General features: G+C 59.9%; 60 protein-coding genes and 1 tRNA gene (1 of these 61 cut by a window edge). 29 read left to right on the top strand and 32 right to left on the bottom strand.

Translation table 11 applies throughout. From position 1 onward, the window contains the following. The 6 genes from CKW11_RS26205 to minC form a co-directional block, all read right to left on the bottom strand. Window positions 1–673: the 5' portion of a M18 family aminopeptidase gene (locus tag CKW11_RS26205; RefSeq protein ID WP_047598982.1), read on the bottom strand. It extends 617 nt beyond the left edge of the window; 673 of the gene's 1,290 nt are visible here — the first part of the coding sequence; it begins with the start codon at window positions 671–673; the stop codon falls past the left edge of the window. Window positions 674–846: 173 nt separating this feature from the next. Next, entirely contained in the window at window positions 847–1,944 is a 1,098-nt protein-coding gene (locus CKW11_RS26200; RefSeq protein WP_095140001.1) for a hypothetical protein, read from the bottom strand. 51 nt (window positions 1,945–1,995) lie between these two features. Continuing rightward, on the bottom strand, window positions 1,996–2,631 hold the full coding sequence (locus tag CKW11_RS26195) for an RluA family pseudouridine synthase (protein ID WP_095140000.1): 636 nt from the start codon (window positions 2,629–2,631) through the stop codon (window positions 1,996–1,998). Between the two features lie 175 nt (window positions 2,632–2,806). Continuing rightward, window positions 2,807–3,061 carry a cell division topological specificity factor MinE gene (gene minE / locus CKW11_RS26190; protein WP_003223146.1) on the bottom strand — a complete coding sequence of 85 codons (255 nt, stop codon included), beginning with the start codon at window positions 3,059–3,061 and terminating at the stop codon, window positions 2,807–2,809. Continuing rightward, window positions 3,061–3,873 carry a septum site-determining protein MinD gene (gene minD, locus CKW11_RS26185; protein ID WP_007913953.1) on the bottom strand — a complete coding sequence of 271 codons (813 nt, stop codon included), beginning with the start codon at window positions 3,871–3,873 and terminating at the stop codon, window positions 3,061–3,063. The genes minE and minD overlap by 1 nt, the downstream gene beginning before the upstream one ends. 201 nt (window positions 3,874–4,074) lie before the next feature. After that, window positions 4,075–4,812, bottom strand: a complete 738-nt coding sequence (gene minC / locus CKW11_RS26180) for a septum site-determining protein MinC (protein ID WP_095139999.1) — start codon at window positions 4,810–4,812, stop codon at window positions 4,075–4,077. Between the two features lie 117 nt (window positions 4,813–4,929). Here minC and CKW11_RS26175 point away from each other — a divergent pair, with 117 nt between their 5' ends. Further along, the gene (locus CKW11_RS26175; protein ID WP_027613348.1) at window positions 4,930–5,865 is read left to right on the top strand and encodes a lipid A biosynthesis lauroyl acyltransferase; all 936 of its coding nucleotides are present in this window, start codon (window positions 4,930–4,932) and stop codon (window positions 5,863–5,865) included. A 35-nt stretch (window positions 5,866–5,900) separates the two neighbouring features. Next, window positions 5,901–7,058: a patatin-like phospholipase family protein gene (locus CKW11_RS26170; protein ID WP_095139998.1), complete on the top strand. Its 1,158-nt coding sequence runs from the start codon at window positions 5,901–5,903 to the stop codon at window positions 7,056–7,058. 89 nt (window positions 7,059–7,147) lie between these two features. Here the strand turns inward: CKW11_RS26170 and CKW11_RS26165 are convergent, their stop codons facing one another. The 8 genes from CKW11_RS26165 to puuE form a co-directional block, all read right to left on the bottom strand. Further along, a complete protein-coding gene (locus tag CKW11_RS26165; protein ID WP_095139997.1) occupies window positions 7,148–7,933 on the bottom strand; it encodes an outer membrane protein OmpK in 786 nt (261 codons plus the stop codon). Between the two features lie 373 nt (window positions 7,934–8,306). Further along, window positions 8,307–9,092, bottom strand: coding sequence for an outer membrane protein OmpK (locus CKW11_RS26160; protein ID WP_095139996.1), 786 nt, complete (start codon window positions 9,090–9,092; stop codon window positions 8,307–8,309). A 158-nt stretch (window positions 9,093–9,250) separates the two neighbouring features. Beyond that, on the bottom strand, window positions 9,251–10,609 hold the full coding sequence (locus tag CKW11_RS26155; RefSeq protein WP_095139995.1) for a nucleobase:cation symporter-2 family protein: 1,359 nt from the start codon (window positions 10,607–10,609) through the stop codon (window positions 9,251–9,253). A gap of 236 nt (window positions 10,610–10,845) precedes the next feature. Beyond that, window positions 10,846–12,159: a urate hydroxylase PuuD gene (locus tag CKW11_RS26145; protein WP_095139994.1), complete on the bottom strand. Its 1,314-nt coding sequence runs from the start codon at window positions 12,157–12,159 to the stop codon at window positions 10,846–10,848. 51 nt (window positions 12,160–12,210) lie between these two features. Beyond that, window positions 12,211–12,714 (bottom strand): ureidoglycolate lyase, encoded by a 504-nt coding sequence (locus CKW11_RS26140; RefSeq protein WP_041068829.1) that lies wholly within the window; start codon window positions 12,712–12,714, stop codon window positions 12,211–12,213. A 117-nt stretch (window positions 12,715–12,831) separates the two neighbouring features. Then, complete coding sequence (alc, locus tag CKW11_RS26135; protein WP_095139993.1) at window positions 12,832–13,827, bottom strand: allantoicase; 996 nt, start codon at window positions 13,825–13,827, stop codon at window positions 12,832–12,834. Between the two features lie 87 nt (window positions 13,828–13,914). Continuing rightward, window positions 13,915–14,430, bottom strand: coding sequence for a 2-oxo-4-hydroxy-4-carboxy-5-ureidoimidazoline decarboxylase (gene uraD / locus CKW11_RS26130; RefSeq protein ID WP_095114340.1), 516 nt, complete (start codon window positions 14,428–14,430; stop codon window positions 13,915–13,917). Beyond that, the gene (puuE, locus tag CKW11_RS26125; protein ID WP_039769896.1) at window positions 14,427–15,353 is read right to left on the bottom strand and encodes an allantoinase PuuE; all 927 of its coding nucleotides are present in this window, start codon (window positions 15,351–15,353) and stop codon (window positions 14,427–14,429) included. Before puuE ends, uraD begins: the two co-directional genes overlap by 4 nt. A 421-nt stretch (window positions 15,354–15,774) precedes the next feature. Here puuE and uraH point away from each other — a divergent pair, with 421 nt between their 5' ends. Beyond that, on the top strand, window positions 15,775–16,128 hold the full coding sequence (gene uraH, locus CKW11_RS26115; RefSeq protein WP_007913983.1) for a hydroxyisourate hydrolase: 354 nt from the start codon (window positions 15,775–15,777) through the stop codon (window positions 16,126–16,128). A gap of 191 nt (window positions 16,129–16,319) precedes the next feature. On the opposite strand, the gene CKW11_RS26110 is transcribed toward uraH, so the two are convergent. The 3 genes from CKW11_RS26110 to CKW11_RS26100 form a co-directional block, all read right to left on the bottom strand. Beyond that, complete coding sequence (locus tag CKW11_RS26110) at window positions 16,320–16,946, bottom strand: LysE family translocator (protein ID WP_095139991.1); 627 nt, start codon at window positions 16,944–16,946, stop codon at window positions 16,320–16,322. A gap of 90 nt (window positions 16,947–17,036) precedes the next feature. Continuing rightward, the gene (locus CKW11_RS26105) at window positions 17,037–18,386 is read right to left on the bottom strand and encodes an NCS2 family permease (RefSeq protein WP_095139990.1); all 1,350 of its coding nucleotides are present in this window, start codon (window positions 18,384–18,386) and stop codon (window positions 17,037–17,039) included. Between the two features lie 318 nt (window positions 18,387–18,704). Further along, window positions 18,705–19,151: a MarR family winged helix-turn-helix transcriptional regulator gene (locus CKW11_RS26100; protein ID WP_095139989.1), complete on the bottom strand. Its 447-nt coding sequence runs from the start codon at window positions 19,149–19,151 to the stop codon at window positions 18,705–18,707. A gap of 82 nt (window positions 19,152–19,233) precedes the next feature. On the opposite strand from CKW11_RS26100, the gene CKW11_RS26095 reads away from it, so the two are divergent. Continuing rightward, window positions 19,234–20,400: a PLP-dependent aminotransferase family protein gene (locus CKW11_RS26095; RefSeq protein WP_095139988.1), complete on the top strand. Its 1,167-nt coding sequence runs from the start codon at window positions 19,234–19,236 to the stop codon at window positions 20,398–20,400. 164 nt (window positions 20,401–20,564) lie between these two features. Here the strand turns inward: CKW11_RS26095 and CKW11_RS26090 are convergent, their stop codons facing one another. The 5 genes from CKW11_RS26090 to CKW11_RS26070 form a co-directional block, all read right to left on the bottom strand. Further along, window positions 20,565–20,936: a glutathione S-transferase N-terminal domain-containing protein gene (locus tag CKW11_RS26090; protein WP_095139987.1), complete on the bottom strand. Its 372-nt coding sequence runs from the start codon at window positions 20,934–20,936 to the stop codon at window positions 20,565–20,567. A 103-nt stretch (window positions 20,937–21,039) separates the two neighbouring features. Further along, window positions 21,040–21,585, bottom strand: coding sequence for a GTP cyclohydrolase I FolE (gene folE, locus CKW11_RS26085; protein WP_003442011.1), 546 nt, complete (start codon window positions 21,583–21,585; stop codon window positions 21,040–21,042). A gap of 77 nt (window positions 21,586–21,662) precedes the next feature. Further along, window positions 21,663–22,220, bottom strand: a complete 558-nt coding sequence (locus tag CKW11_RS26080) for a Smr/MutS family protein (RefSeq protein ID WP_095139986.1) — start codon at window positions 22,218–22,220, stop codon at window positions 21,663–21,665. 74 nt (window positions 22,221–22,294) lie between these two features. Next, window positions 22,295–22,615, bottom strand: a complete 321-nt coding sequence (locus CKW11_RS26075; protein ID WP_003223191.1) for a hypothetical protein — start codon at window positions 22,613–22,615, stop codon at window positions 22,295–22,297. A 130-nt stretch (window positions 22,616–22,745) separates the two neighbouring features. Then, window positions 22,746–23,336, bottom strand: coding sequence for a cysteine hydrolase family protein (locus CKW11_RS26070; RefSeq protein ID WP_003223193.1), 591 nt, complete (start codon window positions 23,334–23,336; stop codon window positions 22,746–22,748). A 238-nt stretch (window positions 23,337–23,574) separates the two neighbouring features. On the opposite strand from CKW11_RS26070, the gene prmB reads away from it, so the two are divergent. Further along, window positions 23,575–24,483 (top strand): 50S ribosomal protein L3 N(5)-glutamine methyltransferase, encoded by a 909-nt coding sequence (gene prmB, locus CKW11_RS26065; RefSeq protein WP_064586711.1) that lies wholly within the window; start codon window positions 23,575–23,577, stop codon window positions 24,481–24,483. Window positions 24,484–24,565: 82 nt separating this feature from the next. On the opposite strand, the gene CKW11_RS26060 is transcribed toward prmB, so the two are convergent. Both CKW11_RS26060 and CKW11_RS26055 read right to left on the bottom strand, forming a co-directional pair. After that, on the bottom strand, window positions 24,566–25,357 hold the full coding sequence (locus tag CKW11_RS26060) for a hypothetical protein (protein ID WP_095139985.1): 792 nt from the start codon (window positions 25,355–25,357) through the stop codon (window positions 24,566–24,568). A gap of 99 nt (window positions 25,358–25,456) precedes the next feature. Further along, window positions 25,457–26,410: an alpha/beta hydrolase gene (locus tag CKW11_RS26055; RefSeq protein WP_095140014.1), complete on the bottom strand. Its 954-nt coding sequence runs from the start codon at window positions 26,408–26,410 to the stop codon at window positions 25,457–25,459. 130 nt (window positions 26,411–26,540) lie between these two features. Between CKW11_RS26055 and aroC the strand changes: the two genes are divergently transcribed. From aroC to mtnC, 5 genes are all read left to right on the top strand, one after another. Next, entirely contained in the window at window positions 26,541–27,632 is a 1,092-nt protein-coding gene (gene aroC, locus CKW11_RS26050; protein WP_095139984.1) for a chorismate synthase, read from the top strand. Between the two features lie 31 nt (window positions 27,633–27,663). Beyond that, entirely contained in the window at window positions 27,664–28,809 is a 1,146-nt protein-coding gene (locus CKW11_RS26045; protein WP_095139983.1) for an MFS transporter, read from the top strand. After that, on the top strand, window positions 28,806–29,432 hold the full coding sequence (locus CKW11_RS26040) for a methylthioribulose 1-phosphate dehydratase (RefSeq protein ID WP_095139982.1): 627 nt from the start codon (window positions 28,806–28,808) through the stop codon (window positions 29,430–29,432). Before CKW11_RS26045 ends, CKW11_RS26040 begins: the two co-directional genes overlap by 4 nt. Before the next feature lie 92 nt (window positions 29,433–29,524). Further along, on the top strand, window positions 29,525–30,070 hold the full coding sequence (locus CKW11_RS26035) for an acireductone dioxygenase (protein ID WP_027613329.1): 546 nt from the start codon (window positions 29,525–29,527) through the stop codon (window positions 30,068–30,070). A 4-nt stretch (window positions 30,071–30,074) separates the two neighbouring features. Beyond that, window positions 30,075–30,758 carry an acireductone synthase gene (gene mtnC, locus CKW11_RS26030; protein WP_095139981.1) on the top strand — a complete coding sequence of 228 codons (684 nt, stop codon included), beginning with the start codon at window positions 30,075–30,077 and terminating at the stop codon, window positions 30,756–30,758. A gap of 193 nt (window positions 30,759–30,951) precedes the next feature. Here the strand turns inward: mtnC and CKW11_RS26025 are convergent, their stop codons facing one another. Continuing rightward, window positions 30,952–31,230, bottom strand: coding sequence for a DUF3509 domain-containing protein (locus CKW11_RS26025; protein ID WP_027613327.1), 279 nt, complete (start codon window positions 31,228–31,230; stop codon window positions 30,952–30,954). 378 nt (window positions 31,231–31,608) lie between these two features. Here CKW11_RS26025 and CKW11_RS26020 point away from each other — a divergent pair, with 378 nt between their 5' ends. The 10 genes from CKW11_RS26020 (at window position 31,609) to CKW11_RS25970 (ending at window position 40,928) form a co-directional block, all read left to right on the top strand. Next, window positions 31,609–33,447, top strand: coding sequence for a long-chain-acyl-CoA synthetase (locus CKW11_RS26020; RefSeq protein WP_095139980.1), 1,839 nt, complete (start codon window positions 31,609–31,611; stop codon window positions 33,445–33,447). 97 nt (window positions 33,448–33,544) lie between these two features. Beyond that, complete coding sequence (locus tag CKW11_RS26015; protein WP_047292959.1) at window positions 33,545–34,063, top strand: ankyrin repeat domain-containing protein; 519 nt, start codon at window positions 33,545–33,547, stop codon at window positions 34,061–34,063. Between the two features lie 203 nt (window positions 34,064–34,266). Then, a complete protein-coding gene (locus CKW11_RS26005; protein WP_095139978.1) occupies window positions 34,267–34,797 on the top strand; it encodes a hypothetical protein in 531 nt (176 codons plus the stop codon). 71 nt (window positions 34,798–34,868) lie between these two features. After that, window positions 34,869–35,060, top strand: a complete 192-nt coding sequence (locus CKW11_RS26000; protein ID WP_095139977.1) for a PLDc N-terminal domain-containing protein — start codon at window positions 34,869–34,871, stop codon at window positions 35,058–35,060. Window positions 35,061–35,315: 255 nt separating this feature from the next. After that, a complete protein-coding gene (gene speE / locus CKW11_RS25995; protein WP_003223223.1) occupies window positions 35,316–36,191 on the top strand; it encodes a polyamine aminopropyltransferase in 876 nt (291 codons plus the stop codon). A 237-nt stretch (window positions 36,192–36,428) separates the two neighbouring features. After that, entirely contained in the window at window positions 36,429–36,662 is a 234-nt protein-coding gene (locus CKW11_RS25990) for a hypothetical protein (RefSeq protein WP_042608487.1), read from the top strand. A gap of 212 nt (window positions 36,663–36,874) precedes the next feature. Next, the gene (locus CKW11_RS25985; RefSeq protein WP_007960698.1) at window positions 36,875–37,222 is read left to right on the top strand and encodes a ribonuclease E inhibitor RraB; all 348 of its coding nucleotides are present in this window, start codon (window positions 36,875–36,877) and stop codon (window positions 37,220–37,222) included. Window positions 37,223–37,755: 533 nt separating this feature from the next. Next, window positions 37,756–39,165: a circularly permuted type 2 ATP-grasp protein gene (locus CKW11_RS25980; RefSeq protein WP_083366520.1), complete on the top strand. Its 1,410-nt coding sequence runs from the start codon at window positions 37,756–37,758 to the stop codon at window positions 39,163–39,165. 12 nt (window positions 39,166–39,177) lie between these two features. Then, complete coding sequence (locus CKW11_RS25975) at window positions 39,178–40,128, top strand: alpha-E domain-containing protein (protein ID WP_027613321.1); 951 nt, start codon at window positions 39,178–39,180, stop codon at window positions 40,126–40,128. Continuing rightward, a complete protein-coding gene (locus CKW11_RS25970) occupies window positions 40,125–40,928 on the top strand; it encodes a transglutaminase family protein (RefSeq protein ID WP_095139976.1) in 804 nt (267 codons plus the stop codon). The genes CKW11_RS25975 and CKW11_RS25970 overlap by 4 nt, the downstream gene beginning before the upstream one ends. 118 nt (window positions 40,929–41,046) lie before the next feature. Here CKW11_RS25970 and CKW11_RS25965 read toward each other — a convergent pair whose 3' ends face one another. Further along, on the bottom strand, window positions 41,047–41,868 hold the full coding sequence (locus CKW11_RS25965; protein WP_095139975.1) for a cytochrome c: 822 nt from the start codon (window positions 41,866–41,868) through the stop codon (window positions 41,047–41,049). A 584-nt stretch (window positions 41,869–42,452) separates the two neighbouring features. Between CKW11_RS25965 and CKW11_RS25960 the strand changes: the two genes are divergently transcribed. From CKW11_RS25960 to CKW11_RS25950, 3 genes are all read left to right on the top strand, one after another. Next, on the top strand, window positions 42,453–43,658 hold the full coding sequence (locus CKW11_RS25960; protein ID WP_095139974.1) for an acetyl-CoA C-acetyltransferase: 1,206 nt from the start codon (window positions 42,453–42,455) through the stop codon (window positions 43,656–43,658). 25 nt (window positions 43,659–43,683) lie between these two features. Continuing rightward, on the top strand, window positions 43,684–45,828 hold the full coding sequence (locus CKW11_RS25955) for a 3-hydroxyacyl-CoA dehydrogenase NAD-binding domain-containing protein (RefSeq protein ID WP_095139973.1): 2,145 nt from the start codon (window positions 43,684–43,686) through the stop codon (window positions 45,826–45,828). Window positions 45,829–45,923: 95 nt separating this feature from the next. Further along, window positions 45,924–46,646, top strand: coding sequence for an amidotransferase (locus CKW11_RS25950; protein WP_095139972.1), 723 nt, complete (start codon window positions 45,924–45,926; stop codon window positions 46,644–46,646). 107 nt (window positions 46,647–46,753) lie between these two features. Here CKW11_RS25950 and CKW11_RS25945 read toward each other — a convergent pair whose 3' ends face one another. From CKW11_RS25945 to CKW11_RS25935, 3 genes are all read right to left on the bottom strand, one after another. Continuing rightward, window positions 46,754–47,725, bottom strand: coding sequence for a magnesium and cobalt transport protein CorA (locus tag CKW11_RS25945; RefSeq protein ID WP_095139971.1), 972 nt, complete (start codon window positions 47,723–47,725; stop codon window positions 46,754–46,756). Between the two features lie 134 nt (window positions 47,726–47,859). After that, window positions 47,860–48,582, bottom strand: a complete 723-nt coding sequence (locus CKW11_RS25940) for a 1-acylglycerol-3-phosphate O-acyltransferase (RefSeq protein ID WP_095139970.1) — start codon at window positions 48,580–48,582, stop codon at window positions 47,860–47,862. A 217-nt stretch (window positions 48,583–48,799) separates the two neighbouring features. Continuing rightward, window positions 48,800–49,489 carry a crotonase/enoyl-CoA hydratase family protein gene (locus tag CKW11_RS25935; RefSeq protein WP_095139969.1) on the bottom strand — a complete coding sequence of 230 codons (690 nt, stop codon included), beginning with the start codon at window positions 49,487–49,489 and terminating at the stop codon, window positions 48,800–48,802. 295 nt (window positions 49,490–49,784) lie between these two features. Here CKW11_RS25935 and CKW11_RS25930 point away from each other — a divergent pair. Both CKW11_RS25930 and CKW11_RS25925 read left to right on the top strand, forming a co-directional pair. Continuing rightward, window positions 49,785–49,874, top strand: a tRNA-Ser gene (locus CKW11_RS25930). Between the two features lie 164 nt (window positions 49,875–50,038). Further along, entirely contained in the window at window positions 50,039–50,359 is a 321-nt protein-coding gene (locus tag CKW11_RS25925; RefSeq protein ID WP_027613311.1) for a YbjQ family protein, read from the top strand. Window positions 50,360–50,424: 65 nt separating this feature from the next. Here the strand turns inward: CKW11_RS25925 and CKW11_RS25920 are convergent, their stop codons facing one another. After that, a complete protein-coding gene (locus CKW11_RS25920) occupies window positions 50,425–50,703 on the bottom strand; it encodes a hypothetical protein (protein ID WP_047598840.1) in 279 nt (92 codons plus the stop codon). Window positions 50,704–50,941: 238 nt separating this feature from the next. Here CKW11_RS25920 and CKW11_RS25915 point away from each other — a divergent pair, with 238 nt between their 5' ends. The 4 genes from CKW11_RS25915 (at window position 50,942) to CKW11_RS28700 (ending at window position 52,678) form a co-directional block, all read left to right on the top strand. Next, the gene (locus CKW11_RS25915) at window positions 50,942–51,130 is read left to right on the top strand and encodes a hypothetical protein (protein ID WP_095139968.1); all 189 of its coding nucleotides are present in this window, start codon (window positions 50,942–50,944) and stop codon (window positions 51,128–51,130) included. A gap of 328 nt (window positions 51,131–51,458) precedes the next feature. After that, a complete protein-coding gene (locus CKW11_RS25910) occupies window positions 51,459–51,827 on the top strand; it encodes a glycine zipper domain-containing protein (protein ID WP_007960728.1) in 369 nt (122 codons plus the stop codon). A gap of 134 nt (window positions 51,828–51,961) precedes the next feature. Continuing rightward, window positions 51,962–52,387 (top strand): YMGG-like glycine zipper-containing protein, encoded by a 426-nt coding sequence (locus CKW11_RS25905; RefSeq protein WP_095139967.1) that lies wholly within the window; start codon window positions 51,962–51,964, stop codon window positions 52,385–52,387. 123 nt (window positions 52,388–52,510) lie between these two features. After that, entirely contained in the window at window positions 52,511–52,678 is a 168-nt protein-coding gene (locus tag CKW11_RS28700; protein ID WP_003223252.1) for a hypothetical protein, read from the top strand. Between the two features lie 74 nt (window positions 52,679–52,752). Here the strand turns inward: CKW11_RS28700 and CKW11_RS25900 are convergent, their stop codons facing one another. Next, on the bottom strand, window positions 52,753–53,181 hold the full coding sequence (locus CKW11_RS25900; RefSeq protein WP_095139966.1) for a hypothetical protein: 429 nt from the start codon (window positions 53,179–53,181) through the stop codon (window positions 52,753–52,755). After that, window positions 53,178–55,420 (bottom strand): RHS repeat-associated core domain-containing protein (locus CKW11_RS25895; protein WP_159974173.1); only part of this gene is annotated, 2,243 nt, incomplete at its 5' end. The genes CKW11_RS25895 and CKW11_RS25900, both read right to left, overlap by 4 nt.

Genomic DNA, 55,420 nt, shown 5'->3' with positions numbered 1-55,420 from the left:
GGCCGATGACCGCCGCGCTCTGGGTGTCGTAGAAGCTCAGTTCGTAATCCAGCACCACGTCGGCGTTCAGACCGTGTTCGCGGGCCAATTGATCGGTCAGTACAGCGCGGAAGTCGACGCGCTCGTCACCGGCAAACTGCGCGAGGATCGGTGGCAGCTCGGTCTGCGCGTTGATCGCCCAGCCCTGATTGGCTTCACGGTTCAGGTGAATCGCCAGGTTGGGAATGATCGCGATCGGCGCCTTGAAGTCGATCAGCTGGCTTTCGACCTTGCCATCACGGCGGAAAGTGACGCGGCCGGCCAGCGACAGGTCGCGGTCGAACCATGGCGCCAGCAGCGCGCCGCCGTAGACTTCAACGCCCAGTTGCCAGAAGCCCTGACGTTGCAGTTCCGGTTGCGGCTTGACCCGCAGACACGGGCTGTCGGTGTGGGCGCCGACCAGACGGATCCCGTCGTGCAGTGGCGAGTTGCGGCCCATTTTGATCGCGACGATCGAGGAGTCGTTGCGGGTGACGTAGTAGCGGCCGTTGGCCTCGGTGGTCCACGGCTCGCGCTCGTCGAGGCGCACGTAACCGGCGGCCTCCAGACGCTGAACAAGGCTGGCGGTGGCGTGGAACGGGGTAGGGGAGGCCTTGAGGAAGTCGATCAGGCCTTGGTTCAACTCTTCGCGCATAAGAAGCTCCAGACAGCAATGGGCGCGAGTTTAACGCATCGGCCCGGGAATTGAATCCGGACCGGATCGGGGTGGGAGCGGGCTTGCTCGCGAAAGCGGTGGGTCAGATGCAGATTTTTTGGATGACACACCGCTTTCGCGAGCAAGCCCGCTCCCACAGGGGATGGTGTGGATCAGCGTGCGGCTACGCGTTTTTTCAAGTAGGTCATGATGAGTTTTTCATCTTCCGGTTTATCCGGACGCGGCAGCTGTTGCGGCCAGGATTTCTGGCTCAGCAGTTTTTTCTGCTGGCTCTCGTCCCAACGCAGAATTTCCCGCGAGGCGCATTCCCACCATTCGTGTCGGCAAACGCTGTAGTACGGATCTTCCGGCGCGGCGCTGCCGTACAGCAGGTCACGACCAACCTTGCGCAGGGCACCTTTCTGGTGGCGCAGCTTCCACTTGATTTTCAATCGGCGCCAGGCCGACGGGAACGGTTTGACCCGCGGCACGTCGCTGCACAGATCCACCAGGCGCTGACTGAACTGCTCACCGTGCTGGGAGAAGAAATACGTCTGCATCGCGTGGAAGAAACGTTTTTCCGCGAAGTAGTGGTAGACGTGTTTGCGCGCTTCCACCACCTGACGCTCGCGCATGGCGTACGACAGGGCGATCTGCTCGATGGTGTGGATTTCGAAACCGCCGAGTGTCCATTCATCGATCAGGCGGATCGACTCTTCGAACAGCGCCGAGTCCTTGTCGGTGACGCCGCACAAACCGCTGTTGTAGAGCTTGAAACCGTTATCCGGCGTCACGCCCTGGTTGCGCAGGTCGCGACCGAGTTTTTGATAGTCGGCGCGCTGGTGCACATCTTTCCAGTCGTACTCGAAGCGATCCATCACCGAACGGTTCGGCTCGATGAATTTGAACAGTTGGCTCGGGTGGCGGCTGAACAGGGTGTCGGTGTCGACGAACAGGGTCTTTTCCGCCCACTGCATACCGGCGGCGATGGCGCAGGCCTTGCGGCGGTGGTGATAGCCGTGAGTGCCTTGCCAGCGGGTCAGGGTCGCGTCGTCCAGCAACACCGTGTCGACCGGCCAGCCCGCATAGTCGTCGGGGCGATCGGTGAGAATACGGATCGCCGGTCGCTCGCCGTTTTTAGCCTGGGACAGTACGGTCAGGATGCTGAACTTGGCTTCGCGCCGGTACACATCCTGATTGCCGTAAACCAGGTAAAGCAGTTGATGCCGAACTTTCGTGAGGGGGGTTACCAGGGAATCCATACAACTCATCCGAAAACAGAAACCTTGTCCAAATAAACCGCGCTGCCAATCAGGCAGCGCTTAAAACGGTGCCGGACATTCGAAGCGCAAACGCTCGCCGGTTTGCGGGTGGGTGAAGCTCAACATGCTCGCGTGCAGGCACAGACGCGGCCACGCCGCCAGAGCTTGCTCATGGGCGTACAGCCCGTCGCCCAGCAGCGGGTGACCGATGGACAGCATGTGCACACGCAACTGATGCGAGCGCCCGGTGATCGGCGTCAGTACGACGCGGCACCAGTCGCCACAACGCTCCAGTACGCGCCAGAAGGTCAGTGCATGTTTGCCGAATTCATGGTCGACCACGTGCCGCGGTTTGGTCGGCGGATCGTAGCGTAGCGGCAGGTCGATGCTGCCGCTGTCCAGTTCCGGCTGACCCCAGCAGAGCGCAGTGTAGGCTTTCTCTGTTTCACGATCGTGAAACTGCCGCGACAGTTCGCGGTGGGTGTCAGCGTCGCGGGCCAGCAGAATGATGCCGGAGGTTTCCCAGTCCAGGCGATGGACGATGCGCGCTTCCGGGTAGCCGTTTTCCTGCAGACGGGTGATCAGGCAGTCCTTGTTGTCGTCGGCGCGACCGGGCACCGAGAGCAGCAACGTCGGTTTGTCGACCACCAGCACGGCGGCGTCCTGATGGATGATGCGGATGTTGGACAACGGCATTAAAACAGCCTCGTAACAAATGCCAACGGCGGCTCAGAAACCCCGATGCCCTTGTAGGAGCTGCCGAAGGCTGCGATCTTTTGATGTTCAGAAACAAGATCAAAAGATCGCAGCCTTCGGCAGCTCCTACAGAGGCTTCAGGGATCTGAGCCGCCGTAGCGACTGCCGGATCGACTCAGCGATCGGGCAGGGTGATGTTGAGTTCCAGAATCGAGCAACTGCCCTGGCTTTCCAGTGCAACATGTACGTCGTCGTTACCGATGTTGACGTACTTGCGGATCACATCGACCAGTTCCTTCTGCAAGGCTGGCAAGTAATCCGGCGTGCTGCGCTGGCCGCGCTCATGCGCCACGATGATCTGTAGACGCTCTTTCGCTACCGAGGCGGTACTTGGCTTTTTGTTGGCACGAAAGAAGTCAAAAAGGTTCATTACCTACCTCCAAACAGGCGCTCGAAGAATCCCTTCTTCTCGACATCGAGGAAACGGTGGGCTTTTTCTTTGCCCAGCAAACGGTCGACGGTATCGCTGTACGCCTGACCGGCATCGCTCTGGTCGTCAAGAATCACCGGTACACCCTGGTTGGATGCCTTGAGCACCGCCTGGGACTCCGGGATCACGCCTAGCAGCGTTACCGAGAGGATTTCCTTGACGTCTTCAACGCCAAGCATTTCGCCCTTTTCAACACGCTCTGGATGGTAGCGAGTGATCAGCAGGTGTTCCTTGATCGGGTCTTCGCCACGTTCGGCGCGGCGCGATTTGCTCGCCAGCAGGCCGAGCATGCGGTCCGAATCTCGTACCGAGGACACTTCCGGGTTGGTCACGACGATCGCTTCGTCAGCGAAGTACATGGCCAGGTGCGCGCCTTTTTCGATGCCCGCCGGGGAGTCGCAGACGACGAACTCGAATTGTTCCTTGAGCTCCATCAGGACTTTTTCCACGCCTTCGACAGTCAGCGCGTCTTTGTCGCGGGTCTGGCTGGCAGCCAGCACGTAGAGGTTTTCCAGGCGCTTGTCTTTGATCAGGGCCTGTTGCAGGTTGGCTTCGCCGTTGACCACGTTGACGAAGTCATACACCACGCGGCGCTCGCAACCCATGATCAGGTCGAGGTTACGCAGGCCCACGTCGAAGTCGACGATCACTGTTTTGTGGCCGCGCAGAGCGAGGCCGGTACCGATAGCGGCGCTGGTGGTGGTCTTACCCACACCACCCTTGCCGGATGTAACCACGAGAATCTTGGCCAAGGTGTTTCACCCCTAAGGAAGAAGGACTTTTTAGCCCCTGAAAAACATCTCTTGAAAACTACTGCAGTCGGACAGCCTTGGCTGGAATTCGGCGCAAGTTGCAATTGCCCCGGGGGCAAACGCTCCTTGATCCTTTTTCCTACTTCGTTTGAGCCGTTTTCGCTACGTTTTAGAGATGCTTGGAAAATGCGGCAGTATCCGTTAAAGCCGAATGATGTTCAACACGTCGGCCGACAGGCTGACCTGGACGCCGGAGCCCCACAGTGGATCGCGGCGCAAATCTTCGGAAACCTTGTAATGCCCGGCGATGGAGATCAGTTCAGCGCTCAATTGCTGACAGAAAATCCGGGCCTTGGTGTCGCCTTTGACGCCGGCCAGTGCGCGACCGCGCATCGGGCCGTATACATGGATGTTGCCATCGGCCAGAAGTTCCGCCCCCGGACTGACCGAGGAAACCACCACCAGATCGCCACCCTGGGCATATATCTGTTGGCCACCACGTACTGGCGTGGTGATGACGCGGGTCGGTTTGACCGTCGGCTCCGGGGGCTTTTCCGGCTTCTTTTTGATTTCCGGTTCCGGCGTTTCCAGCGGTCGCTCACGGGCGCCGGACGGCGGCAGCACCGGGATGTCGATGGCGATGGCGGCGGCGATGTCTTCGATACGGCTGGCGCGGATCGCCAGGGTGCGCAGGCCATGCTGGCGGCACACGCGCATCAGGCCGGGCAGATCGACTGCACCTTCGCCGGGCGGCAGTTTGTCCAGCGCCAGGACCAACGGTGCATTGCTGAAGAAATTCGGCGCCTGGGCGACTTTGGCGGCCAGTTGCCGATCAAGGCTGTCGAGGTCGTTGCGGGACAGTTCCAGCACCGTAATGGCCAGCATGCTGCCCTTCAACTGGAACACGGGATCTCGGTCTGGCGATTCGTTTTGGCTCATATCGGCATACAACGGCTTGTCACTAAAAGTGCCGAGACTTATAACGAGAACGCCCGCGAGCCGCAAGCCGGGTCGAACGATGTAGAATGCGCGGCCACTGAATTTACGGAAGCTTTAATGGATCGCCCGCGTTTTCGAAGAGCCTTTCTTTCTCCCCGCTTCTGGCCGCTCTGGTGCGGTCTGGGGCTGTTGTGGCTGGTCGTGCAGTTGCCGTATGCGGTTTTACTGACGATCGGTCGTGTTTTGGGCGCATTGATGTATCGCGTGGCCGGCGACCGGCGGCGCATCGCCAAGCGCAATCTCGAGCTGTGCTTCCCGGAAAAATCCGCCGCCGAGCGCAAACGCCTGCTCAAGGAAAACTTCGCCTCTACCGGCATCGCGTTTTTTGAAATGGCGATGAGCTGGTGGTGGTCCCGTGAGCGTCTGGCCAAACTGGCCCACGTCGAAGGCCTGGAGCATCTGCAAAAGGCCCAGCGCGAAGGCAAGGGCGTGATCCTCATGGCCGCGCACTTCACCACCCTGGAAATCGGCGCCGCGTTGCTCGGCCAGCAGCACACCATCGATGGCATGTACCGCGAGCACAAGAACCCGTTGTTCGACTTCGTCCAGCGTCGGGGCCGCGAGCGGCACAACCTCGATTCGCTGGCGGTGGAGCGTGACGACGTGCGCGGCATGCTTAAGTTGCTGCGTTCGGGCCGGGCGATCTGGTACGCACCGGATCAGGACTACGGCGCCAAGCAAAGCATCTTCGTGCCGCTGTTCGGCATTCAGGCGGCGACCGTGACCGCGACCACCAAGTTTGCCCGGTTGGGTAAAGCGCTGGTGGTGCCGTTCACTCAGGAGCGTCTGGCGGATGGCAGCGGCTACAGGCTGGTGATCCATCCGCCGCTGGAAGACTTCCCGGGCGAGACCGAAGAGGCCGACTGCCTCCGCATCAACCAGTGGGTGGAAAGTGCGCTGCGCGCCTGCCCTGAGCAATACTTGTGGGCGCATCGCCGCTTCAAGAGCCGTCCACCGGGCGAGCCGAAGCTTTACCCCAAACGGCGCGGCTGATTCATTCACCCTTTCAAGCACCATGGAGCGTTGCGATGAGCCCAGCGGAACCGGTCACAGGTTTGATTCTTTCCGGCGGCGGGGCTCGGGCGGCGTATCAGGTGGGGGTGCTGGCGGCGATTGCCGAATTGCTGCCGCTGGGCGCGGACAATCCGTTTCCGGTGATCGTCGGCACTTCGGCCGGGGCGATTAATGCGGTCAGCCTGGCCAGCGGTGCCACCGATTTTCGCGCGGCGATCGAACGCCTCACGCTGTTCTGGCAGGGCTTTCGCAGCCATCGGGTGTTGCGCAGTGACTGGCCGGGGGTGATCCGTCAGGCCAGCCGCTTTGTCAGTCACAGCCTGCTCGGCATCGGTCGGCAACTGCCGGTGGCGCTGCTCAACAGTTCGCCGCTGCGCGACCTGCTCAATGAAAAACTGCACATGCCCGGCATCGCCGAATCCATCGCCCGCAAGCAACTGCATGCGGTGGCGGTGACCGCGTTCGGCTACGAGTCGGGGCAGGCGGTGACCTTCTATCAGGGCGGCGGCACGATCGATGCGTGGTTGCGCCATCGGCGGATCGGCGTGCCGGCGCAATTGTCGGTGGACCATCTGCTGGCCAGTTCGGCGATCCCGTTGCTGTTTGCCCCGGTGAAAATCGGTGAGGAATATTTCGGCGACGGCGCGGTACGCCAATCGGCACCGATAAGCCCGGCGCTGCACTTGGGCGCGAGCCGGGTGCTGGTGGTGGGTGTCAGCGGCAACCCGCGCGGTTTTGATCCGCAGCAGCCGCTGGAGCGCGCCTACACCGGGCAACAGCCAACGCTGGCGCAGATCGGCGGGCACATGCTCAACAGCACGTTCATTGACAGCCTGGAGAGCGACATCGAGTTGCTGCAGCGTCTTAACCAGTTCAGTCGACTGATGCCCGAGGGCGTGCCGACTCGTGAGTTGGGTGTGGCGCCGGTGGAGGTGCTGGTGATTGCGCCGAGTCAGCCGATCGACGAGATCGCGGCGCGGCATCGCCAGGAGTTGCCGGCGGCATTGCGCCTGTTCTTGCGCGGTCCGGGAGCGACCAAGACCAGTGGGGCAGGGGTGCTGAGTTATCTGCTGTTCGAGGCGGGGTATTGCAGCGAATTGATCGATCTGGGACGGCGCGATGCGTTGGCCAAGCGTGAGGAGTTGTGCCGGTTTCTCGGATTAACTTCTTAAAGGCAAAAGATCGCAGCCTGCGGCAGCTCCTACATTGGAATGCGCTATCCCTGTAGGAGCTGGCGAAGCCTGCGATCTTTTGATCTTTATCAGAAGTGGAACTTCACCAGGAAGCTTGTGGTGCTCTGATTGGTCTTGAACGCACCGGTGTCGTCGATCCCGTACTTGTCTTTCCAGTAGTCGTATTCAACACCGACATACAACTGCTTCTCGCCGAAACTCAGCGCCTTGCCCAGGTCGTATTTGATCTGCGGGTTGAAGTGCAGGTTGGCGTGGTACTCGCCCTTTTTGTTGGTGTCGTTGTCGGTGACCCAGTCCATGAAACCGTCGATCAGGATGTCCGACTTGCCGACCGGGATGGTGTAGGACCAGACCGGAGTGATCTGCCAGACGTTGTCACCGGCGCGCGAGCCTTCGGTGTGGCGCTGGTAGAAGTTCAACTGGAAGTAGTCGAAGCCCGGAATCGCGAGGTCGAAGCCTGGGCCGATCAGGTACGACTCGGTGTCACCTTCGCCGAACTCGTAAGTCATCGCCAACAGCACGTCTTTGATCGGGCCGAATTCGATCTTCTGGTCGAGCACTTTGCCCAGCGAGATGCGCGGGCTGAACTCACCGTAGTAGGTGTTCGGGCCGTTGCTGAAGTCCTTGCCACCGTTGTAGAAGATCTTGTCGAGGAAGAAGAAGTTATCCCCGTACTTCCACGCATCGGCGTGCTCGAAGGTGACGGTCTGCTGAATGCGCGGATTGACCTGGAAGTCCTTGCCATACAGGTAGGTCAGGCTGTTGTTCTGCCATTGCAGCAGGCCCTCGGCCATGGCCTGGCCGCCGGCCAGCATCGATCCCGCGAGCATCAGGCTGGTGCACATACGTTTCATTCGGTTGCTCCCAAAGTAGGTGTTCCACGTTTATTTTTTTAAGATCGGCGCTCTGGTGTGGCGCCTTTTTTCGTCGCTGCAAAAGTCATCCGATCGGTCAGCTTCGCTGGTGATAGCAAGAGCTGGGCCAACGCTTTCGAAAAGCAAAAAAACACCCGTTCGGCTGCTGAAAAACAGTCGATTGCGCGTGTTTTCGGGATGCCTCGGTACTGACCGGGGCCGGGATAAGTTGGCTCGTCGGTCAGGAATTAAATTCGGGCTTTTTTTTAGACCGAATTCAAGAGGCCGCGGAGAATACTGACTCCTCGGCCAGCTCTCAAGTGCCCCGCAACAGAGCACCGACGACAGGTATGGGGCACGGTTGCGGGCCATCTCAGAAGTGCACCTTCACCAGCAGGCTGGCGGTGTTCTGATTGGTGTCGAAGTTGTGGCTGCTTTCGACGCCGTATTTGTTCTTCCAGTAGCTGTATTCGGTGCCGACGTACAGCTGCTTGTGGCTCCAGCCGAGGGCTTTGCCCAGGTCGTATTTGATCTGCGGATTGATGTGCAGGTTGGCGTGGTAGGTGCCGCGCGCGTTCTGGTCGTTGTCGACGACCCAGTCCAGATAGCCGTCGATCAACAGGTCGGAATTGCCCAGTGGCACGCTGTACGACCAGCCCGGGGTGATCTGCCAGACGCCGTCACCCGGGCGCGGTCCTTCGGTCTGGCGGCGGAAGATGTTCAGGGTCACGTAGTTGAAACCGGGCACTTTCAGATCGAAGCCGGGGCCGATCAGGTAGGCCTCGCTGTCGCCTTCGCCGTACTCGTAGGTCATCGCCAGCAGCACGTCCTTGATCGGGCCGAACTCGATTTTCTGGTCGAAGATCTTGCCGAACGAGAAGCGCGGGGTGAATTCGCCGTAGAAGGTGTGCGGGCCTTTGTTGCGATCTTCCTGGCCGTTGTAGAAGATCTTGTCGATGAACAGGAAGTTGTCGCCGTACTTCCACTTGTCGGCGTGCTCGAACGTCACCGTCTGCTGGATCGACGGGTTGATCGCGAAGTTCTTGCCGTACAGGTAGCTCAGGCTGTTGGTCTGCCACAGCAGTAAATCGCCGGCCATGGCCTGACTCGCGGCCAGCAGGCCGCCACTCAACAGAACGCTGGTTTGCGTGCGAATCATCGGTTGCTCCCTCTTGTTTTTATTGTTGAGGCAGGGTGTTGCGCGTCCCCTGTGGGAGCGGGCTTGCTCGCGAAGGGGGCGTGTCAGTCGATACAAATGTTGAATGACATACCGCTTTCGCGAGCAAGCCCGCTCCCACAGGTTTTGTGGTGATTCCGTTAATGCTGATGCGCGTGGCAGTCGTTGATCGCTGCGCGTTCTTTACCGCCGAGGACGTTGAACAGCAGGTTCAGGGTCAGCGCGCTGAGGGTGGCCATGGCGATGCCGCTGTGGGTGATCGGGCTCATCCACATCGGCAAGTGCGCGAAGAATTCCGGACGCACCACCGGGATCAGGCCCATGCCGATGCTCACCGCGACCAGCAACTGGTTGCGACGGTCACCGATGTCGGCTTCTTGCAGGATCTTGATGCCGGTGGCCGCGACCATGCCGAACATCGCGATCGCCGCACCGCCCAACACCGCCGGTGGAATCGACGCCACCAGAAATGCCGCTTTCGGCAGCAGGCTCAGCACGATCAGCAAACCGCCGGCGACGATGGTCACCGAGCGGCAGCGCACGCCGGTCATCTGTACCAGGCCGATGTTCTGCGCGAACGAGGAGTGAGTGAAAGTGTTGAAGAAACCGGCGACGAACGAAGCGCCGGCATCGCACAGCAGACCGCGCCGCAGCATGCGCGGGCAGACTTCCTGGCCGGTGATTTTGCCCAGCGCCAGAAACATCCCGGTGGACTCGACGAAGATGATCACCACCACCAGGCACATCGACAGAATTGGTGCCAGTTCGAATTTCGGCATGCCGAAGTGCAGCGGGGTGACGAACTGAACCCATGGCGCGCTGGCCATGCCGCTCAGGTCGACCATGCCGATGGCGCCGCAGAGCACGTAGCCCAGGCACATGCCGATCAGCACGGAAATATTGACCCAGAACCCGCGCATGAAGCGGTGGATCAGCAGAATGGTCGCCAGCACCAGAGCGGCGATGGCCAGGTAAATCGGCGAGCCGAATTGCGCCGCCGCGGCACCGCCACCGGCCCAGTTCACGGCCACGGGGAACAGCGACAGACCGATCGAGGTGATGACCGTGCCGGTCACCAGCGGCGGGAAGAAGCGCACGACCTTGGACATGAACGGCGCGATGAGCATGCCGAAGAACCCGGCGGCGATCGTGGCGCCGAAGATCCCTTGCAGACCGATACCGGGCATGCCGGCCATGGCGACCATGCTGCCGACAGCGGCAAAACTGGCGCCCATCATCACCGGCATGCGGATGCCCATCGGGCCGATACCCAGCGACTGGACGATGGTGGCGATACCGGCGACCAGCAGGTCGGCATTGATCAGGAAGGCAATTTCTTCACGACTCAGGCCAGCGGCCTGTCCGATGATCAACGGCACCGCGATGGCACCGCCGTACATCAGCAGAACATGTTGCAAACCGACCAGGATCAGTTGCAAAAGGGGCAAACGCTGAATGGCGGGTGCGTCGGGTATGCGCGCTTTGGACAGCTCGGACATGCAACACCTCGGATCTTTTTATTCTTGTGATTGAACAGCTGCCGGGTGGCTCACAGCTGTCCTTTTGCATCATTGATATTTGTGGCTGCAGAGCTTGTTTGTGGCGAGGGAGCTTGCTCCCGCTGGACTGCGCAGCAGTCCCTGCTCTTCAGGCAAAGAGAGGGGCCGCTTCGCGACCCAGCGGGAGCAAGCTCCCTCGCCACAAAAGCCTGCTTTTACACAGGCTTTTGTCTGGCTCAGTTGGTCTGGGCTCCCTGGGCGATCCATGCACCGATCAGGTCACGTTCCTGCTGGGTCATCTGGGTGATGTTGCCCAGTGGCATGATCTGTGTGGTGATGGCTTGCGCCTGGATCCGCGCCGCGTTCTGGCGGATCTGCTCAGGGGTATCGAGCATCACCCCGGCCGGGGCGGCGCTGAACAGCGGGCTGGTCGGTTTCGCCGAGTGGCAGACCGCGCAGCGTTCCTGGATCACGTTATGCACCTTGTCGAAACCAGGGCCGGCGTTGGACGCCTGCGCCGGTGCCGCAGCCGGAGCAGCTGGCGCTGCAGGTGCCGCCGCTTCAGCCGGTTTCGCGCCACCGCCCAGTGCCGTTTCCGGCAGCGGCTGGTACTCGATTTTCGCTGGCGCCTTGGCCACGTCCGGCGCGGTCGACATCGGCGCAGGGCCGGTGACGTACGCCAGACTGATCATGCCCACCGCTGCCACCGGCAGGGTCCAGGCAAACTTGTGGCTGTCGTGACGGGTGTTGAAGTAGTGACGCACCAACACCGCCAACACCGCGATCCCGGCCAGAATCAACCAGTTGTACTGGCTGCCATAAGTGCTCGGGAAGTGATTGCTGATCATGATGAACAGCACCGGCAGGGTGAAGTAGTTGTTGTGACGCGAACGCAGCAGGCCTTTGGCGGGCAGCGCCGGGTCCGGCGTGCGGTTCTCGGCAATCGCCGCGACCAGTGCACGTTGCGCCGGCATGATGATGCGGAACACGTTGCCGACCATGATGGTGCCGATGATCGCGCCGACGTGCAGGTACGCACCACGACCGCTGAACACCTTGCTGAAGCCATACGCCGCGCCGATGATCAGCACGAACAGGATGAAGCCGAGCAGGGCGGGTTTCTTGCCAAGGGCCGAATCGCAGAGGAAGTCGTAGATGAACCAGCCGGCGATCAGCGAACCGATGCCGATGGCCACGCCTTCAGGGCCGGTCAGGCCGCTGCCGGGTGCCACGAGGTAGAGCACGGGGTTGGAGTAGAACACCACGCACAGCAGCGCGATCCCCGACATCCAGGTGAAGTAGGCTTCCCATTTGAACCAGTGCAGGTTCTCCGGCATCGACGGTGGGGCCAGTTTGTATTTTTCCAGGTGATAGATACCGCCGCCGTGGATCGCCCACAGATCACCGGCCAGGCCGGTTTTCGGGTTGACGCGGTTGAGGTTGTTCTCCAGCCAGACGAAGTAGAACGACGCGCCGATCCAGGCCACGCCAGTGATCATGTGAACCCAGCGCACGCTCAGGTTCAGCCATTCCAACAGATGTGCTTCCACAGTCTTTACCTCTCGCCTGTCACTCTTGTTGTCGAGTGATCAGACCTTCTCTTATTGGTGGGGGGCGAGGATCAAACGCTCATCCTCTTTGAAAAAATGCTCATCGCAGTTATTGCCTGTGCCACTGCGATCAACCACCAGGAAGTCATCCCGCTTTTCGATCGTCAGCACCGGGTGGTGCCAGACGCCGCGATGGTAATTGATGCCCTGCCTGCCGTTGGTGACGAAGGCGCGGACCAAGCCTGATACAGGTACATCGCCAAGTGGCGCGACCACGATCAGAAAGGGGTTGCCGAGCAGCGGAATGAAAGCCTGGCTGCCCAGCGGATGGCGTTCCAGCATGCTCACGGTCAGCGGCATGTCCTGCGCGTCGGCGCGGAAGATGCTGATGATCGCGTTGTCCTCTGGCGTAGCGGTTTCGACCGTCGCCAGTTTGTGGAAGCGCATGGTCGAACCGTTGTTGATCATGAAGTGGTCGCTGCCGTCGGTTTCGATCACGTCACCGAAGGGGGCGAAGGCTTCTTTGGTCAGCGGTTCAATCTGTAGTGTGCGCATGCTGTTCTTCTTATCCGAATTCTGTGTTGACTGTTCTGACGCCTTCGCGAGCAAGCCCGCTCCCACAGGAATTGCGATCAATGTGGGAGCGAGCTTGCTCGCGAATGGTTTCACTGCTTATTTAGTGACCTTGCCGAGAACGCGCAGGCGACTCACACCACCATCCGGGAACACGTTCAGACGGATGTGGGTGATCGGTCCCAGCGCCTTGATCTGCTCGACGAAGGTGTGTTCGGCGTGCATTTCCAGCTTCTGGCTCGGCAGCAGTTCACGCCAGAACAGCGACTGGGTTTCGATCTGGCTGTCGGTACCGCCCTTGACGAACGCGCCCTGGATCGAGCAGGTGTCCGGGTAGTTGCCCTTGAAGTGCAGGGTGTCGACGATGATTTTTTCGATCTCGCCCGGGTGGCCCAGCGCGACGATCACCCAGTCATTGCCCGGGGTACGACGACGTGCGGTTTCCCAGCCGTCGCCCATGTTGATGCCACGGCCCGGGTTGAGAATGTTGCTCATGCGGCCGAAGTGTTCGTCGGAGCAGGCGAGGGCGCGGCCACCGTTGAGAGCAGCAGCGAGGTCAACCTGTTCGTTGTCGCCCACAGCGGACCAGTCGCGGAACGGGATGCCGTACACGCGCAGACGGGCGACGCCGCCGTCCGGGTAGATGTTGAAGCGCAGGTGGCTGAACGCTTGGTCGTTGCTGATTTCGTGGTAGTGGTGGCTGTTGCCCTGCAGCTCGACGGCCGACAGCACTTCAGTCCACTGGGTGTTTTCGTCCGGCTCGCCCGAGGCCAGGAAGCACGCTTCCAGCGAGGCCGATGGCGGGTAGTTGCCGGTGAAGAATGAAGTGTCGATGTCCACGCCTTTGATCGAACCCGGTACGCCCAGGCGGATTACCGCGCTGTCGTAGCCTTCGAAGCGCTTGCGACGCGATTCCCAGCCGTCCATCCACTTGCCGTTGTCGTCGAACACACCCTCCTTCCACACGGCCGGGGTCGGCTGAAACAGACGATTGGCGTCTGCGAACCAGTCATCGGTGACCGAGATGATCTTGGTGCCCAGACGGGCATCGGCCAGGTTGACGAACTTCTCGAAAGGTACGGCGTAAGCTTTCATTCTTCTTGTCTGCCTTTAATAAGTTGGCTGGGGATGCTTGCAAGACCCTGGGTACTCTCCGCGTCTGATGTACTCGGGTCAGGCTTGCTAAAGAGTCAGTAAACGGAACAGGGCGATCTTGTTGATCTCCGCCAGCGCGCATTTGAATTCGGTGTCGACCGAGTTGTGAATGCGCGTTTCGAACGCCGCGAGGATCTGATGCCGGTTGCTGCCTTTTACCGCCATGATGAAGGGAAACTTGAACTTGGCCTTGTAGGCGTCGTTCAGCTCGGTGAAGCGCTGGAACTCTTCGGCCGTGCATTGGTGAATACCGGCGCCAGCCTGTTCATTGGTGCTGGCTTCGGTCAGTTGGCCCTGGACGGCGGCTTTGCCGGCCAGGTCCGGGTGAGCGTTGATCAGCGCAAGCTGGCTGGCGTGATCGGCGCTCAACAGGATGTCGCTCATGCGCTGGTGCAGGGTTTCGATCTCGTCGATCGACGCGTCCGCGCCCAGGTCGTAGGCCTTCTCGGCCACCCATGGCGAATGTTCGTAGATGTCGGCGAAGGCTTTGACGAAAGCGTCGCGGCTCAGGGTCGACGGTTGCAGGGTTTGAAAGCGGCTCATTTGGCGGCCCCTTGGTACGGGTGGGTTTCGTGCCAGTGACGCGCGATGTCGACGCGACGGCTGAACCACACCTGTTCATGACTTTTGGCGTATTCGATGAAGCGCTTGAGCGACGCCAGACGCGCCGGACGGCCGATCAGCCGGCAGTGCAGACCGATCGAAAGCATCTTCGGCGCTTCGGCGCCCTCGGCGTAGAGCACGTCGAAGGCGTCTTTGAGGTATTCGAAGAAATCGTCGCCCTTGTTGAAACCCTGCACCTGGGTAAAGCGCATGTCGTTGGTGTCGAGGGTGTACGGGATCACCAGATGCGGCTTGCCGGTCGGGTTGTTCGGTTCCCAGTAGGGCAGGTCGTCGTCGTAGGTGTCGCAGTCGTAGAGGAAACCGCCTTCTTCCATCACCAGGCGCCGGGTGTTCGGGCCAGTGCGGCCGGTGTACCAGCCCAGTGGGCGCTCGCCGGTGAGTTCGGTGAGGATGCGGATCGCTTCGAGCATGTGCTCGCGCTCCTGCGCCTCATCCATGTACTGGTAGTCGATCCAGCGGTAGCCGTGGCTGCAGATCTCGTGACCGGCTTCGACCATCGCGCGGATCACATCCGGGTGGCGCTGGGCGGCCATGGCCACGGCGAAGATGGTCAGCGGAATGTCGAATTCCTTGAACAGTTTCAGGATCCGCCAGACGCCGGCGCGGCTGCCATACTCGTAAAGCGATTCCATGCTCATGTTGCGCGCGCCTTGCAGCGGCTGAGCAGCGACCATCTCGGAGAGGAAAGCTTCGGATTCTTTGTCGCCGTGCAGGATGTTGCGCTCGCCGCCTTCTTCGTAATTGAGCACGAAGGACAGGGCGATGCGCGCGTTGCCCGGCCAGTGTGGGTGAGGAGGGTTACTGCCGTAACCGATCAGGTCGCGTGGGTAGTCAGCGCTCACTGCAGTCTTCCTTCTTATTCGTTAACAGGTTTGTGTAACGGCCTGCACAGGCTGGCGTCACAGCGATGGGCTGATTGTATACAACTTTATTCGCAATTTGTAAGCCTGAATTTTCGCATTTTTCACCGACTGTCATCTTTTGCTGCTACTGGCGTAAACCTGCAAGAAACCTGCCTGATCAGTCAGCTAATGGATGTGAGGTTCAATAGTCAGGCGCTTTTGGGGCAGATCGGCAGTAAACGCCCGAATGGCGGGGGTGAGGTGAAAAATGTCGTTTTTATTGTGTACAATTTTTTTGAAAAGTGTCTTAATCAGTCGCTCGCCGCAGCTTTTCGTGCTCCGAATCGGTGCGGTCTCCTTTTTACCTGACTTCGGGAGGCGCGAAGTCTGACTGCTCTTTGCGGCCAGGCGCGCAGAATCAATGGGACGTTTGACAACACACGTTTTGGACGCTGCACACGGTTGCCCGGGCAGCTCGATCAAGGTCGAGCTGTACCGCGTTGAAGGTTCGCATCTGGAATTGGTCGCCAGTGCCGTTACCAACAGCGATGGCCGGGTCGACGCGCCATTGCTGCAAGGCGATGACTACCGCACCGGGGTCTATCAGGTGCAGTTCCACGCCGGCGATTACTACCGCGCCCGTGGCGTGCAACTGCCGGAACCGGCGTTCCTCGACGTGGTGGTGCTGCGTTTCGGCATCTCCGCCGAGCAGGATCATTACCACGTGCCACTGCTGATTTCGCCTTACAGCTATTCCACCTATCGGGGCAGCTGACCCCAAGCAGCTGCCCCCACCGGGAAGCGACTGCGCATATAGCTTCTTTGGTCTTTCGCCCGCTCACACTGCGGGCTTTTTTTCGCTTGGAGGAAAGTGCCGTCTGGTCTGACGCCTTCGCGAGCAAGCCCGCTCCCACAAGGGAATGCATTCCAAATGTGGGAGCGGGCTTGCTCGCGAAGCTTTTGCTGTCAGCGGCTTAGCAGCGACGCAGCACCGGCGCCACTGAACAACCCGGCACTCACCCGGTTGAACCAGCTCTGTCCCTTGCCGCTGCGCAGATACCGCGCCGCACCGTGCGCACCCAGCCCGTAAGCCAACTTGCAGCACAGGTCGAGCACCGTCCAGGTTGCAATCATGATCAGCAACTGCGGCAGGAAGGGCTGCTCCGCGCTGAGGAACTGCGGCAGAAATGCGGCGAAGAACAGGATGTCTTTCGGGTTACTCGCGCCCAAGACAAAAGCGCGGCCGAACAGGGTGCGAAAACGCGGCAGCGGTGCGGCTTGCGGCACTTCGGCGCCTACCGACGGCTGACGCGATTGCTGCCAGCTCTGCCAGGCGAGGTAGAACAGGTACAGCGCGCCGACGATTTTCAGGGCGCTGAACAGTTGTTCCGAGGCCAGCAGCAGGGCGCCCAGCCCCAGCGCCGATGCGCTGAGCAGGCAGATCGAAGCGATCACGCCGCCGAGAAACGCCGGGTAAGAGCGGCGCAAGCCGTAGTTCAGACTGTTGCTGATCATCAGCAATGACAGTGGCCCTGGAATCAGGATCACCACCAATGCCGCGCCGCTGAACAGCAGCCAGGTTTCCAGACTCATCACTTTGCTCCTTTTTTTGTTGTACTCAAGAATGTGCAAAAGCCCCACCCGCGAGGGTGAGGCTGGTTTGAAGCTTGAACCGCGTGACGCTTACAAGAAGATGAACTTGGCGATGAAAATCGCGCAGAGCACCCACAGGCTGACGGAAATTTCCTTGTACTTGCCGGTACCGGCCTTCAACGCCACGTAGGTGATGAAGCCCAGCGCAATGCCGTCGGCGACCGAGAAGGTCAGCGGCATCATGATCGCGGTGACGATCGCCGGAATCGCATCAGTGGCTTCGTCCCACTCGATATGGGCCATGCCGCCCATCATCAGCATCGCGACATAAATCAGCGCACCGGCGGTGGCGTAAGCCGGAATCATCCCGGCCAGCGGTGCGAAAAACATCGCCGCTATAAATAGCACACCCACGGTGACTGCGGTAAGACCAGTCCGACCACCAGCCGCTACACCTGCGGCACTTTCCACATAGCTGGTGACGGGCGGAACGCCGACCACCGCGCCGAAGACGCTTGAGGCGCTGTCGGCTTTCATGGCGCGGGAAAGGTTTTCGATACGCCCGTCAGCGTTGACCAGATTGGCGCGCTGGGCCACACCCATCAGGGTGCCGGCGGTGTCGAACATGTGCACGAAGAGGAAGGCCAGCACCACGCTGATCATGCTGACGTTGAACACGCCCGCGACGTTCATTGCCATGAAGGTCGGTGCCAGGCTCGGTGGGGTCGACATGATCCCTTCGTAGTGCACGATGCCTAGGCCCCAACCGGCGAGGGTCACGGTAATGATGCTGATGAGGATTGCGCCGAACACCTTGTGGTAGCTGAGGATCGCGATCATCAGGAAGCAGATCGCCGCCAGCAGCGGGCCGGGTTCACGCAGGGAGCCGAGTTTGATCAGAGTGGCCGGGCTGTCGACGACAATGCCGGCGGTTTTCAGGCCGATCAGCCCGAGGAACAGGCCGACGCCAGCGCCCATCGCATAGCGCAGGCTGACCGGGATGCTGTTGAGCAGCCATTCGCGAATCCGCGAGAAGGTCAGGATCATGAACAGCACACCGGAAACGAACACCGCACCGAGCGCGGTTTCCCAGTTGTAGCCCATGGTGCCGACCACGGTGTAAGTGAAGAAGGCGTTGAGGCCCATGCCCGGCGCCAGACCCACCGGCCAGTTGGCGTACAGGCCCATCAGCAGGCAGCCGAGTGCGGCGGCGATGCAGGTGGCGACGAAGGCTGCACCGTGATCGATCCCGGCATCGGCCATGATGTTCGGGTTGACGAAGATGATGTAAGCCATGGTGATGAAGGTTGTCAGACCGGCAATCAGCTCGGTCTTCACCGTGGTGCCATGCAAGCTGAGTTTGAAGATGCGCTCCAGCACGCCTGTGCGTAAGGGCGGCGAGAGTTCCAGCGGCGATGCTTCGGATTTGCGGCTTTCCACAGCGAGTACTCCTCAAGAGTTTTATTGTTATTTCCAGGGCCGGACCCATGAGGGGTGGCAGCAGCCCTTTGAGGCATACGCGAATTTGTTGACCATGCGGTCAGGAACTCGCACGCAGTGGATTATGCTTTTGTGTACAAATAAAGCAAATATTGTTTTTGGTTTTGTTTACGAAAGGTCAGGCGATAGAGATATATCGCCTGTTCTAGCCTATTCGGGAGCAAGCCCCCTCCCACAGTGGATCCCCAGTGGGACCGAATCATGGGTAACCAGCAGAACCCTGTGGGAGGGGGCTTGCTCCCGAAGAGGCCAGTCCAGTCAATCGAGAAGTGACTGAGTGCTCCCAAGCGCCATATTCACCGCCAACCACCCATTCACCGCCGCCTCCCCAGCTTCAGCAAACACCCGCTCGAGCAATTTCACCTGCTCACGCCGCAACGCCTGCTCAAACTTCTCACCTTCAGCAGTCAGCTCCAGCAGGCGCTTACGCTTGTCAGTCTCGGACGCCACGCTCTGCACCAGATGCATTTCCTGCAGCTGGCGCAACGGCATGTTCAGCGCCTGCTTGCTCACGCCGAGCAAGCCCAGCAATTCCTTCACGCTCAAATTCGGATAACGCGCGATGAAAAACACAATCCGCTGATGCACCCGGGACAGGCCGCGCCGCTCGAGCATTTCATCCGCTTTGGCGGTGAACGCCTGATAGCCGAAGAAAAACGCTTCCATCGCCTGTTGCTGGCTGGCGGGGTTTTTAAGGTCAAGCATGTTGACGTACTCGCTCAAGCTGTCGTAGTTTCAGTCAACCAGTTTGACTTATTTTTCCCAGGCCTCGCTACCGGTGACTCCCATGGCTTTTTCCGAACGTGTTTCGCGCCTTAAAAGTTCTCTGATCCGTGAAATCCTCGCCGCCGCCCAGCGCCCGGAGGTGATGTCGTTTGCCGGTGGCTTGCCGGCCGAAGCCATGTTGCCGAAAGTCGAATGGGCGGACATGCCGCTGTCCCTCGGCCAATACGGCATGAGCGAAGGCGAGCCGGCGTTGCGTGAAGTGTTGGCGGCGCAGGCGCGAGCGTTGGGTCTGGAGTGCACGGCGAGTCAGGTGCTGGTGGTCAGCGGTTCCCAGCAGACCCTGGATCTGGCCGCCAAGTTATACATCGACAAAGGCACCGAAATTCTTTTGGAGGCACCGACCTACCTGGCCGCGCTGCAGATCTTCCAGCTGTTCGGCGCCGATTGCCTGACCGTGCCGCAAGAGGCTGACGGCCCGAATCTGGCGCAACTGCGCAGTCGTCTTGAGCAGCACCGGCCTGCGTTCATTTACCTGATCCCGACATTCCAGAATCCGTCTGCCGTGCGCTACAGCGAAGCCAAGCGCGCTGCGGTCGCCGCGCTGCTGGATGAATTCGGCGTGACCCTGATCGAAGACGAGCCGTACCGCGAACTGACGTTCGACGGCGGCAGCGCCAAACCGATCGCCGGGCGTCTGCAGAAAGCCAGTTGGATCTACACCGGCACCGTGTCGAAAACCTTGCTGCCGGGTTTGCGCGTCGGTTACCTGATCGCCAGCCCGGACCTGTTTCCGCATTTGCTCAAGCTCAAGCAATCGGCGGATCTGCACACCAACCGCATCGGCCAGTGGCAGGCGCTGCAATGGATCGGCAGTGAAAAATATCAGCAGCACCTGAGCGAACTGCGCGGTTTCTACCGGCAGCGCCGCGATGCTTTCCAGTCAGCGCTGGAAACGCACTTTGCCGATCTGGCGGACTGGAACATGCCGCAGGGCGGGCTGTTTTTCTGGCTGACGCTCAAGCAACCGCTGGATACGCGGACGTTGCTCAACGAGGCGCTGGCCAATGACGTGGCGTTCATGCCGGGCGAGCCGTTCTTTCCCGAACCGGATAAAAACCTCGGGCACCTGCGTTTGAATTTCAGCCACATCGACCCGGCGCGGCTGGACGAAGGGTTGAAGCGACTGGCGGTGGTGGTGAGGCAGGCGCAGATAAATAAAGCGGCGTGAAAAACAAATAAACCGGCTCGAGGGCCGGTTTATTTTTGGGGATTTGCTTTGGCTGGGAGGGCCTCTTCGCGAGCAAGCCCGCTCCCACAGTGGGCTGTGGCGTTCATAAAACCTGTGGGAGCGGGCTTGCTCGCGAAGGCGTCAATGAAAGCACTCAATCAACATCAGATCGAAGCAAACCGCTTATCCAGGTAATCAATGATCACCTTGGATTCATACATCCAGGTCGTCTGCCCGTTCTCTTCAATGCGCAGGCACGGCACCTTGATCTTGCCGCCCTGGTCCAGCAGCGTCTGGCGATCCTGTTCGTTGTTCTTCGCGTCCTTCAGTGCGACCGGCACATTCAGGCGACGCAGGGTGCGGCGGGTTTTCACGCAGAACGGGCAGGCGTGGAACTGATACAGGGTCAGACCTTTGGCGGCGGCGTTGACTTGCGCCTGTACTTCGGCGGGGCGTTGTTTCTTGCCCGGGCGGGTGATGAAGTCGATGAAGATGATCAGTTGGCCAAGGCCGACACGAAGCGCTTTTACGAACACGTTGAAAGCCTCACGGTGCAAAGAGAGAAGGGCGCGCAGCTTACCCGATTTTTAACGGGCGAAAAAAAACCGGCGATCAACGCCGGTTTTTTTCTGCAGCCGATTACTTGATCAGGCTGAGGAACTCGCTGCGAGTCGCCGCGTTTTCGCGGAACTCACCGAGCATCACTGAAGTGATCATCGACGAATTCTGTTTCTCGACACCGCGCATCATCATGCACATGTGCTTGGCCTCGATCACCACTGCCACGCCCAGCGCACCGGTGACTTGCATCACTGCATCGGCGATCTGGCGGCTGAGGTTTTCCTGGATCTGCAGGCGGCGGGCGTACATGTCGACGATCCGCGCGACCTTCGACAGGCCCAGCACCTTGCCGCTCGGGATGTACGCAACGTGCGCCTTGCCGATGAACGGCAGCAGGTGGTGTTCGCACAACGAGTACAGCTCGATGTCCTTGACCAGCACCATCTCGCTGTTGTCGGAGCTGAACAGGGCACCGTTGGTGACCTCTTCGAGCGTCTGTTCATAACCGCGGCAGAGGTACTGCATGGCTTTGGCGGCACGCTTTGGCGTGTCGAGCAGGCCCTCGCGGGACACGTCCTCGCCCAATTGGCCGAGAATCGCGGTGTAATTCTGTTCCAGGGACATGAAACTACCTGTGGGGATTTTCGCAAAGGGCAAGGGTACGGTGGCGGACACAACCCTGCAAGTTCGGTGTAACGCGATTATTCGTCGCGGCCTTCCATCATGGTGCGTTTGAGCATCACGTACACCGCGCCGGCACCGCCATGCCTGGCCTGGCACGAGCAGAAACCGAGCACTTGCGGATGCTGGCGCAGCCAAGTGTTGACGTGGCTTTTGATCATCGGCCGCTTGCCGTCCAGGCGCACGGCCTTGCCATGAGTGACGCGCACGCAGCGGATTTCGAATTTGGTTGCTTCAGCGAGAAAGGCCCAGAGGGTCTCGCGGGCTTTTTCGACGTTCATCCCATGCAGGTCGAGGCTGCCTTCGAACGGGATCTGGCCGATTTTGAGCTTGCGCATCTGGCTTTCCTGCACCCCGTCGCGGGCCCACATCAACTCGTCTTCGGGGCCGACGTCGATCACGAACTGATCGGACAGGCCATCCACGGTGGTGGTGTCGGTGCGCACAGTGGCGGACTGGCGCAGCTTGGCGATCTGCGCGCGGTCAGCCTTCGGTTTGCCGGTGTCGGCGCGGTCGTGCTTGATCGGCTTGACGCCTTGGATCGCACTTTTGAACAGGGAAAAATCGTCGTCTTGCATGTCAGCCTCCGCGAAGGGCGGCCAGTTTACCCAAGTCGAAACAAAACGGCCCGGCAAAAAGCCAGGCCGTGGAGTCAGTCGTGTTTTTTCATCAGGTGCGGGGACATGTTCAGTTCCCGCGATTGCCGGGCGCGCCGCCGGCATCGACGCCACAGCGCCACACCGAAATACAGGAACAACAAGCCGACCGCGAGAATGATCGCCGAACCCGTCGGCGTGGCATTCAAGTCGCCGAGCGCCGGCGGGCGCCCCAGCAGGCTGGCGGCACCGGCCATCGCCAGCAGCACACCGAACGTCGCCAGAATGGCGGCGATCGCTGCGCCGAATCGAAAACGCCAGTTGCTTTGGCCTTTGGGCCGCAAGCGGCGTGCGTCAAATCCATCGGATAACTTCATTCCGACCTTCCTCAATGGGTATCGGCCCTTCGACCGGGAGTTGACCGGGTTGTTCCTGAGGCTAAGGCAATTGAAGCAAATGCGAGGCTTTTGCGGATGAGCGGCGCGGTGAGCCGCTCATCAGAGCAGATCAGATCAGATCTTGAGTCAGGGCGAGGGTGGCGAAGTTGTCGGCCATGATCGCCATTTCCGCTTCCTGCACCACGGCGGCACTGAGTACGCGGCCCTTGAACGGCAGGTCACGGGTGGCGCAGGCGTCTTCGACCAGGGTGCAACGGAAGCCCAGGTTCTTCGCCGCGCGCACGGTGGTGCTAACGCTGGAGTGGCTCATGAAGCCGCAGACGATCAGATCCAGCGAGCCGAGATTCTGCAAGCGGTCGAGCAGTTCGGTGCCGTGGAACGCGCTCGGCAGCAGTTTGCCGATGATGGTTTCATCACCCTGTGGCTCAAGGCCGGGGATGAACTCGCCGCGTTCGCCCTGCGGGTCGAACAGGCCACCGACGGTGCCGAGATGACGCACGTGCACGATCGGCCGACCGGCTGCACGGGCCGCGGCGACCAGTTGTTTGATGTTCGCGACGGCCGCGTCCATGCCGCTCAGGGCCAGCGGGCCACTGAGGTACTCTTTCTGGGCATCGATGATGACCACGGTGGCATGGCTCAGTGTGGCCGCTGCGTAACCGCGGCCGCTGAGTTGAAACATCGTTTTTGGAACGGACATTCGGGGCTCCTTGGGGTGGGGCTTTTGCGGCATTGTCCTCTGGCTGAGCGGTTCTGTGAACCGCTACCATCGTAGGCAGCGTCGTTATTGGCCTGCAGCCTTGTCAAGTTACACGTTCTGTTCAATAGCTGATGCAAAAAACAGAAAAGTCCTACTGTCGGCGGCGAATGTTTCCCGCGTCGTCGTGACGCGTTTTGGCTGCTAGAATCGCCAGTCGTTTTTTCTGGAGTTCTGCCCCGTGATCACTTCCCGACTTCGTACCCTGCGCGACCACATCCGTTGGGCCGTCAGCCGCTTCCATGGGGAGGATCTGTTTTTCGGCCATGGCACCGACAACGCCTGGGATGAAGCCCGGCAGCTGGTGCTCGGTGCCTTGCACCTGCCTTGGGAGATCGCCGACAGCTACCTCGACTGTGCACTGGAAGACGACGAACTGGTCAACCTGCAACGCCTGCTCAAGCGCCGCATCGAAGAGCGCATTCCGACGGCTTACTTGCTGGGCGAGGCGTGGTTCTGCGGCATGTCGTTCATCGTCGATGAGCGTGTGCTGATCCCGCGTTCGCCGATTGGCGAGCTGATCGAAAACCGCTTCGCACCGTGGATCGGCGACGAGCCGGCACGCATCCTCGACCTGTGCACCGGCTCGGGATGCATCGGTATCGCCTGCGCCTACGAGTTCCAGAACGCTGAAGTGGTGCTGGCGGATCTGTCGTTCGAAGCGCTGGAAGTGGCCAACCAGAACATCGAGCGCCATGGCGTCGATGAGCGCGTGTACACCGTGCAGGGCGATGGTTTCGATGGCTTGCCGGGGCAGCGTTTCGACCTGATCGTGTCGAACCCGCCGTATGTCGACGCAGAAGATTTCGCCGACATGCCGGACGAATACCAGCACGAACCGGAGCTGGGCCTGGCCTGCGGTGATGACGGTCTGAACCTGGTACGGCGAATGCTCGCTGAAGCGGCGGATCACCTGACCGAGAAGGGGCTGCTGATCGTTGAGGTGGGTAACAGCCAGGTGCACGTCGAAGCGCTGTACCCGGAAGTCGACTTCGCCTGGCTCGATTTCGAGCGCGGCGGACATGGCGTGTTCATGTTGACCGCAGAACAGTGCCGCAATCATCAGGCCCTGTTCGCTTCCCGCGTCTAAAGGCTAAAAGCAAAGATCGCAGCCTGCGGCAGCTCCTACATAGATCCCCTGTAGGAGCTGCCGCAGGCTGCGATCTTTTGATCTACCGGTGCGTGGCAATCCAGATCAACAACCCCGCCTGAAACACCGCAAACGCCACCAGGCAGGTAATGGTGAAACGCAAACCGGCGTCTTCACGCTTGAACTTGCTGACTTTGTCTTCCTGCTTCTTCAGCTTCACTTCCTGCTCGGCGAGGTTCTGCTCGGCCTGTTGCAGCATCTGCGCCGCTTCGAGAATCTCGACGATCTGCAGCTTCTCGCTGTTCCAGTCGCCCAGCAGGTCACCGACTTGCACCTCTTTGACGCTGCCCTTCAAATGCTGGGCGTCGGCGTAGACCACGTCAAAACCATGCACGCGCAAGAAGTGATCGCGACGCAGGCGGGTGTCTTCGTTCAGCGCGTCCTTGTTGTTCAGGTCCATGCCGTCGACGGTGTAGGTCGGCCAGCGTTTTTTCGCCCAGTTGATACCTTGCGCAGCCATGAAACGGCCGATCCCACGGTTCAGCGGTTCGATCTGCAAGCCGCTATCGGGGCCGAAATGCACACGTTTGCTGGTGTGATCGACCCACACATCGAGGTGGTTCTGTTCTTTGCGCACACGCTGGCTCGGCAGTTTGATCGCCATGCGCATCAGGCTGTGTTCTTTGCTGTTGCGCTCGGCATAGCCGAATTCGACAAAGCGCAATGGCCGGCCACCGGTGTTACGGTCAGTCTGCAGCGGGGCCAGACGGAGCATCTTGTGGTGCTCGACGCTGACGTCCGCCCAAGGCAGCTCGACCGCTGGCGGTGCGTCTTTTTCAGCGGTGGTGTCGGGTGAAGTCTGGGTATCAGTCATAACGGCGAGATCCTGTCCAAGCTCTGCTTGTCGCCAGCCGGTACGCTGGCGACAAAGGCTTATCGGCCGTTTCTGCCAAGACTAGAGGGCAAACTACGGTTAACGGGTGCGAAGTCCGTCAATAAACTCAATGATCTTCGCGCCGAGTTCCGCAGCCAGCGGCAAATTCGGATCCTTGTACGAAGCCAGTTGCCGCTTCATATCGTTGTGGACGATGCGCATGACGTGGTTCATGCCGTCGATCACCGCCAGTTCAGCATCGGGTTTGGCGGCTTTCAGCGCCTGCGCATCGCCAACGCCGACCTGCATGTCGTTGCTGCCCTGGACGATCAGCGCCGGCATCTTCAATTGCGCGAAGGCTTTCGCCGGATCCTGACGGAACAGCGAAATCAGATACGGCTGCACGCTCGGACGGAAGATCACCTGCAACGGTTGCGGCACATTGTCATCGGTGTGGCCGGCCTTGAGGCTGTCGAGCAGTTGATTACTGCGCAGCATCAGCGGCGGTGGCAGGCTGCGGGCCAGTTGCTCGCGGATCACCTGATCGACCGGGCGCGCGCTGCCGGACAGGGAAATCACCGCAGCCGCATCGACTTTCGGCGCGGCGAGGCTGGCGATCAATGCACCTTCGCTATGACCCAGCAGGATCAATTTGCCGAAACGCGGATCGGCCTTGAGCTTCTGCCCCCACGCCACTGCGTCCGCCGCATAGGCCTCCACCGATAAATTGCGCTCATCGGGCGTCGCAGCGAGGCTCGCCGCAACACCGCGTTTGTCGTAGCGCACGCTGGCGATGTTGTGTTTGGCCAGCACCCACGCCAGGCGCTTGAGGCTGTCGTTGCGCCCGCCGTCGGGGTTGTTTCCGTCACGATCCGTAGGACCTGAGCCAGAAATAATCAGGACAACCGGCACCGGGTTGTCAGATTTCGGCAGCAGCAGCGAGCCGAAAAGCTCACCGGTACCGGTATCCAAAGTTACCGGGCGTTGTAGGACCGTCGCTTGGGCAAAGCCCGTAAACAGGGTAAGACTCAAGATCAAAACTCGCAGCATCATCACGCCATCATTCGCCAAGGTGCCGGTTGGACTCGCCAGCACCACTAAGGTTCGAGGATGAACTACTCGGTTAGCCTGCGTATACTGGCGCGCATCACGAATTCGGGTTTGATTTCACGGAGCGTCCTGCATGTCCGGCAATACCTACGGCAAGTTGTTCACTGTCACCACCGCTGGCGAAAGCCATGGTCCGGCGTTGGTCGCCATTGTCGACGGCTGCCCGCCGGGCCTGGAGATCTCCCTCGAAGACTTGCAGCGCGACCTCGATCGCCGCAAGCCGGGCACCAGCCGCCACACCACCCAGCGTCAGGAAGCCGACGAAGTCGAAATCCTCTCCGGCGTGTTCGAGGGGCGCACCACCGGTTGCTCGATCGGCCTGCTGATCCGCAACACCGACCAGAAGTCCAAGGACTACTCGGCGATCAAGGATCTGTTTCGCCCGGCGCACGCCGACTACACCTACCACCACAAATACGGCGAGCGCGATTACCGTGGCGGCGGCCGCAGCTCGGCCCGCGAAACCGCAATGCGCGTGGCGGCAGGTGCGATTGCCAAAAAGTATCTGGCCAGCCAAGGCATCGTCATTCGCGGCTACATGAGCCAGCTCGGTCCGATCGAAATCCCGTTCAAGACCTGGGATTCGGTGGAAGAGAACGCTTTCTTCAGCCCGGATCCGGACAAGGTGCCGGAGCTGGAGGCCTACATGGATCAATTGCGCCGCGACCAGGACTCGGTCGGAGCCAAGATCACCGTGGTTGCCGAAGGCGTGATGCCAGGCCTGGGCGAGCCGATTTTCGACCGCCTCGACGCTGAACTGGCGCACGCGCTGATGAGCATCAACGCGGTCAAAGGCGTGGAAATCGGCGCCGGTTTCGCCTGCGTCGCCCAGCGCGGCACCGAGCATCGCGATGAACTGACCCCGGAAGGTTTCCTCAGCAACAACGCCGGCGGCATTCTCGGCGGGATCTCGTCCGGTCAGCCGATCGTCGCGCATCTGGCGTTGAAACCGACGTCGAGCATCACCACCCCGGGCCGTTCGATCGACATCCACGGCAACCCGGTGGACGTGATCACCAAGGGCCGTCACGACCCGTGCGTCGGCATCCGCGCCACGCCGATTGCCGAGGCGATGATGGCCATTGTGCTGATGGATCACCTGCTGCGTCACCGTGGGCAGAATGCCGACGTGAGCGTCAGCACCCCGGTGCTGGGTCAGCTTTGATGGTTGATCGCCAAGCCGTCGCGGTCTGACCGTGGCGGCGCTCCCGTACTGGCGGCTGTCCAGTTTTTATCTGTTCTATTTCGCCTTGCTCGGTTCGACAGCGCCGTTTCTGGCGCTGTACTTCGATCATCTCGGCTTCAGCCCTGCGCGCATCGGCGAACTGGTGGCGATCCCGATGTTGATGCGCTGCGTGGCGCCGAACATCTGGGGCTGGCTTGGCGACTACACCGGCAAACGCCTGGCCATCGTGCGCTTCGGTGCGGTGTGCACGTTGCTGACGTTCTCACTGATTTTCGTCAGCAAGACCTACGCCTGGCTGGCGATGGTCATGGCGCTGCACGCGTTCTTCTGGCACGCGGTGCTGCCGCAATTCGAAGTCATCACCCTCGCGCATCTGCAGGGGCAAACCTCGCGCTACAGCCAGATTCGCCTGTGGGGCTCGATCGGTTTCATCATCACCGTGGTCGCGCTGGGCCGACTGTTCGAATGGCTCAGCCTCGATATCTACCCGGCAGCGCTGGTGCTGATCATGGCCGGCATCGTCCTCAGCAGCCTGTGGGTGCCGAATGCGCAGCCGCCGCAGGGCAATCGGCCGAGCGGGGAAGGCTTTCTCACGCAACTGCGCAGCCCGGGTGTGTTGGCGTTTTACGGCTGTGTTGCGCTGATGCAGATGAGCCACGGCCCGTATTACACGTTTCTGACTTTGCACCTTGAGCGACTTGGTTACAGCCGTGGCACGATCGGCATGCTCTGGGCCGTGGGTGTGGTCGCCGAAGTGCTGATGTTCATGGCCATGAGCCGGATTCTCGCGCGGTTTTCCTTGCGCCGGGTGCTGATGGCGAGTTTTCTGCTGGCGGCGCTGCGCTGGTTGCTGCTAGGTTCGTTCGCCGAATTCCTCTGGGTGCTGTTGTTCGCGCAGGTGCTGCACGCGGCGACTTTCGGCAGCTTTCATGCGGCTGCCATCGCCTTCGTGCAACGTAGTTTCGGTGCGCGTCAGCAAGGTCAGGGCCAGGCGCTGTACGCCGCGCTGGCCGGTACTGGCGGCGCGCTGGGCGCGTTGTATTCCGGTTACAGCTGGAATGCCCTCGGCGCCACATTGACCTTTAGTATTGCCAGTCTCGCGGCGCTCGCTGCTGCCGTTATCATTGCCATACGTATGCAAGAGGACAGGCCATGAGCCTTACGCGTGAACAACTCGCCCAGCAAATCGTCGACGCCGGGCGTTTTCTTTATGGTCGCGGCTGGTCGCCGGCCACCAGCAGCAATTACTCGACGCGCCTGTCGCCGAGCGAAGCGCTGCTGACCGTGTCCGGCAAGCACAAGGGCCAGTTGGGGCTGGACGACGTGCTCGCCACGGATTTGTCCGGCAACAGCCTCGAACCGGGCAAAAAGCCCTCGGCTGAAACCCTGCTGCACACCCAGCTCTATAGCTGGCGCGCGGAGATCGGTGCGGTGCTGCACACTCACTCGGTGAACGCCACGGTGCTGTCGCGCCTGACGCCCGAAGACTTCATCGAGTTCGAAGACTACGAGCTACAAAAGGCCTTCAGCGGCATCTCGACCCATGAATCGCGGGTGCGTGTGCCGATTTTCGACAACGATCAGGACATTGCGCGCCTCGCCGCCAAGGTGCAGCCTTGGCTCGACGCCCATCCCGATTGCGTCGGTTACCTGATTCGCGGCCACGGCCTCTACACCTGGGGCGCGCAGATGAGCGATGCCCTGCGGCAGATCGAGGCCTTCGAATTTCTGTTTGAATGCGAGTTGAAAACCCGCAGCGTCATGAACCGCCAAGGCTGACTTCACCAGAAGCCGCCCATTTGCCTGATGAAATGCACTGCCCGACCGGTCTGCAAAAACCGGACGGCAAGGCCGATACCGAGGAATTGCCCATGAGCAGCCTGTCTGTCTATCACGTATCCAGCCCCGAGATTCCGAACAAGGTGCTGACCCATTTCGAAGACATCGCCTCGACGCTCGCCGAGCAGGGCGTGCGCTTCGACCGCTGGCAAGCCGCGGCGAAGATCCAGCCCGGTGCCAGCCAGGAAGAAGTGATCAGCGCCTATCAGGAGCAGATCGACAAACTGATGACCGAGCGCGGCTACATCACCGTCGATGTGATCAGCCTCAACAGCGATCACCCGCAAAAAGCCGAACTGCGCGCCAAGTTCCTCGAAGAACACCGCCATGGCGAAGACGAAGTGCGCTTTTTCGTTGCCGGTCGTGGCCTGTTCACCCTGCACATCGATGATTATGTTTACGCCGTGCTCTGCGAAAAGAACGATCTGATTTCGGTGCCGGCCGGTACCAAACACTGGTTCGACATGGGCGAGCACCCGCACTTCGTGGCGATTCGCCTGTTCAACAACCCGGAAGGCTGGGTCGCCAACTTCACCGGCGAAGACATCGCCGGGCGCTTCCCGCGTCTGGAGGACTGAGCCGATGTCGATCAAAGTCATTCTCACTGACATCGAAGGCACCACCAGCGCGGTGAGTTTCGTGTTCGACGTGCTGTTCCCTTACGCCGCCAAACACCTGCCGGACTTCGTGCGGCAGAACGCCGAGCGCGCCGATGTTGCCGAACAGATCGCCGCCGTGCGCCGCGACAGCAACGAGCCGCAGGCCGACGTTGAACGGGTGGTTGAAATCCTCCTGAGCTGGATCGCCGAAGACCGCAAGGCTACGCCGCTCAAGGCACTGCAAGGCATGGTCTGGGAGCAGGGCTATCAGGCCGGGCAGTTGAAAGGCCACGTCTACCCGGATGCCGTTGACGCGCTCAAGCGCTGGCATCAGGCGGGTTATCAACTGTTTGTCTATTCGTCGGGCTCGATCCAGGCGCAGAAACTGATCTTCGGCTGCTCCGAGGCGGGGGATCTGACACCGCTGTTCAGTGGGTATTTCGATACCACGTCAGGGCCCAAGCGTGAGGCGCAGTCTTACACCAATATTCAACAAGCGATTGGCGTCGAGCCGCAGGACATTCTGTTTCTGTCCGACATCGTTGAGGAACTGGATGCCGCTCAATCGGCAGGCCTGCAGACCTGTGGCCTGGCCCGCGAGGGTGGCGAGCTGGAGGGGCATATTACTGTCGACAGCTTCACCGGCATCGAACCCGAAGCCTTTTAACCACCCTCAATCCAATGTGGGAGCGGGCTTGCTCGCGAAAGCGGTGTGTCAGTCAAAAATATTTGGCTGACACACCGCTTTCGCGAGCAAGCCCGCTCCCACACGGAGTTTTGCATCAGCCACAAAAAACAGGCCGGACAGTGAAAGCTGCCCGGCCTGTTTTTGTTTAAAGCTGTTTAAAGCTTCGAATCAATTACAGCGAGTGATACGTCGGCAGGGCAAAGCGCTGCTGGCTTTGCAGCATCGCAATCTGCGGCAGTTCACTGGCTTCTTCCGCCAGGTCACGACGAATCGCGCTGATCGCCCACGACAGTTGGTCGGCGTTGTGCATTTGCTGATACGTCAGGGCGCGTTTGAACACTTTGCCTTCACTGCTGCGCAAGGTCAGCAGAATCCCGCCATCGGGACGTGGCGCAGTGGTGACGTTGAAGTTGGAGAACAGCGAGGTAAATTTTTCTTGGATCAGGCTCATGTCTTTCAGCTCCGTATGCACTTGAATGGCAAGCATGCAAAGGAGGTTGCAGCGATTGTGCCAGCACGCAAAAAAATAAAAATGCTTATAAATCAATAAGTTAAAAATCGTGAAATTTGCAGGTGTCGTGCAAACTGCATGAATGGCCATCGTGCATCCTGCATTTTGCGGGATTCTCATGGGTTGAACGGAACCAAACGGCAAAGGCGCAATCACTGCCGCCAGGCGTGACAGGGCGGATACAAAACATTGCAAAAACCGCGTGTACAGGCCGCGAAGCGCTGACGTATTTTCGATCTCGACCTTGCCCACCACGCAGGTCATGCCCACAGCCCGAACAATAAAAAAACGGCCGACCAGGCCGACCGGGGAGCAGCCATGCGTCACGCGTCGAGCGACACGATTACCTGGGGCATGATGCTCCGCAAACTGCCGACCATCGCCAAAACCATTCCACGGGTGGTCAAGGGCATGAAAGTCGCCAATGTCACGGATCCGACCCAAACGTGTGGCCTCGGCTGGACCTTCGAGCAAGCAACCCTGCGCAACCCCGAGGGTCTGGCGATCCTGCAGGACAATGTCTTGCTGACCTATACGCAGGTCAACCAGTGGGCCAATCGCATCGCCCACTATCTGAGCGCGCAGGGGATCGGCAAGGGCGATGTGGTCGCGGTGTTCATCGAAAACCGTCCCGAGCTGCTGGTGACCATTCTGGCGCTGGCCAAACTCGGCGCGGTCAGTGCGCTGCTCAATACCTCGCAGACCCGCGACACGCTGATCCACAGCGTGAACCTGGTGGCGCCGGTGGCGATTGTGCTTGGCGAGGAACTGCAGCCAGCGTTTGCCGCAATCCGCGAGCAAGTGTCGATCGCCGCATCGCGCACCTGGTTCATCGCTGACCGTGACACCTATAGCCACCCGGGTATTGCGCCCGAGGGCTACATCAACCTGATCAGCGCCAGTGCCGACGCCTGCGCTGAAAACCCGCCCAGCAGCGGCGAAGTATTCTTCAACGATCCGTGCTTTTACATCTACACGTCGGGTACCACCGGCCTGCCCAAGGCCGGGGTGTTCAAGCACGGTCGCTGGATGCGCAGCTCGGCCAGCTTCGGCATGATCGCCCTGAACATGAGCCCCGACGACGTCGTCTATTGCACCTTGCCGCTGTACCACGCCACCGGCCTATGCGTGTGCTGGGGCTCGGCGATCAACGGCGCCTCCGGGTTCGCGATCCGTCGCAAGTTCAGCGCCAGCCAGTTCTGGAATGACGTGCGCCGTTATCGCGCGACCACCATCGGCTATGTCGGCGAGCTGTGCCGTTATCTGGTCGATCAACCGGCCAGCGCCGACGACAGCCGTCACCCGGTGCGCAAGATGATCGGCAACGGCTTGCGTCCCGGCGCCTGGGCCGAATTCAAGACCCGGTTTGCCGTCGAGCACATCTGTGAGCTGTACGCGGCAAGCGACGGCAACATCGGCTTCAGCAACATTCTCAACTTCGACAACACCATCGGTTTCTCGCTGATGGCCTGGGAGCTGGTGGCGTACGACCACGACAGCGGTGAGCCGTTGCGCAGTGCCGATGGCTTCATGCGCAAGGTCGGCAAGGGCGAGCAGGGCTTGCTGCTGGCGCGGATTGATGAAAAGGCACCGCTGGATGGCTATACCGACCCGCAGAAAACCGCCAGGGTGGTACTGCACGACGTGTTCAGCAAGGGCGACCACTTCTTCAACACCGGTGATCTGCTGCGCAATATCGGCTTCGGTCATGCGCAGTTCGTCGATCGCCTCGGCGATACCTATCGCTGGAAGGGCGAGAATGTCTCGACCACTGAAGTCGAAAACCTCTTGCTGCAACATCCGCTTATCTCCGAGGCAGTCGCCTACGGCGTGGAGGTGCGCAACACCAATGGCCGCGCCGGCATGGCCGCAATCACGCCCGCCGAGTCGCTGGCGACCCTGGATTTCGCTGAATTGCTAGCGTTCGTTCGTCAGCGCCTGCCGGCCTATGCGGTGCCGCTGTTCTTGCGGGTGAAGGTGAAAATGGAAACCACCGGAACGTTCAAATACCAGAAGACCCGGCTGAAAAACGAAGGCTTTGACCCCGGCCAGACGGGCGATGACCCGATCTACGCATGGCTGCCCGGCACCCAGACTTACGTGCAGGTGACGGACGAAATTCTGGCCGATATTCATCAAGGCAAATACCGTTATTGAGATTGGCTATGGCATGACTTGAGAAAAAGGGGGTGACAGCTATCGTCGCGCTCGGGAAACTGTCGGCTTTGCGAATAACCGAAAGTGGAGTTGCCCTATGTCTGACCAGAGCCGCCAGATGACCCCTGAAGAAGCTGCCGAATTCACCGAGCAGGTTTTCAACAAGGCGCGCGAGGGTGATGCGCTGATGCTTGATCGGCTGATCAGCGCCGGTTTGCCGGTGAACCTGAAAAACAGCAAGGGCGACACGCTGCTGATGCTCGCCAGCTACTACGGTCACGTTGACGCGGTGCAGGTGCTGCTCAAGCACAAGGCCGACCCGGAAATGCGTAACGGCAACGGCCAGAGCCCGATTGCCGGCGCCGCGTTCAAGGGCGATCTGGCGGTGGTCAAGGCGCTGGTGGAAGCGGGCGCCGAGATCGAAGGTTCGTCCTTCGACGGCCGCACCGCGTTGATGATGGCGGCGATGTTCAACCGTGTTGAAATCGTTGAATACCTGATCAGCAAGGGCGCCAACCCGCAAGCCAAGGATGCCAACGGCATCACCGCGCTGGACGCGGCCCGCACCATGGGCGCAGTCGATACCACGGCGCAGCTGGAAAAACTGCTGGCCTGAGGACTGTCGAGATTCTGTGGCGAGGGAGCTTGCTCCCGCTCCAGTGCGCAGCGCTGGTAAAAATGGTGAACTCACTGTTTGGGGCCGCTTCGCGCCCCAGCGGGAGCAAGCTCCCTCGCCACAGATGTTCTGTGTGCAGCCTGAGGTTGCAATGCGCTATCCTCCGCGCCCTCAAATTCAAACCTTCCACAGGATCCGCCCTCATGAAAGCCGCACTCGTCGAACTCATCAGCAAAATCAGCTCCGGCTGCATGGGCGAGGACGAGATCCTGAACGTGGCGGACGAAGCGGCGCAGGCCTACGCCGATGCCGATGCCTTTCTGGCAGCAAACCCGGACATCAACTACGACGACACCTTCCCGATCCCGCTGGGTGAGTGGGTCGTGGTCGGCAGCCTGCCGGAAACCGTGCTGTTCCAGGCTGATACTTACGTTGACCTGTTCGCGCAGATCGTCGCCTCGTTCGGCCCGGGCGTCGATTTCAATCTCAAGCCCAAGCAACTGGCCAAAACCGAAGCGCTGACTGCGCTCAACCGCATCCAAGTGCAGATGAGCAGCCTGAACAAGGAAAACGGCGGTTACACGCTGATGAACTTCAGTCAGTTGCTCGATGACGAGCTGCAAGTGGTGCTGGTTTACGGCAACGACGTGCCGCGAGTGCTGGAGCTGTGCGCCGAAGTCGGCATCGCGGCCGCGCCGTCGCTGGAAGCGCTGAAGGTCTCCGTTCACGTCTGAACGCAATAAAAGGGAACCCTGCGCGCGACCGTCTATCCTAAAAGTGCATGCCACTATTCTGGAGCGACACTATGGGTTCCACGTTCAACGGTCTGATCGGCCTGATCATTCTTGCCCTCGACATCTGGGCCATCATCAATGTGCTGAAAAGCGGCGCGACCACGGGGATGAAAATCGTCTGGGTGCTGCTGATCATCCTCCTGCCGGTACTGGGCCTGATCATCTGGGCAATTGCCGGGCCGCGGGGCAATGTGCGGGTGTGACGCTTGCCCAAAAACACGCTAATTCCCCTGTGGGAGCGGGCTTGCTCGCGAAGGCGATTGGTCAGTCGAAACATGGGTGAATGACACTCCGCCTTCGCGAGCAAGCCCGCTCCCACATTGGTCTTGCGATACCTCCAGAGTGTGCTCTGTCGGAGGAAGGTTCGACCTGTCATCTTCGGCAACGTAGAATGCGCGCCTTTCCCGGGCAATCGTCCCCCACGATTGGCGCCCGCGCATTCATCGGAGCACTTGACCATGACCGTTACCAAAACCAGCGAGTACCTGGAAACCCTCTACGAAGGCTACGGCCAGCGTTTTCGCATGGAAAAACTGCTGCACGAAGTGCGCACCGAACACCAGCACCTGGTGATTTTCCAGAACCCGCGCATGGGCCGGGTGATGGCGCTGGACGGCGTGATCCAGACCACCGAAGCCGATGAATTCATCTACCACGAAATGCTCACTCACGTGCCGATCCTCGCTCACGGCACCGCCAAGCGCGTGCTGATCATCGGCGGTGGCGACGGCGGCATGCTGCGCGAAGTGACCAAGCACGCCGGCGTCGAGCACATCACCATGGTCGAGATCGACGGCACCGTGGTCGACATGTGCAAGGAATTCTTGCCGAACCACTCCAAGGGCGCCTACGACGATCCACGGCTGAACCTGGTGATCGACGACGGCATGCGTTTCGTCGCCACCACCACGGAAAAATTCGACGTGATCATCTCTGACTCCACCGACCCGATCGGCCCGGGCGAAGTGCTGTTCTCGGAAAACTTCTATCAGGCCTGCCACCGTTGCCTGAACGAAGGCGGGATCCTCGTGACTCAGAACGGCACGCCGTTCATGCAGATCGACGAAGTCAAAACCACCGCTGGTCGCCTGCGCAGCCTGTTCCCGGACTGGCACTTCTATCAGGCAGCGGTGCCGACCTACATCGGCGGTTCGATGACCTTCGCCTGGGGTTCGACCAACCCTGCCTACCGCAAACTGAGCCGTGAAACCCTGCAACAGCGCTTCATCGGCAGCGGCATCGTCACCCGCTACTACAATCCGGAAATCCACATCGGCGCATTTGCACTGCCGCAGTACGTGTTGCAGGCGATCAACAAGCCAAGCAACGACTAAAAGAGCGCTGCAAAACCCCTGTGGGAGTGGGCTTGCTCGCGAAATCGATGTGGCATTCAACGAAAATGTTGCCTGACACACTGCTTTCGCGAGCAAGCCCGCTCCCACTTTTGCCTGGCCGTGCGCTAGATGTCGTTTTGTTCATCTCTGCCCGTTGTAATCCTTTTGAACCAACTTTCGGCGTACACAGTCGAGATAGATGTAAGCCCATTTGCGGGTTTGATCGAGGAGGCACCGATGCAAAAGTGGAAAGTCACTTTCGTGGATGATCATGGTGAAATCGTTGATGAGATCTTCGAACGTGAGGAATGCCCGTCCGATGATGAAGCTGCACGGCTGATCAAGGAGCGGCTTCTTCCGGTCGCCGCCCAACTGGATCTGAACGATCTGGAAGGACGCACCGCCGATGCCGGGGTGAAAAACCTCAAGACCCAGAACGGCATCGAAATCCGCAGCATCACACCTGTCTGAACACTTCCTGTCATCTTGTAAACCAGGCCTTGGCAGCAGCTCTATCTTGGGGCTACTCTGCAAGCGAGATCAGCGAACGAATCGCTAAGGTCTGGTCTTGTCAGCTACATGCTTGTTTCCCGCCGGCAACCTGTTTGCCGATGTACTTTTGGCCTGTAAGGCCCGGGGCGGGAATACGGAAAGTCTATCCATCTATCCGAGGGGGACGATTCATGAGCACAGCCTATCAAGAAGACATCAGCAGCAATGTTCTGCGCCGCATGAAAGAAGGCGGCTTCGACTTTTCCCGATTCCATCCCATCGAGTTCTACGCCATTTTCCCGGACGAGGAGCGGGCGCGCAGGGCGGCAGGCAAATTTCGTGGTGAATCCATCAATGCCCAGGTCAGCGCGCGCGACGATGGCGCCTGGTCGCTGGAATTGAGCAAAGTGATGTACGCGACCTATGACGACATTGGCGATTTCGAGCAGGGTTTTTCTGCCGTGGTCGAGCCGCTGGGCGGCATCATCGAGGGCTGGGGCGTCAAGCAGGAGGTGCGTAACCGCCATCGTCTGAATTGATCTCTGGTTTCAGGTATTGAGCAACGGCTGACCTTCGGGTTGGCCGTTGTCGTTTCAAAGAGCAAAAGATCGCAGCCTCCGGCAGCTCCTACACAATCACCTGTAGGAGCTGCCGGAGGCTGCGATCTTTTGCTTTTGCTTTCAAAACATTTCAGAAAGGCAAAAAAAAGCCACCGGAGAGGGTGGCTAAAAGGGAAGACCGATAAGGAGCGGAAACCGGTCAGGGTTAAGGCCTGCGGGGACTGCGCGGGCAGTCCGGATCAGTGGAGCTGAAACCTTCACCGGGGGAAGTTTTCAGCGGATGCGCCGATTATCCGCAGCTCCGTGCGAGCGGTGAAATCAACTCTGACTATGCTGGTGATAGGCGATGCAATGCGTCGCAATGAAGCGGGGGCAATCCGGTTGGAGCAATTGCCGCACAGGAATGGTGCGGTGCTGCTGGCGTGATTATCCAACCGATTGAAATCAAAGCGTTTATGCCGATGGCACGGGCCTTGCGAAGGCCTGTAGGTCCGGGTGACAAGGAGTACGGCATGATCCGCACCTATTTTGATGAAATGTACGATGCCGGCGGCCAGGTCCGCCCGCATTACCGGGAGTTCGCCCGCTGGCTGGCCGACACGCCTGACGAGTTGCTGGCGCAACGGCGACGCGAGGCCGATCTGCTGTTCCACCGGGCCGGGATCACCTTCACGCTCTATGGCGACGAGCAGGGTACCGAGCGCCTGATTCCGTTCGACACCATTCCGCGCAGCATTCCCGCCAGCGAGTGGCGGATCGTCGAGCGCGGCTGCATCCAGCGGGTCAAGGCGTTGAACATGTTCCTCGCCGACCTTTATCACGAGCAGCGCATCATCAAGGCCGGGATCATCCCCGCCGAACAGGTGCTGGCCAACGAGCAGTACCAGTTGGCGATGCAGGGCCTGGATCTGCACCGCGACATCTATTCGCACATCTCCGGCGTCGATCTGGTGCGCGACGGCGACGGCACCTACTACGTGCTCGAAGACAACCTGCGTACCCCGAGCGGCGTCAGTTACATGCTCGAAGACCGCAAAATGATGATGCGCCTGTTCCCGGAGCTGTTCGCCGCCCAGCGCATCGCACCGATCGATCACTATCCGAACCTGTTGCTCGACACCCTGAAGAGCTCCAGCCCGATCGACGACCCGAGTGTGGTGGTGCTGACGCCGGGCCGCTTCAACAGTGCGTTCTTCGAACATGCCTTCCTCGCACGGGAAATGGGCGTTGAACTGGTGGAGGGCGCCGACCTGTTCGTGCGTGACGACAAGGTCTTCATGCGCACCACCGACGGACCGAAAGCGGTGGACGTGATCTACCGCCGTCTCGACGACGCGTTCCTCGATCCGTTGGCATTCAACCCCGACTCGATGCTCGGTGTACCGGGGCTGCTGTCGTCCTACCGTTCCGGCAACGTGGTGCTGGCCAATGCCATCGGCACCGGTGTGGCGGATGACAAATCGGTGTACCCGTTTGTCACCGAGATGATCCGTTTCTACCTCGACGAAGAACCCATCCTGAAAAACGTGCCGACCTGGCAGTGCCGCAACCCCTCGGAACTTTCCCATGTACTGGCCAATCTTCCGGATCTGGTGGTCAAGGAAACCCAGGGCTCCGGTGGTTACGGAATGCTGGTGGGGCCGGCGTCAACCACGGCGCAGATTGATGCGTTCCGTGAGCGGATCAAGGCCAAGCCCCACGCTTACATTGCGCAGCCGACGCTGTCGCTGTCGACCTGTCCGACCTTTGTCGAAAACGGCATTGCGCCGCGCCATATCGACCTGCGTCCGTTTGTACTGTCTGGCCGCGAAACCCGGGTCGTGCCCGGCGGTTTGACCCGTGTCGCCCTGCGTGAAGGCTCCCTGGTGGTGAATTCCTCCCAGGGCGGCGGAACCAAGGACACCTGGGTGGTCGAGGATTGAAGGAAGCTTGCCATGTTAAGTAGAACTGCCTCGGATCTGTACTGGATGTCGCGTTACCTGGAGCGGGCGGAAAACCTCGCACGGATGCTCGATATCAGCTATTCGCTGTCGCTGATGCCGCAGGACGGTCGCGGCGACGGTTTGCACGAACTGGCCATGCCGCTGTTGATCACTGGCACCCTCGATGATTATCTGGAGCGTCACGGCGAACTGCATGCCGAACGCCTGCTGCATTTCTTCGCCCTCGACGCAGCCAACCCGGCGAGCATCTACAGCTGCCTCGGCGCCGCGCGAGCCAGTGCTCATGCGGTGCGCGGGCGTATCACCGCGGACATGTGGGAGAACATCAACGCCACCTGGCTGGAGATTCGCGGCATTGCCGAACAGGGCCTGAGCCGTTACGGCATGAGCCGTTTCTGCGAGTGGATCAAGGAGCGCTCGCACCTGTTCCGTGGCGCGTCCTACGGCACCATCATGCGCAACGATGCGTTCCGTTTCATTCGTCTGGGCACGTTCATCGAGCGTGCGGATAACACGTTGCGCCTGCTCGATGCGCGCTATGAAATGGCCGGCGATCAGGCCGAAGCGGTCAGTGACGGCACCGCCCACGCCTATTACCAGTGGAGTGCGCTGCTGCGGGCACTGTCATCGTTCGAGGCCTACACCGAGATCTACCGCGACGCCCCCGGCGCCCGGCATGTCGCCGAACTGCTGCTGTTGCGTGCCGATGTACCGCGCTCGCTGCGCGCCTGCACCGAGGAAATCGACCAGATCCTCGCCCAGTTACCGGGTGCCAATGGCCGTCCGGCACAGCGCCTCGCCGCTGAGATGGACGCACGCCTGCGCTACACCGGCATCAACGAAATCCTCGCCGAAGGCCTGCACGCCTGGCTCACCGAATTCATCCCGCTGGTGCGCCAGTTGGGCAACGCGATTCACAGTTCATACCTGGAGGCTGCATGAGACTTTCCATAAGCCACGAGACCACCTATCACTATGAAGATCAGGTGCGGGCGAGCATCCAGTATTTGCGCCTGACCCCGCACGACAGCGAGCGTCAGCACGTGTTGAGCTGGCAACTCGACCTGCCGCGTCCGGTGCGCGCCCAGCTCGATCCGTTCGGCAACATTCTGCATGTGCTGACCATGGATGAGCCGCACGAAGCGATCATCATCGGCGCCCGTGGCCAGGTCGATATCGACGAATTGCGCGAGGCCGAGCATGAGAGCCAGTCGGCGCTGCCGTTTCTGCGTTTCACCCGGCTGACCGAGGCGGACGAAGCACTACGGGCGTTTGCCGAGAGATCCTGCAAGCAGCGGCGCGATCGCACTGCGCTGATCGACCTGATGCACGGTTTGAACCAGCACATCAGCTACACGCCGGGTTCGACTGAGGTCGACACCAGCGCCGCCGAAGCCTTCGCCGGGCGCGCCGGGGTTTGCCAGGATCACACCCATGCCTTTCTCGCCTGTGCACGCAGCCTGGGGATTCCGTCGCGCTATGTGTCGGGTTATCTGTACAGCGAGGACGCCGAGCACCTGGCCAGTCATGCCTGGGCCGAAGCGTGGCTGGATGACGCCTGGTACAGCTTTGACGTGACCAACCAATTGGCCCGCCCGGAGCGGCACCTGAAACTGGCGGTGGGCCTGGATTATCTGGACGCCTGCCCGGTGCGCGGCATGCGCCGGGGCGGTGGTTGTGAGCAGATGCATGCGAAGGTGTTCGTGTCGCCGACGCCGGTTATCTCCGTGCAACAACAATAACGGGTTCACACGTAACCCTTGTAGGAGTGAGCCTGCTCGCGATAGCGGTCGTCAGTTTAAGGATCAGTGACTGACACTCCGCTATCGCGAGCAGGCTCACTCCTACAGGGGAATGTCGTCAGGGCTTAACCTTGCGCCCAGCCATGTGCTGCAGATAGCCGATCAGCAACTGCAAATCCCCCTCCGGCAACACATCCGCGGAAAACCCCGGCATCTTCGCCTGCGGCCACTGGCGCAAACTCTGCGGATCGCGAATGTAGCGCTTGAGGAAGTCCGCGCCGAAATACTCAGTCGGGTTGTACGGAATATTCAGATCCGGCCCGAACTGCGCATCCCCCGCACCGTTCAACCGGTGGCAGGCCAGGCAGTTTTTCTGAAACAGCGCAAAACCCTGATTCACCGGGTCATCCGCTTTCAGCCTGGGATCCGGTAACAGCGCAGGGAAGCGCTCGGCGACCGGCGCCATGCGCTTGATGCTCGCCACTTCGAATGGCCATTGCTCCGGGCTGATGTTGCCGGCCTGCGGGTCAGTCCACACCAGATAGAACGGCCCGGCGCTGTGTTTGCCTTCGGACAGCGGTGGCCACGGTTGCGTCGGATCCTCGATCGCCAGCCACGCCCGCGCGCCGTTGGTATTGAGCAGCGGTGCAGCGCTCAGTTCGGCGGCAAACCCGTCCAGCGCCACTGCTTGCAGGTGATCGTCCGGTTTGATCCCGGTGAGCAGCGCCGCCACGGGTACGGCGCGATAAGTCATGTCCTTCTTGTAGGAGACATCGTTCTTGATGGTGAGGGTTTGTACCTGAGGATGCTTGAGCAATTCCTCGGTCTGCCAGGTGCGACTGGTTGCGCCCAACTGCAGCTCCAGCTGTGCGGCAGACAAGGGCATGCTCAGCAGCAAAGCCCCGAACACAATGAGCGTTTTCAAATGATCGCCGTCCATGTCGTGGAAGTGCGCAAAGGTTGGCACAGCCACGCTGGCCCGGGTAGCGGGCCAGTCATATTTTTGCTGGCGATAGCGTGCGCCTGGCCGTTGAGTCAGCCGATGACCTTGGTCAGATTCGGCAAAATCAGCAACAGCGTGGTGGCGAAAAGAATGAGCCCGGCTTGACGAACTTTCGGTTGTTTGAACATGGCTTGACCGCCTTTATTGTTATTTCCTGATGTCTGCCTGCATATCCATGACGGCAAACGCTGCACTTCCTGTTGAAGAACGTCGGCCCCGGCAAAACCCGACGACCCTGACGTACATGTACTACCTTAGAGCCCGCGTCACGCGCGACTTAGATCCATTTCGTATGTATTTGCTGCTGATAGCGATAAAAAAGGCATGAGGCGAAATGCCAGCTTCTTCGCCGCCCGCTTGCTAGACAACTCGCTGACCTGAACCGGTTCACCTGCGGGTGAATGACCGTCCGTCTGAGCGTGCGCGTCAACGTCATTGAGCGCTGTGGTCATTGAATCCTCGACGGCGCGGGACAACAGTGACACCACGAATTTCACTCACCGCACAGGTTCGAGGCCGTCATGACCCAAGCTTTGATTTTCGATGCGTTACGCACGCCCCGCGGCAAAGGCAAAGCCGATGGCGCGCTGCACAGCGTCAAACCGGTGAATCTGGTCGCGGGGTTGTTGACCGCACTGCAGAGCCGCACCGCGCTGGACACCAGTCAGGTTGATGACGTGGTGCTCGGCTGCGTCACGCCGATCGGCGATCAAGGTTCCGACATCGCCAAGACCGCGGTGCAGGTGGCGGATTGGGACGTCAGCGTCGCCGGCGTGCAGATCAATCGCTTCTGCGCCTCGGGTCTGGAAGCGGTCAACCTCGGCGCGATGAAGGTGCGCTCGGGCTTCGAGGATCTGGTGGTGGTCGGTGGCGTCGAGTCGATGTCGCGGGTGCCGATGGGCAGCGACGGCGGTGCCTGGGCGCTGGATCCGCAGACCAACCTGCACAGCCATTTCACCCCGCAGGGCGTTGGTGCGGATCTGATCGCCACCCTGGAAGGTTTCAGCCGTGAGGACGTCGATGCCTACGCGTTGCACTCGCAGCAAAAAGCCGCACGCGCGCGGGCTGATGGCTCGTTCAACAAATCGCTGGTGCCGGTGCAGGATCAGAACGGCATCATCCTGCTCGATCACGATGAGTTCATTCGCGCCGGATCGACAATGGAAGGTCTCGGCAAACTCAAGCCGAGTTTCGAAATGATCGGGCAGATGGGTTTCGACGCCACGGCACTGCGGGTTTACAGCCACGTCGAGCGGATCAACCACGTGCATACGCCGGGCAACAGCTCCGGGATCGTTGACGGTGCGGCGCTGATGTTGATCGGCTCCGAAGCCAAGGGTCGTGCGCTCGGCCTGCAACCGCGGGCGCGCATCGTCGCCACGGCGGTCACCAGCACTGACCCGACCATCATGCTCACCGGACCGGCACCGGCCACCCGCAAGGCTTTGGCCAAGGCGGGCTTGCGCGTGGAAGACATCGATCTGTTCGAGGTCAACGAGGCGTTTGCCTCGGTGGTGCTCAAGTTCATCAAGGACATGGCGGTGGCCCCGGACAAGGTCAACGTCAACGGCGGCTCCATCGCCATGGGCCACCCGCTGGGTGCCACCGGTTGCGCGATCCTCGGCACTTTGCTCGATGAACTGGAAGCCCGGCGCCTGCGCTACGGCCTGGCGACGCTGTGTGTCGGCGGCGGCATGGGCATTGCCACCATCATCGAACGCCTCTGAGCCCCGACTTCAAGGAAACCTTGTTATGAGCGAAGCCATTCGTTACGAAAAAGGCCAGGACGCCATCGTCGTGCTGACCATCGACATGCCGGGCCAGAGCGCCAACACCATGAATGCCGTGTACCGCGAGGCCATGGGCGCCTGCGTTGCGCGGCTGGTGGCGGACAAAGACAGTATCGCCGGGGTGATCATCACCTCGGCGAAGAAAACCTTTTTTGCCGGCGGCGACCTCAATGAGCTGATCAAGGTCGGCAAACCCGAAGCCAAAGCCTTCTATGACATGGTGCTGAGCCTCAAGGGGCAATTGCGCACCCTGGAAACCCTCGGCAAACCGGTGGTCGCGGCGATCAACGGCGCGGCGCTCGGCGGTGGCTGGGAAATCTGTCTGGCCTGCCATCACCGGGTGGCGCTGGATGACGCCTCGGTGCAACTCGGTCTGCCGGAAGTGACCCTTGGTCTGTTGCCGGGCGGTGGCGGGGTGGTGCGCATGGTGCGCATGCTCGGCATCGAGAAAGCCTTGCCGTATCTGCTCGAAGGCAAGAAGGTGCGCCCACAGCAGGCGTTGCAGGCCGGTCTGATTGATGAACTGGCGGCGGATCATAACGAGTTGCTGGCCAAGGCGCGCGCCTGGATTGTCGCCAACCCGAGCGCTGTGCAGCGTTGGGATGCGAAGGGCTATCAGATCCCCGGCGGCACACCGTCGAATCCGAAAGTCGCGCAGATGCTGGCGATAGCGCCGTCGATCCTGCGCAGCAAGACTCAGGGCACACTGCCGGCGCCAGAGAAGATTCTGTGTGCGGCGGTGGAAGGCGCGCAGGTTGATTTCGACACCGCGCACCTGATCGAAACCCGTTACTTCACCGAACTGACCACCGGGCAAATCTCGAAAAACCTGATCGGCACCTTCTGGTTCCAGCTCAACGAGATCAACGCCGGTGGCTCGCGCCCGCAAGGGTTCGCGCCGTATGTCACGCGCAAGGTCGGTGTGCTGGGCGCGGGGATGATGGGGGCCGGGATTGCCTTCGTCAGTGCCTCGGCCGGCATCGACGTGGTGCTCAAGGACATCAACCTGGCGGCGGCCGAGAAGGGCAAGGCCCATTCGGCGGCGCTGCTGGACAAGAAAGTCGCCCGTGGCCAGATGACCGCTGAAAAACGCGAGGCGGTGCTGGCGCGGATTCACGCCACTGAAGATGATGCAGATCTGGCGGGTTGCGATCTGATCATCGAGGCTGTGTTCGAGGATCGCGAACTCAAAGCCAAGGTCTCGTCGGCAGCGCAAAAAATTGTCGGTTCTGACGCGGTGATTGCGTCCAACACTTCAACGTTGCCGATCACCGGACTGGCGACCGCAGTACCCGATCAGAGCAAATTCATCGGTCTGCACTTCTTCAGCCCGGTGGACAAAATGCCGCTGGTGGAAATCATCAAAGGTGCGCAGACCAGTGCTGAAACCCTGGCGCGCGGTTTCGACTTTGTTCTGCAAATCAAGAAAACCCCGATCGTGGTCAACGACAGTCGCGGTTTCTTTACCTCGCGGGTGTTTGGCACCTTCACCAATGAAGGCATCGCCATGCTCGGCGAGGGCGTGAGCGCGCCGATGATCGAGACCGAAGCGCGCAAGGCCGGGATGCCGGTCGGGCCGCTGGCGATCTCCGACGAAGTTTCCCTCAGCCTGATGAGCCATATCCGTCAGCAAACGGCCAAAGACCTGCAAGCCGAAGGGAAACCGCTGACAGATCATCCGGCATTCGCTGTGATTGACTTGCTGCTCAACGAATACAAGCGTCCGGGCAAAGCCGCCGGCGGTGGTTTTTACGATTACCCGGCCGGCGCTCAGAAGCATCTGTGGCCCGAATTGAAGACGTGTTTCGAGAAGGCCGACGGGCAGATTTCGCCGAAGGATGTGCGTGACCGGCTGTTGTTCGTGCAGGCCCTGGAAACCGTGCGCTGCGTGGAGGAGGGCGTGCTCACCTCGACGGCGGATGCCAACATCGGCTCGATCTTCGGCATTGGTTTTGCGCCGTGGACCGGTGGTGCGTTGCAGTTCATCAATCAGTACGGGGTGCAGGACTTCGTCGCACGCGCGCAGTATCTGGCCGAGCAGTACGGCGAGCGCTTTGCGCCACCGGCGCTGCTGCTGGAGAAAGCCGCGAAAGGCGAGCTGTTTTAAGTGATCGGCTGAACGCTGCGGGGCTTGCCTTGCCGGGGTGTTTCAAGGCAGGCTCTGGGGTGTTCATTATTCCCATCACGTGTCAGGTATTTTTTATGTCGCTACGCATCTGCATTCTGGAAACCGACATCCTGCGTCCGGAACTGGTCGATCAATATCAGGGTTACGGGCAGATGTTTCAGCGCCTGTTCTCGCAGCAACCGATTGCCGCCGAGTTCACCGTGTACAACGTGATGCAGGGCGAATACCCCAGCGACGACCTGACCTTCGATGCGTACCTGATCACCGGCAGCAAGGCCGATTCGTTCGGCACTGACCCGTGGATCCAGACCCTCAAGCAATACCTGCTGACCCGCTACGAGCGTGGCGACAAGCTGCTCGGCGTGTGCTTCGGCCATCAATTGCTGGCGCTGCTGCTGGGCGGCAAGAGCGAGCGCGCCAGTCAGGGTTGGGGCGTCGGCACCCACAACTACAAACTGGCGGCCAAGGCGCCCTGGATGAGCCCGGTGCGGGAAGAGCTGACGCTGCTGATCAGCCACCAGGATCAGGTCACCGCGCTACCGGAAAACGCCACGGTCATCGCTTCCAGCGATTTCTGCCCGTTTGCCGCGTACCACATCAACGATCAGGTGCTGTGCTTCCAGGGCCACCCGGAATTCATTCACGACTATTCGCGGGCGCTCCTGGATCTGCGCCAGGAAGCGCTGGGTTCGCAGATCTACTCGAAAGGCGTGGCCAGCCTGGAGCAGGAGCACCATGGCACCACGGTGGCAGAGTGGATGATGCGGTTTGTGGCGCACAAGCCAGAAGCTGCTTAACAGCAGATCAAAAGATCGTCCGAACGCGGCCCGAACCTGCGGCAGCTCCTACAGGGAATGGCATTTGTAGGAGCTGCCGCAGGCTGCGATCTTTTGCTTTTGCTTCCCTACAACCACCCCGACTTCTTGAAACTCGCCCACAAACTCACACATCCCACCGTGATAAACCCCAGCACGGCGAAATAGCCGTAATGCCAGCTCAGCTCCGGCATGTTCTGGAAGTTCATCCCGTAAATCCCCGCCACCGCCGTCGGGAACGCCAGAATCGCTGCCCACGCAGCAAACTTGCGCTGCACCACGCTCTGCCGTGACGCCTCCAGCAATACGCCGACCTCGATGGTCTGGCTGGCGATGTCGGCCAATGTGGTCAAGTCTTCCATCTGCCGCGTGACGTGAATCTGCACATCGCGGAAGTATGGGCGCATGTTCTTGTCGATGAACGGGAAGCTCAGCTTCTGCAGTTCCTCGCCAATCTCCACCATCGGCGCTGCATAGCGGCGCAGGCGCAACACATCGCGACGCAGGCCGTGGAGTTTCTGGATGTCATGCTCGTTCAACGCACTGCACAGCACGTTGCGCTCCAGCTCATCGATCTCGGCATGAATCGCTTCGCCCACCGGCTGGTAGTTTTCGATGACGAAATCCAGGATTGCATAGAGTACGAAATCTTCCCCGTGCTCCAGCAGCAGCGGACGCGCCTCACAGCGTTGGCGGACATGCGCGTAGGACGCCGAGTGACCGTTGCGAGCGGTGATGATGTAGCCCTTGCCGGCGAAGATATGCGTTTCGATGAACTGCAAAATCCCGTGTTCACGGATCGGCGAGTAGATGACGATAAACAAAGCGTCGCCAAAGGTTTCCAGCTTCGGCCGACTGTGTTTTTCCAGGGCGTCTTCGATGGCCAGTTCGTGCAGATTGAACTGGCGTTGCAGGTTGGACAGCTCCTGAGCGTCCGGTTCTTCCAGACCGATCCAGACAAAGTGCCCGGTTTTCGCGGCCCAGGCGGCGCCCTCATCGAGGGTAATATTGGTGACTTTCTTACCGGCGCTGTAAACCGCAGCAGCAACAACTCGACCCATGGTGGTGGTTCACTTCTTCTTGGCAGATGGCAGGGAATACAAGGCTTCAGCTTAGCCGTGTCGCTGCTTGAGAGTCAGTGAAATCTGCACAGTTCACCCGGCAAAAGAAAACCCGCACAAGGCGGGTTTGTTTTTCACGCAGCTTGCAGCTGCTGATCCATCGCGGCGATGCATTCGCGCATCTGTTCGCGGCACTGGGACATGAGCATGGGCATGTCATCCATGGTCAACCCGGCTGTAGGAATCGCCGGCAGCGAGCGTATGAGAATTTTCCCGCTGCGCCAGCGGTTCAGGCGCATGTGCTTGATGTAGCTGCTGACGCACACCGGCACGATCGGCACGCCAGCGGCGATCGCCATCTGGAACGCGCCTTTCTTGAACGGCAGCAGTTCTTCACCGAGGTTGCGCGTACCTTCCGGGAATACCCAGATCGAGGTGTCTTTGTGTTGCAAGGTGTGGGTGGTGGTGAGCATCGACTTGCGCGCCTTGTGCGCGTTGCCACGATCAATCAGCACGTTGCCCGCCAGCCAGAACAATTGGCCGAACAGCGGCACCCATTTCAGGCTTTTCTTGCCGATGCACACGGTCCGCCGAGGCACCACGTTGCCGAACACAAACAGGTCGTAATTGGACTGATGGTTGGCAACGATCACGCAGCTCTCAGGCTTGTGCATCAACGGGCCAACGTCGGCTTTTACCCGCAGGCGCAGAATGCACATGGCCGGAAGCGCGTAGAGGCGGGCGCACAGTCGGCTGTTGTCCGGATTGAACGGACGGCACAGGCCGAGGATCACCCCCAACACGCCGGCCAGAATAAAGTGCAGGCCCATCAATAACATACGAAACACAAACAGCATTTTCAGGCCCCACCGGGACAAAAGGTGGCGCAGTGTACGGATGTGCACTGTTTTCGGCAATTGCTGCTATAGAGTGCGGAGATAGGCGATGTTTAAGCGCATGTTTCCGAGTTGATTGTCAGACCCGTCCTAGAGCAGTCGATGCCCGATCAACCGAACACCCAAGAAAAAGCCCGACACGACGGTCGGGCTTTTTTTCGGCTCGGGAAGCGCGGGCTTAGCCCAGATGCTCCTGATCCTGGATGATCGCGTTGTCGAGGGTTTCGAGCAGCGCCTTGCGCACTTTGAGCTTGGTGTTCTTGTGCGCATTCATGTTGATTTTCTTCAACTGACGCGCCGCTGCCAGGGCTGCGCCTTGCAGCTCTTCGGCAGCCACCACCTTGTCGAGAAAACCGGCGTCCACCGCGCTTTTCGGCTCAAACATCTCGCCGTTGATCACCGAACGGTGGAACGCCGAGCGACGTAGACGATCACGCGCCAGCTCTATGCCGGCGTGGTGCATGGTCATGCCGATCTGCACTTCGTTCAGACCGATGCTGAACGGGCCGTCGACACCAATGCGGTAGTCGGCGGACAGCAGCAGGAACGCGCCTTTGGCCACGGCGTGACCAGGGCAGGCAACGATCACCGGGAACGGATGAGAGAGCAGGCGACGGGCCAGGGTCGAACCCGCGGTCACCAAGGCCACGGCTTCTTTAGGGCCAGAGGTCATCACCTTCAAGTCGTAGCCGCCAGACAGAATCCCCGGCTGACCGGTGATGATCACGATGGCACGATCAGTCACCGCCCGATCCAGCGCCGCGTTGAACGCCGCAATCACGTCCGGGGAAATGGCATTGACCTTGCCGTTGTTCAAGGTCAGGGTCGCGATACCGTCTTCGAGGTGGTAGGCAATCAACTCACTCATGACGCTATTCCTTGTAAGAAAGATGGGCAGACGTTACCCACCGCCGTAGGCCAGGTAAAGCGCCGTGACTGACTCGCCAGTCACCGTTTCCGCCCGCACCCGGCGTAGCACACCGTTCTGCTTCTATATAGAAGGGCGGCCGTCACCAGAGATTGGCCGGTTTGCCATCGCCCACCAGTGGGCAAAAGGTGTTTTTGTCTTAAGCGCATGAAAATTCTGAAAAAAAGTTTGCCATCAGAAAAGCTTTCGACTACATTAGCGCGCCTCGACAGACAGAACATGTTTGAAGAGATACGGTGAAGTGTCCGAGTGGCTTAAGGAGCACGCCTGGAAAGTGTGTATACAGGAAACTGTATCGAGAGTTCGAATCTCTCCTTCACCGCCAAATTCAATACGCAAAACCCCTGATTTCGAAAGAAATCAGGGGTTTTGCGGTTTCTGGTGTCTGGATTTTAATCCGCTGCGCAAGTGATGCGTGCAGGTGCTCAGCCTGATTCGCCATAGCGCATTACAATCGCGGCTTTATCAGTAGAAAAAAGGGCTGCTCCCATGATCATTTCCACCACCCACGCCATCGAAGGCCGACAGATCACCGCGTACCTGGACATTGTCAGCGCGGAGTCGGTGCAGGGCGTCAATGTGATCCGTGACATGTTTGCCGGCATGCGCGATTTTTTCGGTGGGCGCTCGCAGACGCTGGAACGTGCGTTGAAAGAGGCGCGGGTTCAGGCGACGGACGAAATCAAGGAGCGGGCGCGTGCGTTGCAGGCGGATGCGGTGGTCGGGCTGGATTTCGAGATCAGTATGCCGGCGGGCAAGGGTGGCATGGTTGTCGTGTTCGCGACCGGCACGGCGGTCAAGTTGCGTTGATGCAGTCGCCGTTTTCAAGCGAGCCCATTCAGATGATGAATGGGCTTTTTGCTTTTTGCCTTCGGTCAGCCCTGTGGCTTGAGGATGACAAGTCCGTGGGCGTCATAGGTCAGTGGCGTATCGATCGCGACCAGAGGCGGGGTACCGGTGGCGGGCGTCGGATCGGCCGGCTGACTCGGATGGTAGATAACGCCGGGGGTCAGAACCGGTTTGTCCGGGTAGGTGATGGTGATGTCGCCTGAAGCGAGCTTTTCCTTGAATTTCTCACCGGCAGCTTTGCCGGCGGCGATCTGTTCGTCCGTGAGTTTTACGACAGGCATTTCCGGGAATCCGTTGATTTTCATGTTCTCTCCTTGAGATTCATTTGTATGAAAAAGGGCAACGGCCTGTCGCCGGGAATCTTTAGCGTTGTGAGATCAACGGTTGGTTAGGATGTTGAACAGGTGTAGGCCATTCGTCGGGCATTGGTCGGACTGAACCGCAAGTCCAGTAATGACCGGCTAGTCTCAAAAGCCTGGGAGGTCGATATTTTTCGGGCAAAAAGGCTTGGCCGGTATCGATCCATTACGAAGGGGAGAGGCTATGACTGGTCCGTATATCGAAGACGATGGAGCCGAATTTTCATTCAATAACTGTGTCCGTTGCGGTCAGACGGAGTACCAGTCGGGCTTTGGCGAGGATCCGGTGCAGACCGGCAAGATCAAGTCCACGGTGCCCAAAGGCCCGAAAGCCAAATTTCTTCCGAAGGTTTCGGCCCGCTCAAGAAAGTAAGGCGAGACACCAAACGACCCCGTCTATGAACGGGGTTTTTTATGCTTGCTGTTTATGAAATGGGAATTTCCTACAAACTCTTTGGCTGGTTTTGTTTTTTTCACAAACTTTTCACGTCCGCGGTCGTAGGGTGAAGCCATCCGTTAGAAAGCAAGTCTCCAGCCCGTCTCCCCAGCGGGCTTTTTTTTGCCTGCGATAAAACCTTTTGCCAGATCGCTGTCCAATCGGCGCCAAGAGTGCGGCGGCAGCTGATTTGTCTGGACTTCAGCGCGGCGGCGACATTCAATCTCGGCCCCATTTGATCTCCCTATTTTTTGAGGTTTCTGTCATGCGTCTAACATTGCCTGCTCTGGTTCTGGGGCTTCTGGTTGCTCAAGGTGCGGTCGCCGGTGAAGGCACGGCGGCACTCGGCGGTGGTCTGGGTGGTGCGCTGGGTAATGTGGTCGGCCAGAAAATGGGCGGCAGCACCGGCGCGGCGATTGGTGCCGGTGTTGCAGGCGCGGCGGGCAGCGCGATGGCCGCCGGCAAGGGCAGCCGCACCAAAGCGGCCATCGGTGGTGGTGTTGGCGCGGCCGGTGGTTCGGTAATCGGCAACAGCCTGGGCGGCAGAAATGGCGCGACCATTGGCGCCGGTCTCGGTGGTGCTGCCGGTGGTGCTGTGGGCGCCAACCTGTCCAAGGGGCACAAGCGTCACTGATACTGAGCGCTTGTCAGAAAAAGCCCGGCTCAATGTCGGGCTTTTTCATGGCTGAACGTTTTCCCGAAAAATGTCTCCAATCTGACATAGGCCCTATGGGCATACCCTCCCGATTCGGGAACTGTGAGGTTCAAATGCGCTTGTCATTGTCTGCACTGTTTTTCGGATTACTGGTCGCTCAAGGCGCCATGGCCGCCGGAGATGGTAGCGCTGCTGTAGGCGGCGGACTGGGCGGTGTACTCGGTAACGTGGTCGGTGGCCAGCTCGGCGGCAGCACCGGTGCTGCAGTAGGCGCGGGAGTTGGTGGCGCGGCGGGCAGCGCGGTCGGGGCGAATAAGCACAATCGCACCGAAGCCGCCATCGGCGGTGGTCTCGGAGCAGCCGGCGGCTCGGTAGTCGGTAACAGCCTGGGCGGCTCCACCGGTTCTGCCATTGGTGCCGGTTTGGGCGGCGCGGCCGGTGGTGCGGTGGGCAACAATCTGGGGGATGACGGCGGCAAAGCCCACTCCGGTGGTGGTCACAAGCACAACAAGTACAAACATAAAAAACGCCATCATTGATTGAGTGTTCGAAAACAAACCCGGCCTGGTGCCGGGTTTTTCGTGTCTGGCGGTCGGACACTGGAACGATTGCCTGTGAGGCTTTTCGAACGTTATACAACCCACCAGACGTAGAGGTTTGCCATGACGCCCGAAACCGAAGGCAAGGAAGAAAAAGGCCCGAGCGGTCTGCCGTTCATCAATGATCCGGGGAACGAGGATCCGGGGTCGCTGATGGATGATGCGACCGTGCCGTTGAATGATGCGGATGAAGCAGATATGGAGTATGAGGAGGATGAGGATGAGCAGTGAGGGGGAGTGAGGTGGATTGAAAATTTGGATTTGTTTTAAGGGCCTGAGTGAACAGGCCCTTGTCGTGGTCATGTTTAATCGGTTTCTTTTGAGTCAGCCCATACATACAGGTTACTGAAGGCTGACATTTTTTTGATTTTTTTTAGATTGAGATATTCTTCGAGTTCTTTTTTAATGATTTTTTCATCGCAATATTTTCTATGTTTGGATGGTCTTTCACGGGCAAAGTTGTATAGGCGCCAAGTATCAAACCCATTAATTTCACCGTTAGGGCCATAGTCAAAATCTACGCTTCCTGTCGATAAGTTAATGCGGCAGCCAATACCATGCAATTCATACTTAACGCCTCGAGTGACTCTTCCTCGTCGCTTTATTGTCTTGGTATACCAGAGCCTTCGAATGTCACGAGTGCCAAATTTGCGCTCAAATATCAGCGTGCTGGACTCCACCATGGAGATAAAGTCATTTATCAGGATGTCCAAAGCTTCATTTTGATCGCTCATCTTCTTCTCCGGTGCTCCAACCTGTCCAGGCCCACATTGTTTGCTGATTCCAATACATCTTCAATACTTCTTAGAGCTCCGTTATATGTTTTTAGATCTGTTATAAGTTTGATTGTCACATTCGTCGAGGTTTGTCGTGCAGCAGCTGCGCGATGGTGTCCGTCCAGAATATATAGGTTGCCGTCGTGTTCTATTACGGTGATGGGATCTGTTGGGTCGTATCCGTTGCGCATTTTATTTTTATAATCCTCGACTGTCCTGGTTGAGGTTTTTCCCTCTATTGTATGTACTCGTTTCAAAGTTTTCGGATCTATATTGTGAGCAATGGTCGGTAGTTTCGGCTCACCCTCATCAACCTTAGCCCCGCCAATCCCACCCGGCACCTCACAACCTGGCTTATTCGGCGGCGGACAATTGGAGTTCAACCCCAACGGATCCACCCACCCCGTCGGATTCGGCACGTACTGGTACTGATTCAACCCACCGGCCAATTTGATGGGATCCGGCGTCAGATACCGTCCCAGCCTCGGGTCGTAATACCGATGCCGGTTGTAATGCAGCCCGCTTTCCGCATCGAAATACTGCCCCTGAAAGCGCAGCGGCTGATCCAGGTAGTCCTCGCCGGCCAGGGTGATCGCCGCGACTTTGCCGTAGGCGTCGTACTGCGCTGACCAGACGATTTCGCCGCTGTAATCGGTCAGTTCCTGCGGGGTGCCGAGGTGGTCGAGTTGGTAATAAAAGGGGCAGGCGCGTTTCGGGCCTTTGCCGTCGAGCAGGGCCAGCGGGCGGAAGGTGCCGGGTTCGTAGACGTAGCTGCGGTGGTGGGTTTTGCTGCTTTCGGCGACGAGGTGGTCGCCTTGCCAGAAGAACTCGGTGGTCTGGCCGTCGACGGTTTTGCGGATGCGTCGGCCGAAGGCGTCGTATTGGTAGGTCGCGGTTTGGCCGTCGGCGCGGGTCAGGCCGATCAGGCGGTGCTGGCAGTCGTAGCGGTATTCGGTGACGAGTTGCTGGTCGCGGCCACGGCACTCGCGGATCAGGTTGCCGAAGGCGTCGTAGTCGTAGTGCCGGTCGCCCTGCATCAGCAGGCGGTTGCCCTTGATCCGCGTCGGGCCGGGGCGGTCCTGCATCAGCAGGTTGCCGGCCGGGTCGTGGGCGAAGGATTCCGGCAATTCGTCGCGCGAGTGACGGACGCGAATCAGCCGGTCGAGGGCGTCGTAGTAATAACTGCGCTGGCCGTGTCGACTGTCGGCGATACCGGCCAGATTGCCGTTGACCGCATAGCTGTAGTGGCGCAAGTACAAGGGGCGCGTTTGCTGATTGACGGTATGCAGCTGCAATCGGCCCTGCTCGTCGTAGGCATAATCGCTGCGCAGCAGGCCTTGTTGCCGTTGTTGTTCGCGACCCGATTGATAGACGTGGCTGCTCAGCCGCGTGCCATTAAGGTCAATGGCCTTCAGCGCGCCGCCCTTGGCATAGTGGTAATCGAGCTTGCTGTTGTCCGGTAGACGCTGGCGCTTGAGCTGGCCGCAGGCGTCATACGCATAACGCAAGGTGCCCCAGCCCTGATGCTCGGTGATCAGCCGGTCCTGCAGGTCGTATTCGAAGGCCAGTGGATGTTTCTGGCCGTCATCGACCCCGGTCAAACGGCCCAGGCGGTCGTAGGTGTAAACCACCTCAACCCCGTCGGGCAGGGTTTTCAGCAGCAGACGCCCGGCCGCATCACGCGCGTAGGCCGTGATCAGCGTCGAGCCGTCATCGCCGAACTCGGTTTTTTCCAGCAGGTGCCCGTTGCGGTCGTAGGCGTAAGCGGTGCGTCGGCCGTCGAAGCCGGTTTCCTGTCGGATCAATCCGGTGGGCGTGTAGTCCAGTCGGTACTTTTCCCCGGATTCGTTCTCGATTTCCGTGAGCAGCAGTTGCGCATGGTCGTAGCGGTACTGCACCCGCGTGCCGTCGGGATTGATCTTGCGCGAGACCCGATGCAGGTCGTCGTCATACTCGTAGCGGGTGATGTGGCCGAGTTCGTCGCGCTCGGCGGTGACCTGGCCGTAGGCGCCGTAGCTGTAGGCGCGGGTGGCGCCCGTAGGAAAGGTCGTCTGCAGCAGTCGGCCAACGGCGTCCCACTGCTGGCGAGTGATCGCGCCGTGTTCGTCGCAAGTGGTCGTCCGTCGCCCCAGCGCGTCGTAGGAAAAGCGCCGCACACCACCGTCAGGCAGGGTTTCCTCGATCAGTTGGCCAAGGT

Source organism: Pseudomonas sp. Irchel s3a10, from assembly GCF_900187525.1.
GTDB classification, from domain to species: domain Bacteria; phylum Pseudomonadota; class Gammaproteobacteria; order Pseudomonadales; family Pseudomonadaceae; genus Aquipseudomonas; species Aquipseudomonas koreensis_G.
This window is presented reverse-complemented; position numbering and strand designations above follow the sequence as displayed.

Bases quoted from the DNA above. Each gene is read 5' to 3' on its own strand.
- CKW11_RS26100 (WP_095139989.1), bottom strand. From the start codon at position 19,151: ATGCTTGACCTTAAAAACCCCGCCAGCCAGCAACAGGCGATGGAAGCG.
- CKW11_RS26080 (WP_095139986.1), bottom strand. From the start codon at position 22,220: ATGCAAGACGACGATTTTTCCCTGTTCAAAAGTGCGATCCAAGGCGTC.
- CKW11_RS26005 (WP_095139978.1), top strand. From the start codon at position 34,267: ATGAAAGCCGCACTCGTCGAACTCATCAGCAAAATCAGCTCCGGCTGC.
- CKW11_RS25925 (WP_027613311.1), top strand. From the start codon at position 50,039: ATGATCATTTCCACCACCCACGCCATCGAAGGCCGACAGATCACCGCG.
- CKW11_RS26060 (WP_095139985.1), bottom strand. From the start codon at position 25,357: ATGACTGATACCCAGACTTCACCCGACACCACCGCTGAAAAAGACGCA.
- CKW11_RS25945 (WP_095139971.1), bottom strand. From the start codon at position 47,725: ATGGGTCGAGTTGTTGCTGCTGCGGTTTACAGCGCCGGTAAGAAAGTC.
- CKW11_RS25960 (WP_095139974.1), top strand. From the start codon at position 42,453: ATGACCCAAGCTTTGATTTTCGATGCGTTACGCACGCCCCGCGGCAAA.
- alc (WP_095139993.1), bottom strand. From the start codon at position 13,827: ATGAAAGCTTACGCCGTACCTTTCGAGAAGTTCGTCAACCTGGCCGAT.
- CKW11_RS25905 (WP_095139967.1), top strand. From the start codon at position 51,962: ATGCGCTTGTCATTGTCTGCACTGTTTTTCGGATTACTGGTCGCTCAA.
- CKW11_RS25980 (WP_083366520.1), top strand. From the start codon at position 37,756: ATGATCCGCACCTATTTTGATGAAATGTACGATGCCGGCGGCCAGGTC.
- CKW11_RS26070 (WP_003223193.1), bottom strand. From the start codon at position 23,336: ATGTCCGTTCCAAAAACGATGTTTCAACTCAGCGGCCGCGGTTACGCA.
- CKW11_RS26055 (WP_095140014.1), bottom strand. From the start codon at position 26,410: ATGATGCTGCGAGTTTTGATCTTGAGTCTTACCCTGTTTACGGGCTTT.
- CKW11_RS26195 (WP_095140000.1), bottom strand. From the start codon at position 2,631: ATGCCGTTGTCCAACATCCGCATCATCCATCAGGACGCCGCCGTGCTG.
- CKW11_RS25975 (WP_027613321.1), top strand. From the start codon at position 39,178: ATGTTAAGTAGAACTGCCTCGGATCTGTACTGGATGTCGCGTTACCTG.
- CKW11_RS25900 (WP_095139966.1), bottom strand. From the start codon at position 53,181: ATGAGCGATCAAAATGAAGCTTTGGACATCCTGATAAATGACTTTATC.
- CKW11_RS26025 (WP_027613327.1), bottom strand. From the start codon at position 31,230: ATGAGCCTGATCCAAGAAAAATTTACCTCGCTGTTCTCCAACTTCAAC.
- CKW11_RS25965 (WP_095139975.1), bottom strand. From the start codon at position 41,868: ATGGACGGCGATCATTTGAAAACGCTCATTGTGTTCGGGGCTTTGCTG.
- CKW11_RS26175 (WP_027613348.1), top strand. From the start codon at position 4,930: ATGGATCGCCCGCGTTTTCGAAGAGCCTTTCTTTCTCCCCGCTTCTGG.
- CKW11_RS25915 (WP_095139968.1), top strand. From the start codon at position 50,942: ATGACTGGTCCGTATATCGAAGACGATGGAGCCGAATTTTCATTCAAT.
- CKW11_RS28700 (WP_003223252.1), top strand. From the start codon at position 52,511: ATGACGCCCGAAACCGAAGGCAAGGAAGAAAAAGGCCCGAGCGGTCTG.
- CKW11_RS26095 (WP_095139988.1), top strand. From the start codon at position 19,234: ATGGCTTTTTCCGAACGTGTTTCGCGCCTTAAAAGTTCTCTGATCCGT.
- uraH (WP_007913983.1), top strand. From the start codon at position 15,775: ATGGGACGTTTGACAACACACGTTTTGGACGCTGCACACGGTTGCCCG.
- CKW11_RS26075 (WP_003223191.1), bottom strand. From the start codon at position 22,615: ATGAAGTTATCCGATGGATTTGACGCACGCCGCTTGCGGCCCAAAGGC.
- CKW11_RS25970 (WP_095139976.1), top strand. From the start codon at position 40,125: ATGAGACTTTCCATAAGCCACGAGACCACCTATCACTATGAAGATCAG.
- CKW11_RS25910 (WP_007960728.1), top strand. From the start codon at position 51,459: ATGCGTCTAACATTGCCTGCTCTGGTTCTGGGGCTTCTGGTTGCTCAA.
- CKW11_RS26040 (WP_095139982.1), top strand. From the start codon at position 28,806: ATGAGCCTTACGCGTGAACAACTCGCCCAGCAAATCGTCGACGCCGGG.
- CKW11_RS25955 (WP_095139973.1), top strand. From the start codon at position 43,684: ATGAGCGAAGCCATTCGTTACGAAAAAGGCCAGGACGCCATCGTCGTG.
- CKW11_RS25935 (WP_095139969.1), bottom strand. From the start codon at position 49,489: ATGAGTGAGTTGATTGCCTACCACCTCGAAGACGGTATCGCGACCCTG.
- mtnC (WP_095139981.1), top strand. From the start codon at position 30,075: ATGTCGATCAAAGTCATTCTCACTGACATCGAAGGCACCACCAGCGCG.
- CKW11_RS25985 (WP_007960698.1), top strand. From the start codon at position 36,875: ATGAGCACAGCCTATCAAGAAGACATCAGCAGCAATGTTCTGCGCCGC.
- CKW11_RS26200 (WP_095140001.1), bottom strand. From the start codon at position 1,944: ATGAGTTGTATGGATTCCCTGGTAACCCCCCTCACGAAAGTTCGGCAT.
- CKW11_RS26110 (WP_095139991.1), bottom strand. From the start codon at position 16,946: ATGAGTCTGGAAACCTGGCTGCTGTTCAGCGGCGCGGCATTGGTGGTG.
- CKW11_RS25990 (WP_042608487.1), top strand. From the start codon at position 36,429: ATGCAAAAGTGGAAAGTCACTTTCGTGGATGATCATGGTGAAATCGTT.
- CKW11_RS26160 (WP_095139996.1), bottom strand. From the start codon at position 9,092: ATGATTCGCACGCAAACCAGCGTTCTGTTGAGTGGCGGCCTGCTGGCC.
- CKW11_RS26170 (WP_095139998.1), top strand. From the start codon at position 5,901: ATGAGCCCAGCGGAACCGGTCACAGGTTTGATTCTTTCCGGCGGCGGG.
- CKW11_RS26140 (WP_041068829.1), bottom strand. From the start codon at position 12,714: ATGCGCACACTACAGATTGAACCGCTGACCAAAGAAGCCTTCGCCCCC.
- minC (WP_095139999.1), bottom strand. From the start codon at position 4,812: ATGAGCCAAAACGAATCGCCAGACCGAGATCCCGTGTTCCAGTTGAAG.
- CKW11_RS25940 (WP_095139970.1), bottom strand. From the start codon at position 48,582: ATGCTGTTTGTGTTTCGTATGTTATTGATGGGCCTGCACTTTATTCTG.
- CKW11_RS26155 (WP_095139995.1), bottom strand. From the start codon at position 10,609: ATGTCCGAGCTGTCCAAAGCGCGCATACCCGACGCACCCGCCATTCAG.
- minE (WP_003223146.1), bottom strand. From the start codon at position 3,061: ATGAACCTTTTTGACTTCTTTCGTGCCAACAAAAAGCCAAGTACCGCC.
- CKW11_RS26165 (WP_095139997.1), bottom strand. From the start codon at position 7,933: ATGAAACGTATGTGCACCAGCCTGATGCTCGCGGGATCGATGCTGGCC.
- uraD (WP_095114340.1), bottom strand. From the start codon at position 14,430: ATGAGCCGCTTTCAAACCCTGCAACCGTCGACCCTGAGCCGCGACGCT.
- CKW11_RS25920 (WP_047598840.1), bottom strand. From the start codon at position 50,703: ATGAAAATCAACGGATTCCCGGAAATGCCTGTCGTAAAACTCACGGAC.
- CKW11_RS26015 (WP_047292959.1), top strand. From the start codon at position 33,545: ATGTCTGACCAGAGCCGCCAGATGACCCCTGAAGAAGCTGCCGAATTC.
- CKW11_RS26000 (WP_095139977.1), top strand. From the start codon at position 34,869: ATGGGTTCCACGTTCAACGGTCTGATCGGCCTGATCATTCTTGCCCTC.
- aroC (WP_095139984.1), top strand. From the start codon at position 26,541: ATGTCCGGCAATACCTACGGCAAGTTGTTCACTGTCACCACCGCTGGC.
- speE (WP_003223223.1), top strand. From the start codon at position 35,316: ATGACCGTTACCAAAACCAGCGAGTACCTGGAAACCCTCTACGAAGGC.
- folE (WP_003442011.1), bottom strand. From the start codon at position 21,585: ATGTCCCTGGAACAGAATTACACCGCGATTCTCGGCCAATTGGGCGAG.
- CKW11_RS25950 (WP_095139972.1), top strand. From the start codon at position 45,924: ATGTCGCTACGCATCTGCATTCTGGAAACCGACATCCTGCGTCCGGAA.
- CKW11_RS26020 (WP_095139980.1), top strand. From the start codon at position 31,609: ATGCGTCACGCGTCGAGCGACACGATTACCTGGGGCATGATGCTCCGC.
- CKW11_RS26035 (WP_027613329.1), top strand. From the start codon at position 29,525: ATGAGCAGCCTGTCTGTCTATCACGTATCCAGCCCCGAGATTCCGAAC.